Genomic DNA, 56,810 nt, shown 5'->3' on the forward strand with positions numbered 1-56,810 from the left:
GGCGCGACGGGTGCCACGGGTACCGATGGCGCGACGGGCGCGACGGGCGCGACGGGCGCGACGGGCGCGACGGGTGCGGATGGCGCCGACGGTGCGACAGGTGCCACCGGCGCTACGGGTGCCACGGGTACGGACGGAGCGGATGGTGCGACGGGCGCCACCGGCGCCACGGGTACGGACGGAGCGGACGGTGCCACGGGCGCGACAGGCGCGACGGGCACCGGGCCCTGCGACGACCTCGACAGCTACGCGCCTTCGAACACCGTGTCGTTCAGTGCCGCTCTCGCCAACGGCATCGCCTACGCCGGCCGCGCGACCACCGCCGGAGGTGTGCCTGTCTGGCAGGACCTCACGAACGCGGACAACCCGGGATTCCCCTTCGGCAGAGCCTGTGGCATCTCGATCATCGAGCAGGGCAGCAACTCCTACATCAAGGTCCTGACCACGGACGACAGGATCTACCAGACACACGGTGACACCAACGGCACCAACTTCACCTGGGACGAGGGGTGGATCGAACTGACCCCCGCCCCGACTCCCGGAACCCTCCGGGGCAAGGCCTTCAAGGGAGACCTGATGCGTGGAGCCTCCCGGAACCTCCTCCCCTAGGGAACCTCACCCCGGCCGCCGTGCTGGCACGCCGAAGTCCGGGCTCGTGAAGTCGGGCCGGGTGCGTCCCAGGTTGTGGATGGGCCCGGTCCCCCGGCACAACGACTGAGGGCGCCGCCCTCAGTCGCCTGTGTGGGAGCGGCGGTCAGGCGACCACCTGGTACTCCGGGTCCACCTTGCTGCGGGCGAATGCGAGGTTCTCGGTGACGCGGTCACGCTGGGAGGCGGGGAGTCTGCCGTCCTGGAGGAGCCGCTCGCAGCAGTCCAGCGACTCCTGGTACGCGCCGACCCAGTAGGCGGCCACCGCGAGTTCGTCGAGGGCGCGCCACTCGTGCCAGTCGAACTCGACGAACAGGATGTCGTCAGGGCGGGGGATCCGCAGCGCCTCCCGGGCGAACATGTACGCCAGCGGCCAGCGGCCTTCGAGGCGGCAGACGCGGGCGAGGCTGCCGATCGCTTCGGCGCGCGTGGGACGGCTCTCGTGCGCGCGGAGGAAACGGTCCATCACCTCGGCCGACGGCTTCTTGAGGTGAGCCGCGATCCGTGCCGCGTACAGCTGTGCGCAGAAGGCTTCCTCGGCGAAACCGCCCATCGCCGCCCGGCGGTCGTAGGCGGCGAGGGACTTCTCCGGTTCTCCCGCGTCGCGCCAGCTCTGGGCCAGGTAGAACGCGTAGCGGGCATTTCCGGGTTCCTTGATCAGCCCTTGTTCGAGTACCTCCGCGTCGCGCAGGTACTTCTCCCGCTCGCCCGATTCCCTGAGACGTGCCCCGCCGCCGACGATGAGGATATTGGCGCCTTCGAGTACTCCGCTGCTGTGCCGGACTTCGCAGTCGATGTATTCGTGGAGCACTCCGACGTATTTCCATGGCAATCGGGTGGAGACGAGAGCGGGCCGCCAGTGGATGACGGGCTCGTGGTGCACCGCGATGCGGTACGCGTCGAGAGTGAGGTCCGGCATGCGAAAGCCGGGCTGTACCTGCATCACGTCGTCGGCGTCGATGAACAGCAGGTAGTCGGCGCTGGAGCGGGCGAGGTCGATCGCCTCGCTGCGGCTTTCGCCGAATCCCTTCCACGGCCGCTCGTGCAGAACTCCGGGCAGGTCACCGAAGAATTCCCGGATGATGTCCTGGGTTCCGTCCGTGGAGCCCGTGTCCACGATCACCCAGGTATCGATCAAGGGGCGCACCGATTCGAGACAGCGCCGGATCACCGGTGCCTCATTCTTGACGATCATGTTCAGGCAGACTGTTGCTCTCAAGGATTCCATCCCCTGTGGTGATGAGAACGACCGTGAGCCGACCGTAGGCCACAGTTCGTCCATGCCGGGGCGCGTCGCGTCCGCCACCGCGTAAAAGCCTCCATTGGGGTCGTACCGCTGGTCCGATAAGTGGACTTTCTCGCGAGGCGTCCCACCGCTTGTGACCGCGATACCCACGATGACCGAGGTGGCCCGAGATGGCCCATCGCACATCGTTCGATCCGGTTTCGAAAAGGAGCGGCGTATATGAGCCCCGAGAACAGGACCAGGTCAATCCTTGGTCCGCTGCCCAGGCGGAGCAGTTGGCTGACTGGCGGCACCCTCGCATCGCTTGCCCTGGTCATGGCGGGCATGTCCAGCCCCGCGGTCGCCACGGCTCAGGCCATCCAGGCGACCGAGGCGGTCCGGGTGGCGGCCCCCGCGGATGACCACTGCAAGTCGGACAAGCACGATTACGATCCGAGAGCGGCTGCCCAGGCCGGTCCGCGCGGTGGTGGCGGCGACGACGAGTGCAAGCAGGGTCCGACGGGTCCGACGGGCCCCAGGGGTCCGAAGGGTGAGGACGGTGCCGACGGAGCCACCGGTGCGACCGGAGCCACGGGTGCCACGGGTGCCACAGGTGCCACCGGTGCGACGGGTGCCACCGGAGCCACTGGCGCCTCCCAGTGCGTGGACATCGACTCCGTCCGGGACAACAACAACCGCGAGTTCAAGGCGGTACTCCCCGGCGACGGCAATGCGTACGCGGGCATCCGTGGGATTCAGGCGACCCCGGGACCCTGGACCTGGTACGACCTCACCCTCAACGCTGAGGGCGACTACCCGGATGACGCCTGCGCGATCGCCATCAGCCACCAGGCCAACGTGCTGTTGGTCGAGGTGGTGACGACGGAAGGCGTGATCTTCGAGACCACCTGCGCCGTCAACCCGGGTCCTGGCACCCTCACATGCGGCGGGGTGTGGACCGAGGCGGTTCCCCAGCCCGACGAGGGTGACCCGGACCTCCCCCTCCGGGCGGTCAACGGGCAGCCGATCCGGCCGATGAACCCCAACTACCTGCCGAAGGCACTGAAGTAGGGGAAGAAGGGCGCGAGGCCGGGAGGTCTACTCGGGCTTGTGCTCCGGGCCGCCGAAGTCCGGGCTGGTGAAGTCCGGAGGCGTGTAGCCGGGCCGGGGACCCTGTGACGGGGAGCCCGGACTGGTGAAGTCGGGCCGGGTGTATCCCAGGTTGGGGATGCGCCCGGCCCCTGGCGTGCGGGGCGCCGGATACCCCGGCCCCGCACCCGGATCGGCCAGCGCATCCCGCAGGAACGGCATGATCCCGCGCTCCAGCAGCGCGTTCCGCCAGGCCTCCCTGGCCCGCGCGACCTCGTCGGGTATCGCCTCGGCCTCGTCCGCCGCCACCTCGGTCGCCCCGTTGCGCAGCGCGGTCACCAGCAGGCCGATCACGGCGAAGATCAGGGCGGCGGCGGTGAGCACGCCGAAGAACGAACCCGCCGTCAGCATGGTCTCGGCGAAGGCCGGTTCGGGTTCGATCACCTTCAGGATGTAGCCCACGAGCAGGAAGATCAGCATGGCGGTGCCCGCCAGCACGGGTGCGAGGACCGCGATCACGGCGCCGAGGCCCGCACCGCCCTGTCCGCCGTCCTCCTCGCCCGTGGTGCCGGGCGTGGAGAGGACCTCGTCGCGCCGTTCCTCGCGGAGCTTCACGTAGTGGTCGTACTCGGCGGCGGCCGCGGCCGTCAGCAGCGCGCTGGCCCCCAGGGCCATGGTGCGCAGTTGTTCGGCGTTCAGGCGTTCGCCGAGGGTGGCGAGCTCGGGCCGTTCGTGTGCGGTGCGCAGCGCCTCGTCGAGGAGCCGATCGAACTCCGGCCGGTCTTCGGTCAGCAGGTGCGGAGCGCTGGTCATGTGCATCCCCCGATGCTCCGTGGAGGCCGGTTTGCCCGCGTAGACCCGGGCGCCGGCACAAACGGAGGAGAGCCTGCTACGGATAGAGCGATGGTAGAGGGATCACACCGCAGGTTGACAGGGGCTTTCCGGAAATACCCCCCTGGTGACAATCCTCAGTCGCGCAGAGGCAGTTGCACGACCAGCAGCTTGCCCGCCATCGTGACCCCGCCGTCCATCGCGATGGCGAGCCCGTCCGCGTACACGTGGGGGCCGTCCACCGCCTCCGGGCCGCGCGCCTCGTCACCGTCCTCGGTGCCCACTTCGCCGAGGAGGTACGGGATGGGGCTGTGCCCGTGCACGACGCGGCTGCCGCCGTACGTGCCGAGCAGTTCGCGTACGGCCACCGGGCCGGTCTCCTCGTCGCGGAAGGCGAACCGCTTGGTGAACTTGCGGAAGAGGTCCCAGGTGATGTCGGCGTCGTTGCGGTTGAGGAGCTCGTGGATGGTGTCGTTGACGTCCTCGATGGAGTCGCCGTAGTCCAGGTAGGCCGTGGTGTCGGAGTGCAGCAGCAGGTGGTCCTCCTCCAGGACGGCCGCGTCCAGGCGGGACATCCACTGCAGGTGTACGTCCTGCAGGCGCTCCATGTCGGTGCGCTGGCCGCCGTTGAGCAGCCAGGCGGCCTGGAAGGTGGCGGTGCCGGCGCCGGAGGAGACGGGGGTGTCGCCGAACCGCTTGGCGCCGATGAGCAGCAGCTCGTGGTTGCCCATGAGGGCCTTGCAGTAGCCGCCGGCGGCCGCGGCCTCGGCGGAGAGCCGCATGACGAGGTCGATGACGCCGATGCCGTCGGGGCCGCGGTCGGTGAAGTCGCCGAGGAACCAGAGCCGGGCGTTGCCGGCGGACCAGCGGCGCTCGGTGTCGATCAGGCCCTGGGCGTGGAGTTCGGTGACGAGCTCGTCGAGGTAGCCGTGGACGTCGCCGACCACGTAGAGCGGGCCGGGACCGGCGGCCGAGGCGTCCTGGGGGACGTACTGGACCTGGACGGTGTCGCCGGGGCCGCCGAGTGCGCCGCGGCCGATGACGGGCAGGTCGCGGTGGGTCGGGGTGTAGCCGTCGAAGTCGTCGTCCTCGGGGTCCGCGGGGGCCTCGGGCTCGGCGGGGGCGTGCGCCTCGTGCGGTTCGTACGCCTCGCGCGGTTCCCGCGGTTCGTACGCCTCGCGCGGTTCCCGCGGTTCGTATGCTTCGCGCGCTTCGTGTACGTCGTGATGCGGGACGGGCGGCGCCGCGGGCCGCGCGTTCGCCTGTGGCGCGTAGCCGGGCTGCGGGGGCACGCTCAGCGCGCCGTCCTCGTAGTACGCCGGGTACTCGCCGTACACGGGGGCCTCACCGGGAAGCCCGTTGGATACGGCGTACGGGGCGGGTTCGGTGACCGGAACCCGGAAGTCCCGCAGCGTCTCCGTCCGCATCGCGGGTCCCTGACCGGCCCCCTGAGTCATCGACCCCTCCACCACCGTCGCGCTGCCGTACACCTGCGGACCCTCCTGACCTCCGGGGAGGAGGGTCCGTGATGTCGTGCGCCCATCATAGGAATGCGGCTCGCGCTGTGTGACGCACCAGGGGTGGTGAATCCTGTCCGGAGCCGATCGTTCCTGCCGATTTCTCCCGATATCGGTGTTGCTGAAATCCTCGGCGGGGCCGGCGGCCCCGCCGAGGGGCGGTGTGGCGCGTCAATCCTGGGCCGGAGACCGGGGCGGGCTGACGGTCGTACGGGGCTGCCTGCGCTGTGACGAGGTACGGATGATGAGCTCGGTCGGGACGACCTGTTCGACGGGGCGTCCGGTGTCCACTCCCTCGATCGCGTCGATGAGCAGCTGCACCACGGCGGTGCCGATGCGGCGCGGTTTGAGGGAGAGGGTGGTGATGGGCGGTTCGGTGTTGGCGTACACGGTGGACTCGCTGCAGCACACGAGCAGGAGGTCCTCGGGGACGCGCAGGCCGTAGCGCCGGGCTGCGGCGAGCAGGTCCGTGCCGTTGGGGTCGAAGAGCCCGTACACGGCGTCGGGCCGGTCGGGGCGGGCGAGGAGCCGGTCGGCGGCCACGGCGCCCGCGCAGGGGTCGTGGGCGGGGTAGGACTCGTAGACGGGGTCCTGGCCGACGCGCTCGCACCAGTTGAGGTAGGCGGTCGTGGAGAGCCGGGTGTAGGTGTCGGTGGTGGTGCCGGTCAGCAGCCCGATCCGGCGGGCGCCGGCGGCGGCGAGGTGGTCGAGCAGGCCCAGTACGGCGGCCTCGTGGTCGTTGTCGACCCAGGCGGTGACGGGGAGGGAGCCTGCCGGGCGGCCGTCGGAGACCACGGGCAGGCCCTGGCGGACCAGTTCGGTGACCACGGGATCGTGGTCGGAGGGGTCGATGACGACGGTGCCGTCGAGGGCGACGTTGGACCACACGTCGTGTCGGGAGGTGGCGGGGAGGATGACGAGGGCGTAGCCGCGGGCGAGCGCGGCGGAGGTGGCCGCTCTGGCCATCTCGGCGAAGTAGGCGAATTCGGTGAAGGTGAAAGGTTCATCCCCGTACGTCGTCACTGTCAGGCCGATGAGGCCCGACTTGCCGGTACGGAGGGTGCGGGCGGCGGCGGACGGGCGGTAGCCCAGCCGGTCGGCGACCTCGCGAACGTGGCGGCGGGTGGCGTCCGGCAGCCGCCCCTTGCCATTGAGCGCGTCGGAGACGGTTGTGATGGAGACGCCCGCCGCGGCGGCCACGTCCCTGATGCCTGCCCGGCCCTGTCGGCCGGCGGCCCGCCGGGTGGTCTCGGTCCGGCTCACCTGATGCTTCCCTGCTGCTGTCATGGCGAGCCGATAGTAGGGCGCGGCGGGGTGGGTGGCCTGGGTGCATATGCACGCGTTGACAGGCACGTTTCTGCATGGTTCGCCACCCTCAATGACCTTGGAAATGAAGGTATTTGCTCGTCAAGGGCTGCCGTGAAGCTTGTCGGCGGGTACGAGCATGCCAAAGCGGTACGGTCTCGGGCCGGTCTCAACTCACCTGCACGAGGGATGCGCGCCAGGGCGCAAGCCACCGGCGCGCGCATATATGCGCGCGCTCCCCCGCATTCCAGGCGCCCCCATTCTCGGGAGAGCGGAATCCTCATAAGGTGAGCAGTATTGAGTCGACGGCGACGTCGTACGGGATGGTCGAGGAGGACCTGCGGTGAGCGAGAAGAGCCCGAAGCTGCGCGCCGAGCTGGATGGCGTTCCCACATACAAGCCCGGCAAGCCGGCGGCTGCGGGCGGGCCCGTCGCGTACAAGCTGTCCTCGAACGAGAACCCGTACCCGCCGCTGCACGGGGTGCTGGAGAGCGCGGTCGCGGCGGCCGGCAACTTCAACCGGTACCCGGACATGGCCTGCACCGGACTGGTGAACGAGCTCGCGGAGCGGTTCGGGGTGCCGGTCGAGCACATCGCCACCGGCACCGGCTCGGTGGGCGTGGCCCAGTCGCTGATCCAGTCGACGGCCGGCCCGGGCGACGAGGTCATCTACGCCTGGCGCTCTTTCGAGGCTTATCCGATCATCACGCAGATCTCGGGTGCGACCTCCGTGCAGGTCCCGCTGACCGAGGGCGATGTGCACGACCTGGACGCGATGGCCGAGGCGATCACCGAGCGGACCCGGCTGATCTTCGTCTGCAATCCCAACAACCCCACGGGTACCGCCGTGCGCCGCGCCGAGCTGGAGCGGTTCCTGGACCGGGTCCCCTCGGACGTCCTGGTGGTGCTGGACGAGGCCTACCGCGAGTTCGTGCGGGACGCGGACGTGCCGGACGGCATCGAGCTGTACCGCGACCGCCCGAACGTCTGTGTGCTGCGTACGTTCTCCAAGGCGTACGGGCTCGCCGGCCTGCGCGTCGGCTTCGCGGTGGCCCACGAGCCGGTGGCCGCGGCGCTGCGCAAGACGGCGGTGCCCTTCGGCGTCAGCCAGCTCGCGCAGGACGCGGCGGTCGCCTCGCTGCGCGCCGAGGACGAGCTGATGGGCCGCGTCGGGGCGCTGGTGTGCGAGCGGAACCGGGTGCACGAGACGCTGCTGGCGCAGGGCTGGACGGTCCCGGACACGCAGGCGAACTTCGTGTGGATGCGGCTGGGGGAGCGGACGGCCGACTTCGCGGCGGCCTGCGAGAAGGCCGGTGTGGTGGTCCGGCCCTTCGCGGGCGAGGGCCTGCGGGTCACGATCGGTGAGACCGAGGCGAACGACCTCTTCCTGCACACGGCGGAGGCGTTCTTCAAGGAGCTGTAGCTCCGGGCGGACTGCGGACTGCGGATTTACGCGCGTGCCGCGTGCCGCGTGAGTTCCGCGCGCTACGCGAGTTCCACGCGGACGGGGTCGCCGTCGCGGACGGTGGCCAGCAAGCGGGGGTCGCCGTCGAACGAGCCGAGCACGTTGCAGGGGCTCGCCAGGCGGCTCTCGCCTCCGCGCGAGATGGGTGTGGGGCCGTAGGGCAGCGCGAGCGCGTCGCCCTCGGTCCAGAACGCGACCGTGCCGGGCTCGACCACCTGCTGGGCGTCGTGCTCCAGGGCCACGGAGACGCCGGTGTCGAAGTAGACCTCCTCGCCCCAGGTGTTCGCGGAGGCGGAGATCGGAAGGGCCTCGGCCAGCGCCTTGCTGGTCGGGGTCTCGTCGAGGGTTGCGGTGAGCTGTCCGGCGGGCCAGGAGATTCGAATCTTCATGGGCCACATTCAACAATCTGTTGAATTTCTTGGCTAGAGGGGACCCCCCTGCAGAGGGTCGAAAACCGGTGCGCAATAATGCTTGTGAATGTGAACGCGTTCACAAGCGTGTCCTGCTTCCTCCCGTTACGGGAGGGAACCCGCCAGGCAGACTGCGGCTGTGACCCACGGCGACGACAAGGAGAAGACGACGTGGACCTAGCTTTGGCGCCGGAGACATTGGCGCGCTGGCAGTTCGGCATCACCACCGTCTACCACTTCCTCTTCGTTCCCCTGACGATCTCGCTCGCGGCCCTCACGGCCGGCCTGCAGACGGCCTGGGTGCGCACCGAGAAGGAGAAGTACCTCAGGGCCACGAAGTTCTGGGGAAAGCTTTTCTTGATCAATATCGCGATGGGTGTCGTCACCGGCATCGTCCAGGAGTTCCAGTTCGGCATGAACTGGTCCGACTACTCGCGATTCGTCGGTGACATCTTCGGTGCCCCGCTGGCCTTCGAAGCACTGATCGCCTTCTTCTTCGAGTCGACCTTCATCGGTCTGTGGATCTTCGGCTGGGACAAGCTGCCGAAGAAGATCCACCTGGCCTGCATCTGGATGGTGTCCATCGGCACGATCCTGTCCGCCTACTTCATCCTGGCGGCCAATTCCTGGATGCAGCACCCGGTCGGGTACCGGATCAACGAGGAGCGAGGCCGGGCCGAGCTCACCGACTTCTGGCACGTGCTCACCCAGAACACCGCGCTCACGCAGTTCTTCCACACCATCACGGCCGCCTTCCTGGTCGGCGGTGCGTTCATGGCCGGCATCGCCGCCTTCCACCTGGCGCGCAAGAAGCACATCCCCGTGATGCGGAGCTCGCTGCGGCTCGGCCTGATCGTCGTGATCATCGCCGGTATGGGCACTGCCCTGAGCGGTGACCTGCTCGGCAAGGTGATGTTCAAGCAGCAGCCCATGAAGATGGCCGCCGCCGAGGCGCTCTGGGACGGCGAGGCGCCGGCTCCCTTCTCCGTCTTCGCCTACGGCGACGTCGAGAAGGGCCACAACAAGGTCGCCATAGAGATCCCGGGCCTGCTGTCCTTCCTGGCCAACGACGACTTCACCTCGTTCGTCCCGGGCATCAACGACGTCAACAAGGCCGAGCAGGAGAAGTTCGGCCCCGGCGACTACCGGCCCAACATCCCGGTCGCCTACTGGGGCTTCCGCTGGATGATCGGCTTCGGCATGGCCTCCGTCGCCGTCGGAGCGCTGGGCCTGTGGCTGACCCGCAAGAAGTTCATGCTGCCGCCGGGTCTGCGCACCGGGGAGGAGGAGGTCCCGAACCTGGTCCTCTTCAAGAGCGCGCTGGGCCCGAAGTTCGCCAACCTGTACTGGATCGTCGCGCTCTGGACCATGGGCTTCCCGCTCATCGCCAACTCCTGGGGCTGGATCTTCACCGAGATGGGCCGCCAGCCCTGGGTGGTCTACGGAGTCCTGCGCACCCGGGACGCGGTCTCGCCGAACGTCTCCCAGGGAGAGGTGCTCACCTCGATGATCGGCTTCACGCTCCTCTACGCCGTGCTCGCCGTCATCGAGGTCAGGCTCCTGGTCAAGTACGTCAAGGCCGGTCCGCCCGAGCTCACCGAGGCCGACCTCAACCCGCCCACCAGGATCGGCGGGGACGACAAGAACCCCGACCGGCCGATGGCCTTCTCGTACTGAGGCTGGGGAGACCACACCATGCAACTTCACGACGTCTGGTTCGTACTCATCGCCGTCCTGTGGATCGGCTACTTCTTTCTGGAGGGCTTCGACTTCGGAGTCGGCGTACTGACCAAGCTGCTCGCCCGTGACCGCACGGAGAAGCGGGTCCTGATCAACACGATCGGACCCGTGTGGGACGGCAACGAGGTCTGGCTGCTCACCGCGGGCGGCGCGACCTTCGCCGCCTTCCCCGACTGGTACGCCACCCTCTTCTCGGGGTTCTACCTGCCGCTGCTCGTCATCCTGGTCTGCCTGATCATCCGCGGTGTCGCTTTCGAATACCGGCACAAGCGGGACGAGGACCGCTGGCAGACCAACTGGGAACACGCGATCTTCTGGACCTCGCTGATCCCCGCGTTCCTCTGGGGCGTGGCCTTCGCCAACATCGTGCACGGTGTGAAGATCGACCAGAACAAGGAGTACGTCGGGACCTTCCTCGACCTGCTCAACACCTACTCGATCCTCGGTGGCCTGGTCACGCTCACCTTGTTCACCTTCCACGGCGCGGTCTTCACCTCGCTCAAGACGGTCGGTGACATCCGGGACCGCTCGCGCAAGCTGGCGACCCGGCTGGGCGCGGCCACCGCCGTACTGGCCCTGGTCTTCCTGGGCTGGACCCAGGTCTCGAGCGGCGACGCCAAGAGCCTTGTCGCGATGGCCATCGCGGTGATCGCACTGGTCGGGGCCCTCGCATGCAACCAGGCGGGACGCGAGGGCTGGTCGTTCGCACTGTCCGGGATCACCATCGCGGCGGCCGTCGCGATGCTCTTCCTGACGCTGTTCCCGAACGTCATGCCGTCCTCGCTGGACGACGCCTGGAGCCTCACGGTCACCAACGCCTCGTCCAGCCCCTACACCCTGAAGATCATGACCTGGTGCGCGGGAGTGGCCACGCCGCTCGTTCTGCTCTACCAGGGCTGGACGTACTGGGTGTTCCGCAAGCGGATCGGGACGCAGCACATCGTCGACGTGCACTGAGCCCCGACACCCGACCCTCCCGCCTGACCCTCCCCTGGGGGATGTTTCACGTGAAACCGATCGACCCGCGCCTGCTTCGGTACGCCCGTTCCACCCGCCTCTTCCTGGGGGCGGTGGTGACGCTGGGCCTCGCCGGGGCGGGGCTGGTCGTGGGTCAGGCGATGCTCATCGCCGAGATCGTGGTCGGCGCCTTCGAGGAAGGGCTCGGCGGGGCGGAGCTGCGGACGCCCCTGCTGTTGCTCGCGGCGGTGGCACTGGGCCGCGGCCTGATCGCCTGGCTCACGGAGCTGGCCGCGCACCGGGCCGGTGCGGCGGTCAAGTCGGAACTGCGCGGCAGGCTGCTGGACCGGGCCGCCGAGCTGGGCCCTGGCTGGCTGACCGGACAGCGGACCGGGTCACTGGTGGCGCTGGCCACCCGGGGGGTGGACGCGCTCGACGACTACTTCTCCCGTTACCTCCCCCAGCTGGGGCTCGCGGTGGTCGTGCCGGTGGCGGTGCTCGCCCGCATCGTCACCGAGGACTGGGTGTCGGCGGCCATCATCGTGGTCACCCTCCCCCTGATCCCTGTGTTCATGGTCCTCATCGGAATGGCCACCCAGTCCCGGATGGACCGCCAGTGGCGGCTGCTGTCGCGCCTGTCGGGGCACTTCCTCGATGTGGTGGCCGGACTTCCCACACTGAAGGTCTTCGGACGGGCCAAGGCCCAGGTCGAGTCCATCCGCAAGATCACCGACGACTACCGGCGCGCGACGATGCGGACCCTGCGCATCGCCTTCCTCTCCTCCTTCGCCCTGGAGCTGCTGGCGACCCTCTCGGTGGCGCTGGTGGCGGTGACCATCGGCATGCGGCTGGTCCACGGGGAACTCGACCTCTACACGGGACTGGTCATCCTGATCCTGGCGCCCGAGGCGTACCTGCCGTTGCGGCAGGTCGGCGCGCAGTACCACGCGGCCGCCGAGGGGCTGGCCGCCGCGGAGGAGATCTTCGAGGTGCTGGAGACCCCCGTCGCGCGTCCGGCCGGCGGGGCCCGGCTGCCGAGCGGCGCTCCCTTGCGCATCGAGATCGACGGCGTCCGCGTCCGGTACGAGGGCCGGGGCCAGGACTCGCCCGGGCCGGTCTCGCTGACCGTCGAACCGGGGGAGTGCGTGGCCCTCACCGGACCGAGCGGAGCCGGGAAGTCAACACTGCTCCAGGTGCTGCTGGGGTTCGTGGTACCGACCGCGGGGCGGGTACGGGTGGCCGGCGTGGACCTGGCAGAACTGTCCCAGGAGCAGTGGCGGGAGCAGATCGCCTGGGTACCGCAACGCCCGCACCTGTTCGCCGGAACGATCGGGGAGAACGTACGGCTGGCCCGGGCAGCGGCCTCCGAGGCGGAGGTGGCCCGGGCATTGAAGGACGCCGGGGCCTGGGAGTTCGTGACGGCGCTGCCGCGCGGGGTGGAGACCCCCCTGGGCGAGGGCGGCGTGGGACTGTCCGCCGGTCAGCGCCAGCGGCTGGCCCTGGCGCGGGCGTTCCTGGCGGACCGGCCCGTGCTGCTGCTGGACGAGCCGACCGCTGCGCTGGACGGCGAGACCGAGGCCGGGGTGGTGGACGCAGTCCGGCGGCTCGCCGTGGGCCGGACCGTGCTGCTGGTCGTGCACCGGCCGGCGCTGCTCGCCGTCGCCGACCGGGTGGTCCCGTTGGCCGAGGGCGGCGGCGGTGCGGCGCTGCCCGCCGTTGCGAGGCCGCTCCCCCGCCCCGCCGCCGCCCGGGCCGAGGCCCCGGGCCGTGCCGCCTCCGACGGCGGGGAGTGGATCCTCGGAGCCGCGCCCGAGCGGGCGCGGGCCGGTGGCGGGAACGACTCGGGCGGAGCCGATCCGCTGCGCCGGGTACGCGCGGTGGCCAAGGCCTGGCAAGGGCGCTTCAGGCTCGGACTGCTCCTCGGGGCGCTGGCCGTCGGGTGCAGCGTCGGGCTGATGGCGGTGTCCGGCTGGCTGATCTCACGGGCCTCCGAACAGCCGCCCGTGCTCTATCTGATGGTGGCGGTCACCGCCACCCGGGCCTTCGGGATGGGGCGGGCCGTCTTCCGGTACGCCGAGCGGCTCGTCTCGCACGACGCCGTGCTGCGGATGCTTGCCGACCTGAGGGTCTCCGTGTACCGGCGGCTTGAGCGCATCGCCCCCGCCGGGCTGCGCGAGCACCGGCGCGGGGATCTGCTGGCCCGGCTGGTGGCCGACGCCGACGCACTCCAGGACTATTGGCTGCGCTGGCTGCTGCCCGTCGGCACCGCGGTGCTCGTCGGCACCGGCTCGGTCGCCTTCACCGTCTGGCTGCTGCCGGAGGCCGGAGCCGCCCTCGCCGTCGGTCTGCTCGTCGCCGGCATCGGCGTGCCGCTGGTGAGCGGGGCATGCTCCCGGCGCGCCGAGCGACGGCTCGCGCCCGCCCGGGGTGAACTCGCCACACGGGTGGCCGATCTGCTCACCGGTACCGCGGAGCTGACCGTCGCCGGGGCGCTGGAGGACCGCAAGGGCAGGGCCCGGGAGAGCGACGGCGTACTGACGCGCATCGCCGCGCGCGGAGCCGCCGCGGGTGGTCTGGGTGGCGGGCTGTCCGCCCTGGTGTGCGGGCTGACCGTCGTGGCGGCCGCGGCCGCTGCGGCGGACGCGGTCCACGAGGGACGGCTGTCCGGGGTGGCCATGGCCGTCGCCGTGCTGACGCCGCTCGCCGCGTTCGAAGCGGTCAACGGCCTTCCGCTCGCCGGCCAGTACCGCCAGCGGGTGCGCCGCAGCGCCGAGCGGGTCTACGAGGTCATCGACTCCCCGGTTCCCGTCGCCGAGCCGGAGCAGCCCGCCGCGGCGCCCGGCTCGCCCTTCCCCCTGCGGTTGACGGGGCTCACCGCCCGCCACCCGGGCCAGGAACGCGACGCGCTGCGGGGCCTGGACCTGACCTTGGAGGCCGGCCGACGCGTCGCCGTCGTCGGCCCCTCGGGCTCCGGCAAGACCACACTGGCCCAGGTCCTGCTGCGGTTCCTGGACCCGCACGAGGGCGCGTACACCCTGGGCGGGACCGACACCCGCACGCTCGACGGTGACGACGTCCGCGCGCTCGTCGGGCTCTGCGCCCAGGACGCGCACCTCTTCGACAGTTCGGTACGGGAGAACCTGCGGCTGGCCCGGACCGGAGCGAGCGAGGAGGAGCTGCGGGAAGCCCTGGCCGCGGCGCGGCTGCTGGAGTGGGCCGACGGACTGCCGGACGGGCTGGACACGCTGGTCGGCGAGCACGGCGAGAGGATCTCCGGCGGCCAGCGCCAGCGCCTGGCCCTGGCCCGGGCGCTGCTCGCGGACTTCCCCGTACTGGTGCTGGACGAGCCGGCCGAACACCTGGACCTGGCCACGGCGGACGCGCTGACGGCGGACCTGCTGGAAGCGACCGAGGGCCGGACCACCGTGCTGATCACCCACCGGCTGGCCGGCCTGGAGGCGGTTGACGAGGTGCTCGTGCTCGACGGCGGAGAGGTCGTCCAGCGCGGGGCGTACGCGGAGCTGGCCGCGACCGAGGGGCCGCTGCGGCGGCTGCTGGAGCGGGAACGGGAAGCGGACGGGACCGTGGCCGACTTTCTCCAGGCCGACTTTCCCCGCTAAAGGGGACTAACTAGTCTCAAGGGCATGTCACTGCAGGAGTCGCAGCCGCAGGAACCGCAGGAACCGTCGCCTGGAACCCCGGACCCGCTGGTGGCCGCCACCCAGGCCGCCAGGAGTCTGCAAGGCCTGTCCACCGAGCTCACGGCCCGGGTACCGCAACTGCTGGAGGCCATGAGGTCGGTCGGGACCGGGCTTGAGCTGCACTCCACGCTGGACCGCATCTGCGAGACCGCGGCCGAGCTCGCGAACGCCCGTTACGCGGCGATCGGGGTCGTCGACACCGAGGGCCGTGGGCTTTCGGACTTCGTGACGTACGGGATCAGCTCCGAGCTGGCCCGGAAGATCGGGCACCGTCCGGACGGGAAGCGGGGCCTTCTGGGAGCGTTGATCTCGCACTCCGACACCGTGCAGCTCGACGATCTGACGAAGGATCCGCGTTCGGCGGGCTTCCCTCCGCACCATCCGCCCATGAAGACCTTCCTCGGTGTCCCGATCCGGGTGCAGGGGGAGATCTTCGGCAATCTGTACCTCGCCGAGAAGGACGGCGGCGGCGCGTTCAACGACTACGACGTCCACATGGTCCGGGTGCTGGCCACCGAGGCGGGCATCGCCATCGGCAATGCCCGGTTGTACGAGGCCGCCACTCAGCGCGAGCGCTGGATCGACGGCTCGGTGGCCGTCACCACCGCCCTGCTGTCCGGCGGGGACGCGGACGACGCCCTCGCCGTGGTGGCCGAGCAGGCCCGTCACCTGGCCGACTCCTCCGCCGGCATCGTGATGCTGCCGACCGAGGACGGCGGGATGGAGATCGTCGCCGTCTCCGCCGAGAACCCGGCCACCTCGCTCGGTGTGGTGATCCCCGCGGAGAGCCCGGTGATGGACAGGCTGCTGCAGGGCGAGCCCGTATTCGTGGACGACGCCGCGTCCGACCCCCGCATGGTCAGCAAGCTCACCAGCCAGTACGGGCCCTGCATGATGCTTCCGCTGCAGAGCGGCGGGCGGGTGCTGGGCGCCCTGGTCACCCCCCGGGCCCGCGGCAAGCGCCCCTTCACCGAGGCCGAGCGGACCCTGGCAACGCAGTTCGCCTCCCAGGCCGCGCTCGCCCTGATGATGGCCGAGGCACAGCGCGACCGGGAGCGGCTCGCCGTGTTCGAGGACCGCGACCGGATCGCCCGAGACCTGCACGACCTGGTCATCCAGCGGCTGTTCGCCACCGGGATGATGCTGGAGGGTGCCCAGCGCCGGTCCATCGTCCCCGAGGTCCGTGACGGGGTCGGCAAGGCCGTGGACGAGCTGGACGTGACGATCCAGGAGATCCGCACCGCTATCTTCGCGCTCCAGCAGGGTCCCGCGGAGGCACCCTCGGGGCTGCGCACCCGGGTGCTGCGGGAGATCAACATGGCTGCCGTGCCGCTGGGCTTCAAGCCCGCGCACCGCTTCCTCGGCCCCCTCGACGCGGTCGTCGGCGAACTGGTGGGCAAGAACCTGATCGCCGCGCTGCGCGAGGCGCTGTCCAACGCGTTCCGCCATGCCGACGCGTCCCGGATCGAGGTGGTCGTGGACTCCACGATCAAACTGGCGGACGGACGCCCCGGGGTCCGGCTGGAGGTCGCCGACGACGGGGTGGGCATCCCCGACGGCGGACGGCGCAGCGGGCTGCGGAATCTGCGCCGGCGGGCAGAGGCGCTGGGCGGCGCGAGCTCGTACGGCCCGGGCATCGGTGACGGCGGCGGCGGGACCACCCTGGTGTGGGAGGCCCCGCTCTAAGGCGTCCCAGCGTTTTTCTCTGGAGCAGCGGCTGCCTCAGAGCAGCCGCTGTGCGATCCGGTCGGCGACGATGTGCTCGATGACGACGGCGACGCCGTCCTCGTTGTTGGCGGTCGTACGGCCCGATGCGGCCGCGATCACGTCCGGATGGGCATTGCCCATCGCGTATGAGGTGCCCGCCCAGCTGAGCATCTCCACGTCGTTCGGCATGTCCCCGAAGGCGACGACCTCGGCGGGGGAGATGCCGCGCTCGGCGCAGCACATCGCCAGGGTGCTCGCCTTGGAGACGCCCTGTCCGCTGATCTCCAGCAGGGAGGTGGGGCTGGAGCGGGTGATCGAGGCGAGGTCGCCGGCGGTGGAGCGGGCCAGGGCCAGGAACTCGTCCGGGGCCAGCTCGGCGTGGTGCGCGAGCAGCTTGAGCACGGGTGCGGTGCTTTCGTCCGTGTCCTCGTGCAGCAGTTTCTCGGCCGTGGCGACGTTGGCGCCCGGGTCCTGGAAGACCGGCGGGTACGTCGGCTCGTAGTTGATGCCGGTGGTCAGCTCGACCGCGAAGGAGGTGCCCGGCGCAGCGGTTCGCAGAGCGTCCACGACGGCGAGTGCCGCAGCTCTCGGGAGGGCTCTGACCTGCACGAATTCCCGACCGGCATGGAGGTCGACGACCGCCGCGCCATTCGCGCAGATAGCGAGGCCGTGGCCGTGGACGTGGTCGCTGACCACACCCATCCAGCGGGCCGGGCGTCCGGTGACGAAGAAGACCTCGATACCGGCCTCCTCGGCGGCGGCGAGAGCGGCGACCGTGCGGGGCGAGACGGACTTGTCGTCGCGCAGCAGGGTGCCGTCGAGGTCGGTGGCGATGAGCCGGGGCATGGGGGTGGGCCCGTCCGGGCACTGGGGAGCCGAGGTCACGGCTCCATCTTCGCCCATCGCCCGCGGACGGCCGGACCATGTGCGGCCCGTCCCGTGCGGAGGCCCGATGTTTCACGTGAAACATCGGTTGGATGGCGATGTTTCACGTGAAACACGAAGGCCACCGTACGCTCGAACGCATGAGTCTGAGTCTGAGCACGGTGATCCTCCCGGTACGTCGATGGCATGAAGGGGGTCGTGACCAGTGGGTACGGGCGGAGACGCTCGGGTTCCACACCGCCTACACCTATGACCACCTGTCCTGGCGGAGCTTCCGCGACGGGCCGTGGTTCGGCGCGGTGCCCACCCTGACCGCGGCGGCCGGGGCCACCGAGAGGATGCGCCTGGGGACGCTGGTCACCTCGCCGAACTTCCGCCATCCGGTGACCCTGGCCAAGGACCTCATCTCCCTGGACGACGTCTCCGGCGGTCGTGTCACCCTCGGCATCGGCGCGGGCGGCAACGGTTTCGACGCGACCGCACTGGGTCAGGAGCCCTGGTCACCGCGTGAGCGGGCCGACCGCTTCGCCGAGTTCGTACCGCTGCTGGACCAGCTGCTGACCGAGGGCGCGGTGAGCTCGCAGGGCACCTTCTACTCCGCCGAGGAGGCCCGCAACATCCCCGGCTGTGTGCAGCGGCCGCGACTGCCGCTCGCCGTCGCCGCCACCGGACCGCGCGGCCTGCGGCTCGCCGCCCGCCACGGCCAGGCCTGGGTGACTGCGGGCGATCCGAAGATTTTCGAGGACGGCACGCCCGAGCAGTCACTGGAGGCCCTGCGCCGGCAGATCGGAGGGCTGGAGACGGCTTTCGCCGAGATCGGGCGGGAGTTCGAGCCGATGGAGAAGGTCTTGCTGACCGGCTTCACGCCCGAACGCAGCACCATGCTGGAATCCGTGGACGCGTTCGTCGACTTCGCGGGCCGTCACCGCGAGCTGGGCTTCACCGAGCTGGTGATCCACGCGCCCATCCCGGACTCCGACTTCGCCGCGGACGAGTCGGTCTTCGAGAAGATCGCCGTGGAGGCCCTGGCCCAGCTGGACAACTGATCCCGGGGTCGTCGCCGCTGCCCTGGACGGGGAGCGGCGACGACCGACGGCAGCGGCGGGCTCAGGCCGTCAGCTGGCTGTACAGACGCTCGGCGGACGGCAGGAGCCAGTCGGGCGCGGCGCCCTCCGGCAGTGCTCTGACCTCGTCGATCAGCGCGGAGATGCGGGCGGCGCCCGCGTCCGCGCGGCCCCGCTCCTGCTCCGTCCAGACGGCGTTGTTCAGGCACTGGAACCGGTCCCGCAGATGGTCCGGGCCGAGCTCCGCGTAGACCGCGCCAGCCCGGTCCCAGAGCTCGATCTCCTCCAGGCGCAGCGCCTCGATCTCCGCCTCGCTCAGCGACTGCGCCGATGAGGTTGAACCGCCGCCCGTACCGTCCTCGTCCTCACCCTCGTCCTGCTCGTCGTCGAACGATTCCGTCTGCACGCTGACGCGCCGGTCGAGGACCTGCGCCAGCTGGTGCCAGGTCTGGGCGAGTTCGGACTGCAGCTCGGGAGCCCCGGGATCCGCCGCCAGGGCGGTCTCCAGTACCCCGGCGGCCTCGTCCATCAGGACCCGGGCCCGCGCCACGGCCTGGTCGGTGACCTCCTCGCGCAGTCCCAGCCAGGCCAGGGACCGCAGGGCACGCACCTCGGCGACCGGGGCCCCGCCCGTCAGGCGGTGCAGCTCCACGGCCCGCTCGTAGGCGGCGACCGCCTCCGCGGTCAGCCCGGCGTCGGACAGGGTGTCGGCGGCCGACTGCGCGAGCCTCGCCTGCGGCCGCGGGTCCTCCCAACCCTTGGCCGTCTCCGCCGCCAGCAGGAACTGTTCCGCCGCCGGCCGCAGCTCGTTCAGCTGCCGCAGCAGATCACCCAGGAACTCCCGGCCGGAAACGGCCTGCTCCTCACCGTGTTCCAGCAGATCCGGCAGAGCCGACTGCAGGACCTCCGCCGCCTCGGCGGCCCGGCGGTCCTGCGCATACGCCCGTGCCAGGACCAGCCGGGCCTGCGCCCCGCCGTCGGCCGTGAGGCCCGCCTGGTCGAACCAGTGGGCTCCCGCCAGAGCATGCCCGGCGGCCTCCTCCGCCGCGCCCTCCCGCCGCACCAGGATGTCCGCGAGGGTCAGCCGTACGACGCCCTGAACCTCGGAGTCGGTCACCTCGGGGGCGTGCTCCAGCGCGGAACGCGCCGCTTCCTCCGCCTCCTCAGGCCGGTCCAGCGACATCAGCACCCCGGCCCGCAGCACCTGCGGGTCCACCGCCTGCCACGGCCTGCCCGCCCCGACCGCCCGAGCCGCGGCCGCCGCCAGCATGGCCACGGCCCGCTCCGGGTCGCCCTGGGACAGCGCGACCCGACCGAGCATCTCCTCGGCCTCCGCCGCCAGGTCGGCCAGCGTGTCCTCGTAGGCGGCGACGAAGGCGGCCAGCTCGGCGGCGAGTTCGCCGTGACCGTGTTCGTGGTCATGGTCGTGGTCGTGGTCGTGCGCGTCCCGCTCGGCCGCCTCGGCCGAGCGCAGGTACGACTCCACACGGATCACCGACAGCTCCGCGAGCGCGATCCTCCTCGTCCGCAGCGGTTCGGCGGGGTCGAGCGCCTCGGCGGCCCGTACGGCCACCCCCAGCAGCCTCCTGATCTCGGCGGGCGCGGCCCCGGACCGTGCGGCCACACTCGCCAACCGCAGCTCGGCCAGTGCCGCGCGCTCCGCCCGGCCGAGTGCCCGGTAGCCCTCCCGGACCGCACTCAGCAGCTCCGGCGCCTCCGAGGCCCCGCTCCGCGCGGCGGCCAGTGCCCGGTGGTCCGCCAGATCGGCCGCGACCAGCGGATCGGGCTCCGGCTGCGCGTCCACCCGTACGGCCACCTCGGCCCACAGCGCGTCCGCAGCCGGATGTCCCAGGTCCCGGGCGTGCCGGGCCCGCTCCACCAGTTCGGCGAACCCGGCAGCCGAAGCGGTGGACACGGGTACGGGCCCGGGAACAGCGGCAGCCGTCTGCGGCAGCGCCGCACTGCGCACGCCCAGCGGCAGCGCGCCGACCAGCGGCTCCCGACCGATCCGAGCCAGGAACCGCTCCGAGACCCGGGTGGTCCCGTTGCGCGCGTCGAACTGCCGGGCGATGTCGAGCGCGCCCGCGCGCAGGACCTCGTACAGCTCGGAGACTGTGTGGGGCGTGCCGTCGTAGGGGACGGCCGGGATCTGGCCGTGCCCCAGCTCCATCAGCCGGCGCAGCAGCACGAGGATGCCGCTGTGGAAGGCCAGCTGGTCGTCGACGTTGGCGAGCGGGCCGACGTGGGAGGCGTGTTCGGCAAGGATCTCCAGGCCGCGTGACTCGTTGCCGGTGAGCGCGCAGAACTCGATGTGCTTGCCGACGGTCGGCAGCAGGCTGTCGTTGCCGCGGGCCAGGCGGTAGCCGCGCAGGTGGTTCGAGCGGGCCTCGGCGCTCCGTCCGAGTCGCAGCAACGGCAGCAGGGAGGTGGCCAGTACCCGGTGCGGTTCCTCGGCGCAGGTCCGCTCGCCCGCCAGCACCGGCTTCCAGATCTCCAGGGCCTCGGCGTCGTCGCCGCGCAGGACGGCGTACTGACCCTGGCCGTTAAGCTCGCAGGCCTGGCAGTCGCTCATGTCGTCGCGCTCGGCCGTCAGCCAGCGCGTGAAGGCGCGCTCGGCCCGCTCGTCGTCGCCGATCGCGTCGGCGAGCCACAGCTCGGCCTCGCGTACGGGCCGCTCGCTGTAGCCCGCGATCCGGTAGCGGCGCTCCATCTCGTCCAGCCAGCCGGTGGCCGACTCCAAGGGGACCCCGGGGGAGTCGGCGATGGCTGTGGCCACCCATTTGAACTGCCAGAACAGCGAGTGCGCGTCCCATTCGGAGAAGGCACCGGGGTCCTTGTCGTACTCCTGGAGAAGCCGGGCGAAGGGCACCAGCAGCTTCGAGGACTCGGAGCTCCACAGGTAGGCGTTGATCAAGTTGTCCAGGGTCTCCCGGAACAGCGCCCGGTCACCGCTCGTCTCGGCGGCGGCGACCAGGGCCTCGGCGTGCGCGTTGCGCGCGGCCCCGCCCGGCGCTTCGCGGTTCTCCGCCAGTCCCCGCTCGATCTCCTGGTGTGCAGGTGTGGTCACTTCTGCTCCTCCGAGGACTCGGTGGGGTGGGTCGCCCATTCCAGGAGCCCGAGGAAGGCACGGTTGAGCAGGGTGGAGTCGGCCGGACGCAGCGGCCGCTGGGACATCAGCAGGGCCTGTCCGTAGAGCGATTCGACGGCGGTGCCGGTCAGCGCCTCGTCGGGGAGTGCGGAGATCCGGCGGATCAGCGGGTTGTTGTGGTTGAGGACCAGGCGGGCGCGGGGTGCGGAGCCGCGCAACGCGCCGAGGATGCCGCTCCACAGGGAGTCGGCGCTCTCCAGCGCGGCGGTCCGGTCCCTCTCCTGCCGTGCCTGCCGGTCGTCGAGGTAGAGCGCGGGCACGGAGACGGGCTGGAAGGCGCGAAGCACCACGTCGCAGCCCTGGGGTTCCAGGCGGGTGCGGGCCGTGGCGAGGAAGGGGGCGAGCTCCAGCTCTGCGGAGGTGGGCACCGGGTCGAGCCGCTCGGTGACGGCTCCGGCGTCCAGCTCGGTGACCTTCAGCTCGGGCCGTACGGACGGCAGCAGGCTCAGCAGATCCGCGTCGTAGGTGTAGCCGGCGTTGATGACGCCGAGGCCGTGGGCCGCGGCGATCGGTGCGATCTGGCGGAACTCCTCGACCGTGCGCGTGAAGTGGACGTCGCGGTGGGCGGCCGCGAACTGCTCCAGGCTCATCGTTCCGTCGCTGGTCTCGAACGGCAGCCACGGCAACATCAGCCCGAGCAGCTCGGAGTCGTGCCGGGCCATGGACTTCACACCGAGGTGGTGGACGCGCAGGAAGGCGGCCAGCCGCTCCGGTTCGCTCGCCGCGAGTTCGGCGAGCCAGCCGCGGACGCGGGCGCCGAGGGCGTCCCGTACGGCGGCCAGGGTCTCGTCGTCGTACAGGTTCTCGCGTGAGGCGGTGGGCCGCAGCGTGTCCGTGTCCAGGACGGCGCGGACGAAGAACGCCCAGTCCGGCAGCAGGTTGTCGGCCCGGTCGGTCAGCAGCATGCCCTTGAGGTGGACGCGGTGTCCGGCGCGGTGGGCGGGGCTGGTCGGCTCGGGCAGGACGTACGCGACTCCGCGCACGCCGGCGACCGGCAGGTCCAGGTCGATGCTGTCGAGCGGGGTGAAACCGAAGAGCTGCGCGCAGTGCCCGGCGAGTGCGACGCGCCGGGCGGCGGGGGTGGGGAAGGACCGGTCCCACACGGCGGGCCGGTCGGTGACGGGGCGCGGCTCGCCGCCCTCGCCGTCGTCGAAGGTGATGTCGTAGGGCAGGAGGGAGCCGTAGTCGCGGGCCAGTTGCTCGACCTTGGCCGGGACGGTCCACTCGGCGGCGCCCGGGCGGCCCTCCAGGACGACGGTGGTACCAGGCTCCGGACGTGCCTCGTGGGGCAGTTCGCGCACGGTGTACGAACCGTCGTCCGTGGCCAGCCATTCCACCGGCGCTGCCTGGGGATCGCGCGCGGAGCGGGTGACGACGCGGATCTGGCGGGCCACGACGAAGCACGCGAGCAGCCCGATGCCGAACTGGCCGAGGAACTCCTGGCGGGTGGCCTCCAGGCCGCTGATCTCTTCAGCGGTACCTTCGCCGCCGCGCTTGGAGCTGCGGCCGATGGTGGCGAGGAAGGAGTGGGCCTCGGTGGCGGTCAGGCCGATGCCGCTGTCCTCGATGGTGACCCGGCCGTCCGACGTGGACAGCCGGATGCGGATCTCGGCCTCGGGGTCGAGGGCCCGGCGGGCGGTGACGGCGTCCACCGCGTTCTGCAGGAGCTCGCGGACGTAGACGCGCGGGCTGGAGTACAGGTGGTGGGAGAGCAGGTCGACCAGGCCGCGCAGATCGACCTGGAAGCTGTGGGGTGTGGACGTCATAGGGCGTCACCTCGCGTGCATACGGGGATGGTTCGGCGATCGCGAGGTCCCCCCCTCACGGATCCCGGAGTGGGGAACAGATTAGGGGGATGGTCCGACAATCTCTGAGCGAATTCCCGTGCCCGGGAAGCACCAGGGACGGGCCCGGGAAGCACCCGAAGCACCCGGCAAGCACGCGGGAATTGCTACGGGAGGCGCAGGAACTGCGGCGGCACGGCGTCCACCAGCCACACCCCGTTGGCACTGATCCGGAAGACGTGCCCGGCGGCGCGCATCGCCCCAGCGTCCACGCTGAGCACGACGGGCCGGCCGCGGCGCGCGCCGACCCGGGTCGCGGTCTCCCGGTCGGGGGACAGGTGCACGTGGTGGCGGGCCATCGGGCGCAGGCCCTCGGCGCGGATCGCGTCCAGGGCGGCGGCGACGGTGCCGTGGTAGAGGTACGCGGGCGGCTCGGCCTCCGGGAGATCCAGGTCCACGGCGACCGTGTGGCCCTGGCTTGCACGGATCCGGGTGCCGTCGACGGCGAACCGCTGCTTGTCGTTGGCGGCCACGACGTGGTCGAGCTCGGCGCGGCTGAAGGCGAAACCATGGGCGGCCGCCGCGCGCAGCAGGTCGTCGATCTCCACCCAGCCGTGGGGATCGAGCACCAGTCCGATCCGTTCCGGCTGATGCCGCAGGTGTTTCGAGACGTATTTGGACACCTTCACGGTGCGTCTGTCGTCCATGACCCCAGCGTGCCCGGTCAGGGGGCGTTCCGGCAGGGATTTTTCGCAGGCCCGGCGGTCTTGGACACCCTCTGTCGCCATTTCAAGATACGGAATACATTTTCCGCTGCCACTTCTGCCCAGGGGGAGAAACCATGACAGCCCATACCTCACTGCCACGCCGTGCGGCTGCCGAACTGATCGGTACCGCCGGCCTGCTCGTGGTCGTGATCGGCTCCGGAATCCAGGCCGCCGAGCTCAGCCGCGACACCGGCGTCGCCCTCATCGCGAACTCGATCGCCTCCGCCATCGGCCTCGGGCTGATCATCACCCTCTTCGGGCCGCTGTCCGGCGCGCATCTCAACCCGGTGGTCACCTTCACCGCCTGGTGGTCCCGGCGTACCGGTGGGGAGGGGCTCGACGGCCGGGAGGCGCTGGTCTACACCGCCGCCCAGACGGCCGGAGCCATCGGAGGCGCCGTCCTCGCGGAGGCCATGTTCGGCCGGACCCCGGGCACCTTCGCCACCCAGGTCCGCGAAGGAGGCCACCTGCTCGTCGGTGAGGTCGTGGCCACCGCGGGACTCGTCCTCGTCATCCAGGGCCTCGGACGCATCGGGCGCCCGAGGCTCATCCCGGCCGCGGTCGCCGCGTACATCGCCGCCGCGATCTGGTTCACCTCCTCCGGGTCGTTCGCCAACCCGGCCGGCACCATCGGGCGCAGCTTCAGCGACTCCTTCACCGGGATCGCTCCGGAGTCGCTCCCCGGGTTCGTCGCGGCCCAGCTGGCCGGTGGGATCCTCGGCCTGGTCCTCGCCGGCCTGCTGTACGGCTCCTCCCGGTCCGTGAAGCCCGTGCCGGTGGAGACCCTGACCGAGACCGGCCCGGTGGACGGCGCGGCGGCCACCAAGGCGGCGTACGAGACCATCGGCTGAGACGGGACCCTCGTTGCCCACAGGCGAACGGGACTTGTCCACAGCCGTTTGGGCGGGTTTTGACGGCAAACGAGTGATCCGCCCTGTGGACTACCGACCGGCCACGGCCCGCAGCCTCCCGTCGCGCTACCCGTCCGCGCGGCGCGCCAGATCGTTCATCGTCCGGGCCTGGAGCTCCCGCTCCGTCGCGGCCCGGACGAACTCCGCCACATGATCGGCGCCCACCAGTTCCTGCACTGCCCGCACCGTCCCGGCCGGCAGGGCCACCGGCGACGGGCCCGAAGGCTGCGGTGACCCGGCCGCCCCCAGGTGCCGCTGCAGATGCCGGGTGGCGAACAGCCGCATGGCCCGCGCCAGCTCCGCGTCCACGGTCTGCTGTGCCAGCGGCCGCAGCCGCCGCACCATCGTCGCCGCCTCCGCCGCGTCCGCGTCCGTCGGCGGAACCTGCCCGAGGTAGCGCGCGAAGACGTGCTCGGTGGTGAACTCCAGGAACCGCGAGGCGATGTGCTCCACCTGACCGCGCAGTTCCCGCAGGTGCCCGGTGATCGCCGACAGCGGCACCCCGGCCGCGTACAGCTCGGCGGCCACCGCCAGCTCCTGTGGCGAGGGCACGAGGAACTGGTCCGGCCGCCCCGGAATCCGCTCCAGCACCCCCAGCTCGCACGCCTCGTGCACGGCGTCGTCGTCGGGCTTGCCGCCGAAGCGCTCGTTCAGTTCCTCCCGGCTGATCCGGGCCGCCTCCTCGTCGGTCCACGGCCCGTGCACCTCGGCGACCAGCCCCAGGACGCCGCCCAGCCCGCGCCCGGCGTCCCAGGCCTCCAGCAGCTCCTTGATGGAGGCCAGGGTGTAGCCGCGGTCCAGCAGGTCCGCGATCTGGCGCAGCCGCGCCAGGTGCGTGTCCCGGTAGACGTTCGAGCGGCCCCGCCGTTCCGGCTTCGGCAGCAGACCCCGGTCCTGGTACGCCCTGATCGTGCGCACCGTCGCCCCGCTGTGGTGCGCCAGATCCTCGATCCGGTACTCGGCTACCGCCTGATCGGACAATCCCGGCTCCCTACGACATCGCGGCTCTGCCGACCGCGCCCGCTGCGGCCCGGGCGGCAGGTGAAGCCGCAAGGTACTCGACCGCCCTGCGCAGCGAGCCCTCCTGCGAGGGATGGTACGACCGCCGGAAGTAGCGGGGTATGGCCGTGCCGAGCTCTCTCCACGTGGGCAGCAGCCCCTTGGTCACGGCCCGGTTGTGCGCACGGAGCGAATAGCGCAGCCGGCCGCCCAATTCCGGGTCGTTGCGTATGAGGTACGAAGCCCCCCACACCCACAGCCAGGCCAGGACGGGCGCGACCACGACCATCCCCTCGATGCGCCGCGCGTACCGGGGCAGGCCCGCTCCCCCGCAGTGCTGGTACATGTCGAAGGCGACGGAGCGGTGTTCCACCTCCTCCGCGCCGTGCCAGCGCAGCAGGTCCAGCATGACCTCGTCCGCTCCGGCCCGGTCCAGCCCCTCGGCGCGCAGCACCCAGTCCCCGAGGACCGCCGTGAACTGCTCGATGGCGGCGACCAGCGCGAGCCGGAAGCGCAGCCACTCCTGCGCCGTGATGGGCGCCCCGAACGGCGGGGTCTCCCCGAGCAGCTTCTCGAAGAGGAAGTCCACCTGCCTCGTGTACGCCGCCGTCGGCAGCCGCTGCTCCGCGAGGTGGTCCAGTACGTAGGAGTGCTGCACGCTGTGCGTGGCCTCCTGGCCCATGAACCCCTTGACGTCCTTGCGCAGTTCGGGGTCGGTGACCAGGGGCAGGCCCTCCTTGAACACCTTCACGAACCACCGCTCCCCCGCGGGCAGCAGCAGGTGCAGCACGTTGATGACGTGGGTGGCGGTGGGCTCGTCGGGTATCCAGTGCAGCGGGGTGGACTTCCAGTCGAAGGCCACCCGGCGCGGACCGATGACGTACGAGGTCCCGCTCCCGCTCATAGCTTGGGCTCCAGCTTCGCCAGGCGCCGCAGGGTGCGCGGGGCGAACCGGGACATCCACAGGGCGCCCTTGGACTCCGGAGTCACCGGGACCACGGCCTCGTTGCGCACCACGGCCCGCAGGATCGCGTCGGCGACCTTCTCCGGCGGGAAGTTGCGCATCCCGTAGAGCCGCGAGGAGCGTTCCTGTCGGCGCTTCTCCTCGGCCTCGTCCACCCCGGCGAACCGCGAGGTCGCGGTGATGTTGGTGTTGACGATGCCCGGACAGATTGCGGAGACGCCGATCGACTTCGACGCCAGTTCCGCGCGCAGGCACTCCGACAGCATCAGCACCGCGGCCTTCGAGGTGCTGTAGGCGGGCAGAGTCCTGGACGGCAGGTAGGCGGCGGCGGAGGCGGTGTTGACGATGTGGCCGCCCTGGCCGCGCTCGGCCATCTGCTTCCCGAAGATCCGGCAGCCGTGGATGACGCCCCACAGGTTGACGTCGAGGACCTTCTTCCAGTCCTCGGCAGTGGTGTCGAGGAATGCCCCTGACAGGCCGATCCCGGCGTTGTTGACCAGGACGTCCACGATTCCGTACTCCGCGGCGACCTTCGCCGCGAGCTTCTCCATCGCCTGCTCGTCGCTGACGTCCACGCACTCGCCCCAGGCCTCGGGAGCGCCGACCAGCCGGGCCATGTCCGCCGTACGCGCCGCGCCTTCGGCGTCCCGGTCCACGGCCACCACCCGGGCACCGGCCTCGGCGAACGCGAAGGCGGTGGCCCGGCCGATGCCGCTCGCCGCGCCGGTGACCAGGACCAGCTGGCCGCCGAAGCGGTCGGCGTACCTGCCCGGGGCCTTCTGCTCCGGTGCCCGCGTGGCGGGCTCCTCCCGGGTGGTGACGAACTCGGTGATCCAAGCGGCCAGCTGGTCGGGCCGGGTCCGGGGCACCCAGTGCTTGGCGGGCAGCGTGCGGCGCACCAGGTCCGGGGCCCACCGCTCCAGGTCGTCGTAGAGCCGCTCCGACAGGAAGGCGTCCCCGGTCGGGGTGATCAGCTGCACCGGTACGTGTGCGTACGCGTCGGTGCGCGGCCGGCGCAGGCGGGGCCGCACGTTGTCGCGGTAGAGCCAGGCGCCGTGGGCAGCGTCCGAAGGCAGCGATGCCGTCGGGTAGGAGCCGGCCGGTACCTTCTCGATGCGCTGGAGGATGGCCGGCCACCGCTTGCCGAGCGGCCCGCGCCAGGCAAGCTCTGGCAGCACGGGCGTGTGCAGCATGTACACGTACCAGGACTTGGCGCCCTGGCCGAGCAGTTGCGCCGCCCGGCGCGGGGTGGGCCGCGCTATGCGCTTGTTGATCCAGTGCCCGAAGTGGTCCAGGGAGGGGCCGGACATCGAGGTGAAGGAGGCGATCCGGCCTTCGGTGCGGGCGACCGTGGCGAACTCCCAGCCCTGTACGGAGCCCCAGTCGTGGCCGACCAGGTGGACCGGCCGGTCCGGGCTGACCGCGTCCGCCACCGCGAGGAAATCGTCGGTGAGCTTCTCCAGGGTGAAGCCGCCGCGCAGCGGCTGCGGCGCGGTCGAGCGCCCGTGGCCGCGTACGTCGTAGAGGACCACGTGGAAGCGGGCCGCCAGCCGCTCGGCGACCTCCGACCAGACCTCCTTGCTGTCCGGGTAGCCGTGCACCAGGACCACGGTGGGCCGGTCGGTCTCGCCGAGCTCGACGACGCACAGCTCGACCCCGCCGGTGCGCACCCAGCGCTCGCGCGAACCCCCGAGCCCCGTCGTACCTGCCTCGTTCATGCCGCTCATGCCGCCTTCTCCTCAGCCCAGCGCCGCACGTGCGGCAGATCGTCGTCCAGCCAGAACGCTTTCTCCTCGGGATCCCGGGAGTCGGTGACCACCAGGATCTCCTCGAACTTCGCGCCGGTTCCCCGGAAGCCCAGATGCGGCTCCACCGCCCACAGGCCGGGCTGCGGCGGGTGATCGGAGAAGTGGTACGGGCTCCACAGCGGGGACCAGCCCTCACGGTGCCCGTGCAGGGCGTCGGAGGCCAGCCCCTTGAGGGACTGGGTGCCGAACCCGAAGGCAGTCGGCGACCAGCGTCGCTCCTTGACCCGGTCGATCTTGTGCGCGATCACGCCGAAGGGGTAGGCGCGGTGCCGGTTGGCGTACCCCTGACGGTTCATGAGCCGCTCGACGTTCTCGTAGATCTCGCGCAGCGAGCGGCGCTCCCGCACCTGCTCCAGGATCAGCGTGCGGTGTGCGCGCAGATCCGACATGAGCCGGTCCTGCACCGGATTGAGCCCGAGACTGCCCGAGTAGCCGATGTCGGCCGCGTAGCCCTTGTAGACCGGAGCCATGTCGAGGATGAAGGGCATCCCCGGCTCCAGCTTCCGGTTGGTCGGGAAGAACTGCAGCGGGATCCTGAAATTCACGAAGGCGGTGCGGTCCCCGAACCAGGCGAAGGGCAGATGGAACCAGTCGCGCACCCCGCGCTCGCGCAGCCACTCCCGTTGCATCCGCGCGGCCTCGCGCTCGGTCATCCCGGGCCGCAGCTGTGCGGCGACGGTCTCCGCGCACTCGTAGGCGAGGCGCTGCACTTCCCTGAACCCGCGAAAATCGTCCCCTGCCATGGTCAGCACCCGTCTCGGTCGCCGTACGTGCCCGTAAGTTGACACTGATGAATGTGACAATGACCGGAGATCACGTCAAGGGCCGTGCACAGACCTGTGGACAAAGTTGTCCGGGCCACATCAGCCTCCAGTACGGGCATGTACGCCTGAAGGCGGAGACGGGATCCAGCTCAAGGTCTGACGTTTCGCGGGAACTCCGCCACTAACGTCGAACCCGTGACTGTCATCGCGACCGAAAGCCTGAGCAAGCGGTACCCCCGAGTGACCGCCCTCGACCGGCTCTCCCTGGACATCGGGCCTGGTGTGACCGGCCTCGTGGGTGCCAACGGAGCCGGCAAGTCCACGCTGATCAAAATTCTGCTGGGACTGTCCCCCGCCACCGAGGGCAGCGCCGCCGTGCTCGGCCTCGACGTCACCACGCATGGCAGCGCCATCCGTGAACGCGTCGGCTACATGCCCGAGCACGACTGCCTGCCACCCGACGTCTCGGCCACCGAGTTCGTCGTCCACATGGCCCGCATGTCCGGGCTCCCGCCGACCGCGGCCCGCGAGCGCACGGCCGACACCCTGCGCCACGTAGGCCTCTACGAGGAGCGCTACCGCCCCATCGGCGGCTACTCCACGGGCATGAAGCAGCGCGTCAAGCTGGCCCAGGCGCTCGTCCACGACCCCCAGCTGGTCCTCCTCGACGAGCCGACCAACGGGCTCGACCCGGTCGGCCGCGACGAGATGCTCGGCCTGATCCGCCGCGTCTACACCGACTTCGGCATCTCCGTCCTGGTCACCTCACACCTCCTCGGCGAGCTGGAGCGGACCTGCGACCACGTCGTGGTCGTCGACGGCGGCAAGCTGCTGCGCTCCAGCTCCACCAGCGACTTCACCCAGATCACCACGACCCTCGCGGTCGAGGTCACCGACTCCGACGCGCACCCGGACGGCACCGCCGCCCTGCGCAAGGCGCTCACCGCGGCGGGCCTCGCCCTCCACGCGGCCGAGGAGCAGGGTCTGCCCGGCGCCGGCCACATCCTTCTGGTCGAGGCCACGGGCGAGGACACGTACGACACGGTCCGCGACACCGTCGCCGACCTCGGTATCGGCCTGGTCCGCATGGAGCAGCGCCGCCACCACATCGCGGAGGTCTTCCGCGACAACGACCAGCCCGCGCAGCCCATCCAGCAGAAGGGAGCCGGTTCCGATGGCGCCTGACACCTCGACCCAGATCCACAACATCGGCTACCGGTCCTACGACGGCCCCCGGCTCGGCCGCGCCTACGCCCGCAAGTCGCTGCTCTCGCAGTCCCTGCGCGGCGCCTACGGACTCGGCCGCTCCGCCAAGTCCAAGGTGCTGCCGATGATCCTCTTCGCGGTGATGTGCGTCCCCGCGCTGATCCTCGTCGCGGTGGCCATCGCCGTCCCCGGCTCCACCGAACTGCCGATCAAGTACACGACGTACGCCCTGACCACCCAGGTGGTCATCGGCCTCTACCTCGCCTCCCAGGCACCTCAGTCGGTCTCCCGGGACCTGCGCTTCAAGACCGTGCCGCTCTACTTCTCACGGCCCATCGAGCGGGTCGACTACGTCGTGGCCAAGTACGCGGCCATGGCTTCGGCCCTGTTCATCCTCACTGCCACCCCGCTGCTGATCATGTGGATCGGCTCGCTGCTGGCGAAGTTCGACTTCGGTGACCAGACCAAGGGATTCGGGCAAGGACTCGTGTCGGTACTGCTGCTGTCGCTGCTCTTCGCGGGCCTCGGCCTGGTCATGGCCGCGCTCACCCCGCGCCGCGGTTTCGGTGTCGCCGCGATCATTGCCGTGCTCCTGATCCCGTACGGCGCGGTGACCGCCGTTCAGGGGATCGCCTACAGCACCGGGAACGCCGGAGCCATCGACTGGATGGGCCTGTTCTCCCCGATCACCCTGATCGACGGCGTCCAGACGGCTTTCCTCGGCGCCACCTCCGCCTTCCCCGGCGGCGAGGGCCCCTCGGCCGGTACCGGCTTCGTCTACCTGCTCGTCGTCCTCGGCCTCATCGCCGGCTCCTACGCCGCCCTGATGGCCCGCTACCGGAAGGCCGGGCTGTGACCATCATCGACATCGACCACACCTCCCGCTGGTTCGGGAACGTCGTCGCCGTCAACGACGTGACCATGCGCATCGGGCCCGGTGTCACCGGCCTCCTGGGCCCCAACGGCGCGGGCAAGTCCACGCTCATCAACATGATGGGCGGCTTCCTCGCCCCCTCCACGGGCACCGTCACCCTCGACGGCACGCCGATCTGGCGGAACGAGCAGGTCTACAAGCAGATCGGCGTCGTGCCCGAGCGTGAGGCCATGTACGACTTCCTCACCGGCCGCGAGTTCGTCGTCGCCAACGCCGAACTCCACGGGCTCGACGACGCTGCCGCGCAGCGGGCGCTGGCGACGGTCGAGATGGAGTACGCCCAGGACCGCAAGATCTCCACGTACTCCAAGGGCATGCGCCAGCGCGTGAAGATGGCGTCCGCCCTGGTTCACAACCCTTCCGTACTGCTCCTCGACGAGCCGTTCAACGGGATGGACCCGCGCCAGCGCATGCAGCTGATGGACCTGCTGCGGCGCATGGGCGACGACGGCCGCACCGTGCTGTTCTCCTCCCACATCCTGGAGGAGGTCGAGCAGCTGGCCTCCCACATCGAGGTGGTCGTCGCCGGCCGGCACGCCGCCTCGGGCGACTTCCGCAAGATCCGCCGCCTGATGACGGACCGCCCGCACCGCTACCTCGTCCGCTCCTCCGACGACCGGGCCCTCGCCGCGGCCCTGATCGCCGACCCGTCCACGGCCGGTATCGAGGTCGACCTGAAGGAAGGCGCCCTGCGCATCCAGGCCGTCGACTTCGGGCGCTTCACCGAGCTGCTGCCGCGGGTCGCCCGCGCGCACGGCATCCGGCTGCTGACGGTCTCGCCTTCCGACGAGTCCCTCGAGTCGGTCTTCTCCTACCTCGTCGCGGCCTGAAGGAGCTGGCACCCATGTACAACCCCACCGTTGCCCGGCTCACCTACCGGGCCCTGCTCGGCCGCCGCCGGGCGCTGATCCTCTTCCTGCTACCCGCCCTGCTGATCGTCATCTCCATCGCCGTCCGCGCGCTCACGGGCGTCGACGACAAGGTCGCCGCCGACCTGCTCGGCGGCTTCGCCCTCGCGACGATGGTCCCGCTGATCGGTGTCATCGCCGGTACGGGCGCCATCGGCCCCGAGATCGACGACGGATCGATCGTCTACCTGCTCTCCAAGCCGGTGAAGCGCCCGACGATCATCATGACCAAGCTGATCGTCGCGATCGCCGTCACCATGGCCTTCTCCGCGATCCCCACCCTGATCGCGGGCTTCATCCTCAACGGCAACGGACAGCAGATCGCCGTCGCCTACACCGTCGCCGCCCTCGTGGCGTCGATCGCCTACAGCGCGCTGTTCCTGCTCCTGGGCACCGTCAGCCGGCACGCGGTCGTCTTCGGCCTGGTCTACGCCCTGATCTGGGAGTCGCTCTTCGGCAGCCTGGTCTCCGGTGCCAAGACCCTCAGCGTCCAGCAGTGGGCCCTGTCCCTGGCCGAGAGGGTCGCGGGCGAGGGTTACGTCGATGCCACCGTCGGCCTGCCCACCGCCGTGGTCCTGCTCTCCGTTGTCACCGTCGGCGCCACCCTCTACGCGGGCCAGAAGCTGCGCCGTCTCACCCTGGCCGGCGAGGAGTAGACCCCGCCGCCGCCCTCGCGGCACCCACCCGCGAACCTGTGCCCCGCCCGGCCCACCGGCCAGGCGGGGCACAGGTTCGCAGGTCATCATCGGTGCATGATCGAGCACGCCGAGCCAGAGCCGTCCAGGCCCATACGGTCCTGGATACGCTCCTCGCCCGGGACGCACATCTGGCTGCTGATCATCGCCGTCACCAGTGTCATCGTCGTGATCGCGCCCGACCGGGTCGAGCACGTCCTGCTCCACCGCAACAGCAGCAACATCCACCAGCTCGTCAAATTCCCCGTCCGGGCGCTCCTCAGCAGCGCCTTCTGGATCGAGAACCCGGCTTCGCTCGCTCTCTACGCCCTGCTCTTCGAGCTGTTCCACGCCCCCGTCGAGCGCTGGCTCGGCACCCTGCGCTGGCTCCTGATCGTCGCGACGGCCCACATCGTCGCCACGCTGGTCAGCCAGAGGGTCCTGCTGATGGCCATCCAGGACCACCGCGCCCCGCGCAGCATGACTCATGTCGTCGACATCGGCGTCAGCTACGGGCTCGCGGCCGCCGTCGGAGTCCTCACCTATCGGCTTCCCGGCCCCTGGAAATGGCTCTACCTCGCGGGCGCCGTCGCCTTCTTCGGGATCCCCCTCGTCACCGGCGGCACCTTCACCGACCTCGGCCACGCCATCGCGCTCTCCGTCGGCCTGCTTGCCTGGCCGCTCACCCGCCACGTTGTTTCACGTGAAACATGACCTCTGTTTCACGTGAAACATCGCTAGTCGGCTTCGGCTTTCGCCACACCGTGCTCCCACGCCCACGCGGCGATCCCCACCCGGTTGCGTGCTCCGAGCTTCGCCTGGACGTTCGCGATGTGGGTCTTGGCCGTCCCCGCGCTGATGAACAGCTCCGCGCCGATCTCGGCATTGGTGAGCCCCCGCGCAACCAGCCGCACGATGTCCAGCTCGCGGCCGGTCAGCGGATGCGGCTCCGGCGCCCGCGGCGCGGTGGCGGCCGGCCCCGCCTCGGCGATCTTGCTCAGCAGCCGCACCGTGATCTGCGGGCTGATCAGCGTGTCTCCGGCCATCGCCGCCCGCACCCCCTCGATGAGCAGTGCGGGTCCCGACCGCTTCAGCAGGAAGCCGCAGGCGCCGTTGCGCAGCGCGGTGTGCACGTACTCGTCCAGGTCGAACGTGGTCACCACCACGACCCGCGTCTGCGGTGCCAGCAGCCGGGTCACTTCCAGCCCGTCCAGGCGGGGCATCCGGATGTCCGCCAGCACCACGTCGGGGCGCAGCTCCCGGGCCAGCGCCACCGCGCTCTCCCCGTCCGCGGCCTCGCCCACCACGGTCATGTCCGGCTGTGAGTCGAGGATCAGCCGGAAACCGCTGCGGATGTCCTCTTGGTCGTCGGCTATCAGGATGCGTGTGGTCACGCCGCCATGATCACCCGAGAGGGCGCTCCCGCGCCGGGAAGACCGCGCAAACCCGCCATCCGCCGTCCGCGTCCGCTCCGGCCCGCAGCGTCCCGCCCGCCGCCTCCACCCGCCCGCGCAGGCCTGCCAGTCCGGTCCCGCTCCGCCGTATGCGGGGCAGCAGTCCGCCCGCGCCGCGGGCCGCGGCGGAGTTGGTCACGCTGAGCTCTATGGCTGCCCCGGCCCGGCGCATGGCGACCCGCACCACGGCCGCCCCGGGCGCGTGCCGGCGTACGTTCGTCAACGCTTCCACGGCCACCCGGTACGCCGTGGTGTCCGCCTCCCGCGACAGCTCCCGTACGGCTGCCGGGTCGGCGTCCAGCGACCCGCCCTCGAACCGCTCCACCAGTTCCGGCAGTTGCGCCAGTCCCGGTACCGGAGCGGTCGGGCCGCCCGCGGCCTCCTGCAGGGCGTGCACCGTACGGTCCATCGACTCCAGGGCGCTCAGGCCCGCCGTCTCGATCCGCTCCAGTGCGCGGACCGCCTGCCCGGGGTCCTGCGCGGCCACGAACCGGGCCGCTTGTGCCTGCACCACGATGGCGCTCACATCATGTGCCACGAAGTCGTGCAGATCGCGGGCCAGTTCGAGCTGCTGGTCGCGTCGCGCGTCCCGAACGGCCCGCCGCATCCGGGCCGCCTGGCGGCGCAGGTAGCCGCCGGCGCCCACCGCTGCGAGGGCCGGCAGCAACCAGAAGGCCGCGGCCCCGCCGATGTCCAGCCACGAGCCGGTCGCCCACACCAGCGGGACCGGCCACAGCGCCACCGCCGCCACGCCCACGGCGCCCGCGAGGCTCCCGGACCGTACCGGGGACCAGCGGGCCACCAGGGCCAGCAGTGGCAGCAGTACCGCCATCCCGGCGAGCGTCCACGTGTCGGGGACGCGCACGGCCGTACCGACCAGGGACAGCAGGGCCGCCACGGCCAGCACGGGGGCGTACAGCGCGCTCGGTTTCAAGGTCACGCCCCGACCCTACGAGCCGCCCCGGACACCGGCCATCTGCCGATCGGCAGAGGAGGCGAAGTCCACGCCGTAACAGGCCTGCTGATCGGCGGATGGTCCCGGCGGGCCCCGGAAGAAGAGGCTTGAGGCATCAACCGGCCACCTCTGAGAAGGACTTCGACGATGACTCTGCTCGACACCGCCCCGGCCACCGGAGCCACCCGCACCATACGGCTGACGGCCAAGGCCGCTTCCCTGACGGTCCTGCCCAGCTGCGTCTGGCGGCTCGTCATCGCCGCGGGAATTCCGGTGGGCTGGGGTGTGGGCAGCGAACTGCACCACTCGAACTATCCGGGCCGGGGATCCCTCTTGCTGCTCGCCCTCAGTGCCTTCCAGGAGGTGTTGGGTCTACTCGCCCTCGGCATGGTCCAGCGCTGGGGCGAGGTCGTGCCCCACTGGGTCCCCCGGATCGGCGGCCGCCGCATCGCGCCGCTCGTGGCCGTGGTCCCGGCCACCCTCGGGGCCCTCGCCCTCACCGGGATCACCCTGCTCGGCGCCGCGGGCTGGAACGACGTCATCGCGGCGAACCCCGACTCCCCGGGCGAAGGGTTCGGCTACTGGTTCTTCACCCTGTCCTACGCCCCGCTGCTGCTGTGGGGTCCGCTGCTGGCGGTCGTGACCGTCGCCTACTGGCGCCGCCGCCGGATCCGCGGCTGATGCACGGAAAATCGCTGGTAAGGGGCTTCAGACCGGTGCAGAGTGAGTCGTGCGGGGAGCAACAAAAGGTCCGGGGCAGCCACTTCGAGCGCGCCGTCTGGCGCGGGCTGCCCCGGACCTCTCGTATGTACGTCGTGCGGGCTAGGCGGCGCCCAACAGACGCTCCAGCACCACCGCGATGCCGTCCTCCTCGTTGGAGGCCGTCACCTCGTCGGCCACCGCCTTGAGCTCCGCGTGTGCGTTGGCCATGGCCACCCCGTGCGCCGCCCAGCCGAACATCGGGATGTCGTTGGGCATGTCGCCGAAGGCGATCGTCTCCGCCGCCTTCACCCCGAGCCGGCGCGCGGCCAGGGAGAGGCCGGTGGCCTTGGTCAGCCCCAGCGGGAGGATCTCCACGATGCCGGGACCGGCCATCACGATGTCGACCAGGCTGCCCACGGTCGCCCGGGCCACCTTGACGAGCGCGTCGTCGTCCAGCCCCGGGTGCTGGATGTACAGCTTGTTCAGCGGGGCCGTCCACACCGCCGCCGTGTCTTCCAGGTAGACGGCCGGGAGGCCCTCCTGCACCTGGTAGCCGGGACCGAACAGGACTTCGCCGTCCACCCCGTCCCGACTGGCCGCCAGGGCCAGGGGACCGATCTCGGCCTCGATCTTCGACAGCGCCAGACCGGCCAGCTGCCGGTCCAGCGTCACCGACGTCAGCAGCCGGTGCGCGCCCGCGTCGTAGACCTGCGCGCCCTGCCCGCACACGGCGATCCCCTTGTAGCCGAGATCGTCCAGTACGTGCCGGGTCCACGGCACGGCGCGGCCGGTGACGATGATGTGCGCCGCGCCCGCCGCGGTGGCCGCGACGAGCGCTTCACGGGTGCGTTCCGAGACGGTGTCGTCGCCACGCAGCAGCGTGCCGTCGAGATCGGTCGCGACGAGCTTGTACGGGAACGGGGCCGGACTCACTTGGTGACCGGCTCCAGGACCTCACGGCCGCCCAGGTACGGACGGAGCACCGGGGGAACGTGAACGGTGCCGTCGGCCTGTTGGTGGTTCTCCAGGATCGCGACGATCGTGCGCGGTACGGCGCAGAGCGTGCCGTTCAGCGTGGACAGCGGCTGGGTCTTCTTGCCGTCGCGGTAGCGGATCGACAGACGGCGGGCCTGGAATCCGTCGCAGTTGGAGGCGGAGGTCAGCTCGCGGTACTTGCCCTGGGTCGGGATCCAGGCCTCGCAGTCGAACTTGCGGGAGGCGGAGGCGCCCAGGTCACCGGTGGCGACGTCGATCACCTGGAACGGCAGCTCCAGGCTGGTCAGCCACTGCTTCTCCCACTCCAGGAGCCGCTGGTGCTCGGCCTCGGCCTCCTCCGGCGCGACGTACGAGAACATCTCGACCTTGTCGAACTGGTGGACGCGGAAGATGCCGCGGGTGTCCTTGCCGTACGTGCCGGCCTCGCGGCGGAAGCACGGCGAGAAGCCGGCGTACCGCAGCGGCAGCTTGTCGGCGTCGATGATCTCGTCCATGTGGTACGCGGCGAGGGGGACCTCGGAGGTGCCGACCAGGTAGTAGTCGTCCTTCTCCAGGTGGTACACGTTCTCCGCGGCCTGGCCGAGGAAGCCGGTGCCCTCCATGGCGCGCGGGCGGACCAGCGCCGGGGTCAGCATGGGGATGAAGCCGGCCTCGGTGGCCTGCGCGATGGCCGCGTTGACCAGTGCGAGTTCGAGCAGTGCGCCGACACCGGTGAGGTAGTAGAAGCGCGAGCCCGACACCTTGGCGCCGCGCTCGACGTCGATGGCGCCCAGCGACTCGCCGAGCTCCAGGTGGTCCTTGGGCTCGAAGCCCTCCGCGGCGAAGTCGCGGATGGTGCCGTGCGTCTCCAGGACGGTGAAGTCCTCCTCGCCGCCGACCGGGACGTCCTCGTGGACGATGTTGCCGAGCTGGAGGAGGAGCTGCTTGGCCGCTTCGTCGGCCTCGTTCTGCTCTGCCTCGGCCGCCTTGACGTCCTGCTTGAGCTGCTCGGCCTTCTTCAGCAGCTCGGCCCGCTCCTCCGGAGAGGCCTTGGGGATGAGCTTGCCGAGCGACTTCTGTTCATTGCGCAGTTCGTCGAAGCGCGCGCCGGAGGACCTGCGGCGCTCGTCGGCGGAGAGCAGTGCGTCGACAAGCCCGACGTCCTCTCCACGGGCGCGCTGCGAGGCGCGGACACGGTCAGGGTCTTCACGGAGCAGCCGGAGGTCAATCACCCCACCAGGCTACCGGGCTGGGGTTCCTGGGATCACACCGATATCACGCTGCGTGTCGCTATGTCTCAATTGCGGCAAATGGATAAGACTTGGTGACTGGCCGGAAGTGATGCTTCTCGGGCGGTCAATAAAAACGGGCCCATTCCCCGAAAAGGGGCACAACGTCGAGGGCTGGCATGGCCTGAGCAGGGCCGGAAGGGTTCCTTGTCCACAGGAATTCCCGCCGCCCACATCTTATCCACAGGCTGTGCGCCGGATCTGTGGACACGGAGATAGATCATTCGCGGCCCGCGGTCGGCCGGGACGAATCAGGGTTCAAACCACCCTCACACACTCATTCGGGTGGGAATGGCTCGCCCCAAAGAGTTGATCCGTGATGCGGGGGTGACGCCGTTCACCTCCCGCTCCCCAGCGCGAAACCTGGGCCCCGCGACCGATTTGTCGACCTTGTCGTGCCGTTCTGTCGACTTGTCCCCAGGTCCCCATCTCCGCCTGTGGATAACTCTGTGGACAGTGGACGAAGCTCTAGGCCCGGCCGTCGAGGCAGCGCGTCAGCCAGTCGGACGCTGCCGTGAAATCACCGTCGGAGGTTCCCGGCCGCGGAGCACGGACGTCACCCTGAGCGACACCGGCGCGCGGGTAGGAGCCGAGGAACCGGACCTGGGGGCAGGTCCGCTTGAGGCCCATGAGGGCCTCGCTGACGCGCCGGTCGGAGATGTGGCCCTCGGCGTCGACCGCGAAGCAGTAGTTGCCGATGCCCTGCCCGGTCGGCCGGGACTGGATCAGCATCAGGTTGACCCCGCGCACGGCGAACTCCTGGAGGAGCTCCAGCAGCGCACCGGGGTGGTCGTCGCCGAGCCACAGCACGACGGAGGTCTTGTCGGCACCGGTCGGGGCGGCGGGCCGGGCGGGGCGCCCGACGAGCACGAAGCGGGTCTCGGCGTTCTCCGCGTCATGGATCTCGGTCACCAGCGGGACGAGCCCGTAGGTGGCGGCGGCGAACTCGCCCGCGAACGCCGCGTCGAAGCGGCCTTCCTGGACCAGCCGGGCGCCGTCGGCGTTCGAGGCGGCCGACTCCCACACCGCGTCGGGCAGGTTCGCCCGCAGCCAGTTGCGCACCTGCGGCTGGGCGACCGGGTGCCCGGTGACCGTCTTGACGTCCGACAGGGCTGTGCCCGGCCTTACGAGCAGCGCGAAGGCGATCGGCAGCAGTACCTCGCGGTAGATCATCAGCGGTTCGCCGGAGGCCAGCTCGTCGAGGGTGGCGGTGACCCCGCCCTCCACCGAGTTCTCGATCGGGACCAGGGCGGCAGCGGCCTCGCCGTTGCGTACGGCGTCCAGGGCGGCCGGGACCGACACCATCGGGACGAGCTCCCGGGTTGCGGCTTCCGGCAGCGTGCGGAGGGCGGCCTCGGTGAAAGTGCCCTCGGGACCGAGATATGTGAAGCGGGTGGCCGACATGCGGTCAGCCTAATGCCGGGGTGCTGCCCGCCGGGGTGCCGTTCACCCTTCGAGCAGCCGCTGCCCCACGTACTCACCGGCGCGGGGGCCGGGCGGAACCGCGTACAGGCCGCTGGACTCGTGCCGGATGAACGCCGACAGCGCGTCACCCCGGTCGAGCTTGCGCTGGACGGGGACGAACCCGCGCAGCGGGTCGGCCTGCCAGCAGACGAAGAGGAGCCCCGCGTCGGGGGCGCCGTCCGCGCCGATCCCGTCGTGGAAGGAGAAGGGGCGCCGCAGCATGGCGGCTCCGCCGTTCTGCTCGGGGGCGGAGATCCGGGCATGGGCGTTGGACGGGATGACCGGCTTGCCGTCGGCGCCGATCTTGTCGAGCGCCATCTCGGTGGTCTCGCCGCCGCCGGTCAGCGGGGCGCCGGTGGCCTTGGTACGGCCTATCACCTGCTCCTGCTGGGCGAGGGACTGCTTGTCCCAGTCGTCGAGGAGCATCCGGATGCGCCGGACGACGGCGTACGAGCCCCCCGCCATCCAGGAGTGCTCGGCGGGCCCGGGTCCCGCCGCGGGGACGAAGATCCGCTTGTCGAAGTCGGGCTCCGAGGGCTTCGGGTTGCCGGTGCCGTCGATCTGGCCCATGAGGTTGCGGGCGGTCATCGGCGAGGCGGTCGCGCCGGGGGAGCGGTTGAAGCCGTTCATCTGCCAGCGGACGCGGGCAGCCTCCCCGGCGTCCTTCTGGAGGGCGCGCAGGGCGTGGAAGGCGACGAGCCCGTCGTTCGCGCCGATCTGGATCCACAGGTCGCCGTTGCTGCGCCGATCGTCCAGCCGGTCGGAGGAGAAGTCCGGCAGCGGGTCGAGGGCGGCAGGGCGGCGGGAGCTCAGGCCTGTGCGCTCGAAGAAGGAGTGGCCGAAGCCGAACGTGACCGTGAGGGAGGACGGACCGGCGTCGAGGGCGATGCCGGTGTCCTCGGTCGCGCTGGTCTCCCCCGCCATGAGCCGACGGGCGGTCTCGGACCAGCGGCGCAGCAGCGCGGCGGCCTCGGTGCGGCCCGCGCCGGCGGCGAGGTCGAAGGCGACGAGGTGCCCCTTGGCCTGCAGGGGCGTGGTGATGCCGGCCTGGTGGTCGCCGTGGAAGGGGGCCTGGGTGGCGCCGACAGAAGACAGGCGCGCGGCGTCCCCGGTGGCGGAGGCGTTCCCGGAGTCGCCGAGCGCGGAGTGCGCGAGGGCGCCACCGGCGGCGCCGAGTGCGAGCCCGGCGGCGCCTGCGGCGCCCACGGTGCCCAGCAGGCGGCGGCGGGAGATCTCGATGTCGGGGTTGCTCTCGGTCACGCTGGTCAGCCGATCTTCACGGTCTTCTGGACGGTCGTCTGGTCGATGTCGGAGGTACGGACGGTCACGTCGATGCGCCATTCGCCGGCGAGCGGAAGCTGTACGCCCGACGCGGTCCAGTGTCCGGGGGCGGAGCGGTCGGGCAGCAGCGGGAGGGGGCCGATGTCCTTCGCGGGGAGGGTGAAGGCCACCTTGATCTCGGGAAGGTCGAGGGGCTTGCCGTCGTCGGAGTCGGCCCAGAGGTGCAGGGTGTTGGCGCCGACCCGGCCCGGGTCGAGTTCCAGCCGGACGTTCCCCTTGCCGTTCGGGCCGCCGGTGTCGAAGGGCAGGGTGACCTTGACGGCGCGGTCGGGAACGGCGGTGGCGGCGGAGCCCCGGGTCGCCTCCCGCTCCACGGTGCGCCCGGGTTCGGTGCTCGTGAGGACCGTGGTGACCGCGAGCAGGGCCACGGCGACACCGGCCTCGGCGAGGACGGAGCGGCGCAGGCCCGCGCGTTCCGGGTCGGCGTCACGCACCCGCTTCTCGCGCGCGCTCTCGCGGGCGGCGCGCTGCCGGGCGAGCTGGGCGGCCCGCTGGGGGTCGGCAGGCACGGTGACGGGCTCTGTTTCACGTGAAACATCCGCTGCGGCGGTGGCTGTTTCACGTGAAACATGGGCGGTGGCCTCGGCGGCCTCGGCGAGCCGTGCGGTCCACTTCCGGGACACGTAGGCGATACCGACGAGGACAGTGACCAGCCCGACCTTCAGGAGCAGCAACCGTCCGTACGAGGTGCCGGTGAGGGCGGACCAGCTGCCGAGCTGGCGCCAGGACTGGTAGACGCCGGTGACGACGAGCACCAGGACGCTGACGAAGGCGACCTTGGAGAAGCGCCGGACCGCCGCCCGCTCGATCCCGGGGATCTTGTACAGGGAGACGAGCAGTGCGGCGAGTCCGCCGAGCCACGTGGCGACGGCCAGCAGGTGCAGGATGTCGGCGGGCATGGCGATACCGGGCTGGATGCCCGTGGAGGCGTGCTCGGACAAGGCCCAGGTGGCGGCGATACCGCCGGACACGACGGCGCCGCCGATGCCCAGGCCGAAGGTGAGGTCGCTGGTGTCCTTGGCCTCCTCCGCCGTTGCGGCACTCTGCGTGCGGCGGGCGTAGACACCGAAGAGGACGGCGATGAAAAGGGCGGCCGCGCCCAGCAGGAGCAGCCGGGAGACCAGTGAGGCGCCGGTCTTGGTTTCCAGGACGGCTTTCAGTCCGTCGAGGTCGAAGACGTCGGCGAACTTCCCCGACCCGGTGTACGGGACGCGGAGCACCAGCATCGCGAGGGTGGCGGCGGTGAGGGTCACCCAGGCGCGTACGACGAGCTTCTGGAGCGGGCGTTCGGCGGCTCCCCGGCGCAGGCACAGCAGGATGAAGGCGGCGCCGCCGACGAGGACGGCGAAGCCGGCGTAAGCGGCGTAGCGGGCGATCCCGTACGCGATGCCGACGGGACCGCCGCCCGCCTGCTGGGCGGGGAGGGTGACGGCGGTGGCCGAGGGCGCTCCGACGGAGAAGGTGAAGGCGCCCGAGATCGGGTGGCTGTCGGCGGAGACGGCCTGCCAGGCGACGGTGTAGGTGCCGTTGGGCAGGCCGGAGTGGAGCGCGGTGCCGTAGCGGACGGTGTTCCCGCTGCACATGTCGCGCAGTTCGCCGGTGTCCACGCGCTTGCCCTGGGGGTCCAGCACGCGGATGGAGTCGTCGCCCATGGCGACCTGCTCCGAGAAGGAGAGCGTGACCTGGGCGGGGGCCGTGGCGACCACCGCCCCGTCCTTGGGGTCGCTCGCGGTGAGTGCGGCGTGTGCCGTGGCCGGGGAGGCCGCGGTGAACAGGGTTGCCAGCAGGGCTGCGAGGACCAGCGCGAGCCGCGGCAGAACTGCCGTGGCCCGGGCGTGGACCGTGGAGGGGGCGGGGGCGGTGGCCGTCATGGCGTGTGGCTTCCTCGGTCCGTCAGTGGGCGTTGGAGTTTTGCGCGGTGTACGTCCGTTCCTTCACGTCGAGTTCGACCTTCACGGGGTCGGCCTTCTCGAAGCGCAGCTCGACGGTGACCTTGTCGCCGACCTTCGGGGTGCTCTTGAGCCCCATGAACATGATGTGGCTGCCGCCGCGCTCCAGCTTGAGCTCGCCGTTGGCGGGCACGTCCAGGGACGGGACCTGCTGCATCTTCTGGTCCTTGGTCTCGTGGATCTGCAGATCGTCGGAGAGCGTGGAGGTCACGCCGGTGAGCTTGTCGGCGGTCTTGGAGTCGTTCTTGATGACCATGAACGCGCCGGCCATCTTGTCGTTGACGGGCTCGGGCATGAACGCGCCGCTGACCGTCGGCGCGGCCTCGGCCGCGTCGTCCTTGGAGTCGGAGCAGCCGGATATGGCGAGCGCTGCCGTCAGGGAGAGGGCGGCGGCGAGGGTGCGGGTGGTGCGGGCGGTCACGGGTTCTCTCCCTTGATGATCTTCGGCAGGTCCTTGGTGTAGTCGTCGACGGTGGCGCCCTCGCCGTAGAGGACGTAGCCCTCGTCGGTCTTGGGCGAGAATGCGATGACCTGGGCGCCGTGCATGGAGACGACGCTGCCGTCCGCCTCCTTCTTGGCGGCCTCGATACCGATGCCGAGCGAGCGCGCGGCGGCCTGGATGGTGGCGAAGTCCCCGGTGAGGCCGGTGAAGGCCGGGTCCTGGGACCTGAGCCACGCGCCGAGGGAGTCGGGAGTGTCCCGCTCGGGGTCCGTGGTGACGAAGACGACCTGGAGCTTGTCCTGCTCCGCCTGGGGGAGCGCCTTCTTGGCGACGGCGATGTTGCTCATCGTCAGCGGGCACACGTCCGGGCAGTTCGTGTAGCCGAAGTAGATGAGTGTCGGCTTGCCCTTGGTCTGCTCCCGCAGGTTCCACGGCTTGCCGGTGGTGTCCGTGAGGACGAGCTCCGGCTTGCTGAAGGGGCGGTCCAGAACGGTCGCGGCCTTGGCCTTGTTCTGGCCGCCGGAGATCTGGGTGACCGAGCCGGCGTCGGCGGGTTGGCCGCCGCAGGCGGTCAGGGTGAGCGCGGCCGCCGCGAGGAGAGCGGCGACCGTCACACGTGTGGTGCGCATGAAGAGTTGTCCCTGGGATCGGGGATTTACGGATGTCTGAGAACGACAGGCCTTACGGGCGCGACCGGTCAGGCGGAGCGGCGACGCGAGGCGACGCCGAAGGCGACACCGCCGAGTCCGATGACGATGCCGGCGATGCCGAGGACACGGGCGGTCGTGTCGGAGCCGTCCTTGTCGGCGGCCTCGTCGTGGCCGTGCTGCGCGTCCTTGGCGTCCTTGTCGGCGTTCTTGGCCTGGTCGGTCTTGGCGTCGCCGTGGTGGTCGTCGCCCTTGGCGGCGGTGAGCTTCAGGACGGGCGCCGGGTTCTGCGGTTCCGCGGCGCCTTCCTTGGCCTCTTCGATCCACCGGACGACCTCGTTGTTGTCGTACGTCTGGATCGCCTTGAAGACCATCTGGTCGGCGTTCTCGGGGAGCTTGCCCACGGACAGGGGGAACTGCTGGAACTTGCCGGGCTCGATCTTGCCCCCGGACCAGGTGACCTTGGTGACGGCCTCGTTGATCTGCTTGCCGTGCACGGTCAGCGGCTTGTCGAGCTTGCTCTTCTCGACCGTCACGGTCCAGCCGGGAACGTCCTGCGGCATCACGGACGTGAGCGGCTGGTCGACCGGGAAGTTGACCTCCAGCTGGGTGGTCGACGCGTTGTCGCGCTCGTTGGGCACCTTGAAGTTGATCGTCGCGTAGCCGCCCTTGGTGGCCTCACCGGGCTGTACGCCGACGTGGGCGAAGGCAGTGCCGGAGAGGACGAGGACGGTACCGGCGGCGAGGGCGACGGCGAAGGAGACGCGAGAGGCCTTCATGGCAGAAACACTCCACGGGATCGGTGGTGACGGGGCTCCGGGCGCGGGCGCGCGCGGAGTTCGCGGCACCGGTGCTCCCGCCGTGTGTCCCGGGGAGGAGGGTGCCGCGTCAGGCTGCGAGGGCGAGCGCCGTGGGCGGCCCGCGCCTGATCACCGAGTGGTGGAGTGCCTCCCGGCCGGTGGCTGCGGCGGGATCGGCCCCGGTCCGCGGGACCCGCGCGGTACGGGCGGGCGCGCCCGGGAGGCCGGCGCCCAGGGCGCGTACGAAGGCCAGCGCGGCCCGTAGCGGGCGTACCGGTGCGGCTTCGGCGGAGATCCGGGACAGTTCGACGAGCCGGAAGAGTGCGGCGTCGCCGCGGCCGAGGAGCCAGCCGGCGGCCAGCGCCGCCAGCAGGTGGCCGAGCAGCATGGCCGGGCTGAACAGCCCGGTCGCGGGCGCTGCGGTGGAGGCCTGGGCCAGGTGCGTGTGAGTGCTGTGCCCCTGAGCCACGACCTGCCCAGCCTGGGTGAGCTGTCCGGCTTGTGCGGTCAGGGCAGCCGGGTCCAGACCGGCGGACTCCAGGATCTGGCGGGCGTCGGCGGGGCTGAGCGGTACGGAATTGCCGCCGCACACCAGCCTGGCGGCGAGTTCCGCCAGCGAGGCGTCGGAGGCCCCGGCCGGTGCCTGTTCGGCCGCGGCGCCGTGCTGGCCGAGGCCGAACAGCACGTGCAGCGTGAGTTGCCCGGCGGCCAGCCCGGCGGCGATGCCGGGCAGCGCGCGACGGCGGCCCGCGAGCGGGGCCGCGACGGCGAAAACGGCGAGGAAGCCCATGCACAGCGACCACCAGGGCACGGTGGCGCAGGACGCCAGGGCGTGCCCGGCCGCGGACAGCACGACACAGACCGCGGTGAACACCGCGGCCCGGATCAGCCGGAGGCCGGTTCCGGCGTGCGTCGCGTGGGGGTCGGTCATGGCCGGGCCATCATCGCACTGCCCTTGAGGCCTTCATACGGCAGGTCCGGAAGGTCCCATGCGTCCGCCATGGGCCGCTTCGACGGCCACGGCCAGGTGGACGCCGCATACACCGGGGTCCGGGAGGGCCGCGTCGGCCGAACGAGGGCAATGGAGCGCTCGGACGGCCGACGGGCGCTTACGGCCCACCATAGGCGGCAATAGGTAACGGTATGAGCATCTGGTGGTCTCTCCACTTGAGGCGCGAAGCCGCGAGCGTGCCGCTCGCCAGGCGACTGCTGCTGGGGACGATGGAGACCGCGGGGGTGGACCCGGACATCTCCTTCGACCTCTCTGTGGCGCTGAGCGAGGCGTGTGCGAACGCGGTGGAGCACGGCGGGGGCGGCGGTATCGCGGACGAGACCGGGGCGTACCACGTCACGGCGTATCTGGACGGGGACCGCTGCCGGATCGAGGTGACCGATTCGGGTCCGGGGTTCCCGCCCGCCACGGAGACCCGTCACAGACCGTCGCTGGCCGAGCACGGCCGGGGCCTGCACCTGATCGAGGAACTCGCCGACCACGTCCGCTTCCGCAACCGGCCGGGCCGCGGTGCGGTGGTGAGCTTCGACAAGATGCTGAAGTGGCGCGACGACGCCCTGCTGAAGGTGTCGTAGGCGCGCCGAGTGGCAGGTACGCCACGTCGTGGGCGCGCCGAGTGGCAGGTGGGCGCGCCGAGTCGCAGTACGTCGAGTCGCAGGTACGCCGAGCCGTAGGTACGCCGAGCCGTAGGTACGCCGATGGGCGGGATCCCGCCCATCGGATCCCGCCCATCGTCACGCAAAGGGGGTCGGCCCCCGAGGGGGCCAGCCCCCGGGCCGTCAGCCCTTGAGGCGCGCCATCCAGGCCTCGACCTCGTCCGAGGTGCGGGGCAGCCCGGCCGACAGGTTCCGGTTGCCGTCCTCGGTGACGAGGATGTCGTCCTCGATCCGGACGCCGATGCCGCGGTACTCCTCGGGCACGGTCAGGTCGTCGGCCTGGAAGTACAGACCGGGCTCGACCGTGAGGCACATGCCCGGCTCCAGGGTGCCGTCGACGTAGGCCTCGGTGCGCGCGGCGGCGCAGTCGTGGACGTCCATCCCCAGCATGTGGCCGGTGCCGTGCAGGGTCCAGCGGCGCTGCAGGCCGAGCTCCAGGACACGCTCGACCGGCCCCTCCAGCAGACCCCACTCGACGAGCTTCTCGGCCAGCACGTGCTGGGAGGCGTCGTGGAAGTCGCGGAACTTCGCACCCGGCTTGACGGCGGCGATGCCGGCTTCCTGGGACTCGTAGACCGCGTCGTAGATCTTGCGCTGGATGTCGGTGTACGTGCCGTTGATCGGCAGCGTGCGCGTGACGTCGGCGGTGTAGAGGGAGTGCGTCTCCACACCGGCGTCGAGCAGCAGCAGGTCGCCGGAGCGGACGTCGCCGTCGTTGCGGACCCAGTGCAGGGTGCACGCGTGCGGGCCGGCGGCGCAGATGGAGCCGTAGCCGACGTCGTTGCCCTCGACACGGGCGCGCAGGAAGAAGGTGCCCTCGATGTAGCGCTCGGAGGTGGCCTCCGCCTTGTCGAGGACCTTCACGACGTCCTCGAAGCCGCGGACGGTGGAGTCGACGGCCTTCTGCAGCTCGCCGATCTCGAAGTCGTCCTTCACGGCGCGGGCCTCGGAGAGGTAGACGCGCAGTTCCTCGTCGCGCTCCTTGGTCACCTTGTCGGTGAGGGCGGACTCGATGACCGAGTCGTGGCCGCGCACGTTGCGGACCGGGCCCTCCGCCTCGGTGAGGGCCTCGGCGAGCTCGCGCACGTCCTTGGCGGGGATGCCCAGGAGCTGCTCGGCCTCGGTGAGGGAGTGGCGCCGGCCGACCCACAGCTCGCCCTGGCCGGAGAGCCAGAACTCGCCGTTCTCGCGGTTGGAGCGCGGCAGCAGGTAGATGGTGGCCGTGTGGCCGGTCTCCCCGGTGGGCTCCAGGACCAGGACGCCGTTCTCGGTCTGGTCGCCGGTGAGGTACGCGTACTCGGTCGAGGCGCGGAAGGGGTACTCGGTGTCGTTCGAGCGGGTCTTCAGGCGGCCCGCGGGGACGACGAGCCGCTCGCCGGGGAAACGGGCGGACAGCGCGGCGCGGCGGGCGGCGGTGTGCGCGGCCTGGGCGATGGGCTCCAGCCCGTGCAGCTCGGTGTCGGCCCAGCCGGTGCGCATGCTCTCGGCGAGTTCGTCGCTGACGCCCGGGTACAGACCGTTCTTGCGCTGCTTGTGCGTCTTCTTGGGCTGCTCTTCTTCCGGGGTCTCCGGGGTGAGCTCGTCAGCCACGTCTTCTCCTCAGCTGCGATGGGTGTGGACCTGGGTGTGGGCCCTGTCCATCGTAGGTGGGAGGGGAAACGCCCGGGAGGGCATGTGCTGTTTGGCACAAAACAGCTGTAACAGACCAAATGGCCCCAGCTCACTCGAACCGGGCGGCGAGCAGCACGATGTCCTCGGGGAGGTCGGCTGGTTCCCCTTCGGGCAGCACGGTCCGCAGGATGTGGTCGCAGAGCGCGGCCGGGTCGTCCCGGGCGGTACGGGGAACCCCCGCGGCCGCCGCGTGCAGCCGGGCGTATGCCCGGTCCATCGGGTCTCCGGTGCGCCGCAGCAGCCCGTCCGTGTAGAGCAGCACCGTTTCTCCGGGTGAGGGCTCGATCTCCACGCTCGGCGCCTCCCAGCAGGACAGCATCCCCAGCGGCGCGGAGAGCGAGGTCTCCACGTACTCCGTGCGGCGCTCGCCGATCAGCAGCGGCGGGGTGTGTCCCGCACCGGCCAGGATGATCTTGCTCCCCTGGCTGCCCGCACCCGGGCTTCCGAGGGGCTCGCAGTAGGCGAAGAGCGCGGTGGCCGAGCGCGCGGGCTCGGTGAGGCGCAGCAGCAGCTCCAGGTCGGACAGGACGGCGACGGGGTCCTCGCCCTCCATGACGGCATAGGCGCGCAGCGAGGCCCGGAGCCGGCCCATCGCGGCGACGGCGCCGGGCCCGGATCCGGTGACGGAGCCGACGGCCAGCCCCAGGGCGCCCTCGGGCAGCGGCAGGGCGTCGTACCAGTCGCCCCCGCCGCGCGGCCCGGTGTGGTGGCGGGCGGCGAGCTGGACCCCGGGGATCCGGGGGAGCCGGCTGGGCAGCAGTTCCTCGCTGATGGAGGCCAGGCGCGAGCGGGAGCGTTCCACCTCCAGCATCCGGGCCAGGTGCTCGGCGGCGTGCCGCACGTACAGCCCGGCGAGGTCGCGCTGGCGGTCGTTGGGCTCGGCCTGCTCGTCGTAGAGCCAGACGGCCGCGCCGAGCCGGCCTGTGGCCTCGGCGGTCAGCGGCAGGGCGTAGCTGGCGGCGTAGCCGAGGCGGGCGGCGACCTCGCGGTGGCGGGGGTCGACGGGGGCGCCGAAACCCCCGGTGCCGGCGGGCTCGCCCGGTTCGGGGAGCACCTCGGAGCCGCCTCGGGCGTCGGGGAGACCGTCGAGGATGCGGCCGTACGAGGTGGCGCTGCGCGGCACCGTCTCGATGTGGCCGAGGTCGGCGTGGCCGAGCCCGAGGCCGATCGTGTGCGTGGGGCCGAGTCCGTCGGAGGGCTCCAGGACGATCAGGCCGCGGCGGGCGCCGACGAGTGCGGCTCCGGCGCGCAGGAACTCGTGGAGGGAGGAGTCGAGATCGCTGGTGCGGGCCAGGCGCTCGGTGAGTTCGTGGAGGGTGGTGAGGTCCGAGACCATGCCCGCCAGCCGGTCCTGGATGAGGCTGCCCGGTCCGGGCGCCGGGGCCGGGGCGGGGGTGGTGCGGGCGGTCGTGGGCGCCACAGTGTGCGGTGACGTCGTCACTGCTGGATCGATTCCAGCCACTTTCGGCAGATGCGGGGCGCTCATGGCGTCCGCCTTTCCACCTGGTGCGATTCGCCATATAGCATCGCAAACCCCCAGATCGTGCTGCGCCGCCATCAAGGAATCCACATCTACACGCACACATGGATGCATGTCCAGCATTGCCCAGGTGGGAATCCTGGTGTCCGTGGGGCGGCAACTCACTGTCCAGCCAAGGCTAGAACTTGGCCGGAAAAAGCCGGAAGCGAACGGTTTTTGCGGTCGACTGGACGGGCTCTACAGGGGGTTCGGGTACGTAATCGGTAGTGCTCGGAGCCAGTTGGCGCCGCCTGGTGCCGCTTCGGCACTGCCCGGGCAGGCGCCGGGAACCGTCCGGCACGGGACGCCGTCCTTAGCGGCGGCAGCCGGTCTCGGTATCCGGTGCGGGTCGCGCTCCGCCCCCGCCGGACGTTTGATGGACCCGTAAGAAAACTGCACGAACCGTGTGAACCTGCTTATTGCGGACAGTGACGCGAAACGTGTACGTGTGGTGAGACACCGCTTACATGGTGTGATGTGGCCCTCGACGTTCAACGGAAAGGAACGAGCGCTCATGCGCGAGATCCTCGGAAGGCGTCTCCAGCGGCTCCGTGATCGTCTTCAATCCCTGCGCCCCACCCCGGAAGAGACCAGCGGCACGTCGGCTCTCCTCGACGCGGCGCTCACCTGCGCCACCGCATGGCAATGGCCCGTGCTGCCCGGCGTCGGCCGGTCCGCCACGGACGGATCGCGCTGCGCCTGCCCCGACCCCGACTGCGTCGTCCCCGGCGCGCACCCCTTCGACCCGGGGCTGCTCGCTGCCACCACCGACCCCCGGATGGTGGCCTGGTGGTGGACCAACCGGCCCACCGCCCCCGTCCTGATGGCCACCGGCGGGACCGCTCCGTGCGCGGTGAGCCTCCCTGCCGCCGCGGCCGCGCGGGCCCTCGTACGGCTGGACGCGCAAGGCATGCGGCTCGGGCCGATCGTGGCCACGCCGACGCGCTGGTCGCTCCTGGTGGCGCCGTACTCGCTGGAACAGCTCGGTGAACTCCTGTACGCCAAGGACCACGTGCCGTCCTCGCTGCGCTTCCACGGTGAGGGCGGATATCTCCTGCTGCCGCCCTCCGCCGCGTCCAGCGGCGGCCAGGTGCGATGGGAACGGGAACCGCTTTCGGGGCCGGCGCGTCCGGCGGGGCCGGTGCGACCGGCGGGGTCGGCCGGGCCGGTGCGCGCGCCCGAGCTCTGGCTGCCCGAGGTCGAGGCGGTCGTGCACGCGCTGGTCGAGGCGAGCAGTGGTGCGCCGGGCGGCGGCAGCCGACTCGCGTACTGACCCGCCCCGGCTCGGCTGATCACTCGTACGGGTGCCAGCGGAACGAGTTTCCAAGGGAATTGGGCGCGGGGATCTCCGTGCCCCTTTCCCGCATCGCTATCTTCGGCGAATGAATCTCCGCCTGATCGGTATCGGTGCCGGTGTGCTGATCATCTTGTCGCTCCCGCTCGCAGGAGCGATCGCCGGGCCGGATTTTGCCGGTCAGGATGACGGAAAAGGCGGCGGCTTGTTCTCGACGCTCGGGCTTTCGGACTCCTCAAGTCCGTCGCGTTCGTCGCGTACATCTCCTGAGCCGCCCGCGCCTTCGGCGGCGCCGGCCGGTCCCGAGCGGCCCGGCCCGGTCGAGCAGCCCCGTACGGATTCCCGGTGCGGCCCCGAACTGTCCTCGCCGCACGGCGTGGAGGCGCAGACCTGCGTCCTGGAGGGTGAGGGCCGGACGTGGGGCCGGAGTTACTACCGGAACACCAGTGGTCGCGCTCTGGATGCGGTGCTGACGGTGATGGGGCCGGCCAGGCGCACGGTGCAGATCCGGTGCACGGTCGGCGCGGGCGACGAGCCGGGGCTGTGCGAGACGCCCAAGGAGGATTCGGTCGGAGCGCCGGACAGTTACTCCGCTGTAGCGGAATTTGCAGTTCCGGATGATGAAGGACAGCTGCTGCTTCGGTCCGGGAGCAACTCACCGACACCAAGTGACGGTTGAGTGTCACCGGAAATGGAAGGGCCCGGTCGCTGGCGACGGGGGATGCACCAGCGACCGGGCTACAAGAACGGTAACAAGAGATCGCCTGTACGCAAATTCGATCTCTGATATTCAGACACCGATTTGCAGACGATTAGCGGGAGTTGTGACTCCGGTCACCGGGCCTGCGCGGGGGTGCGGGTCAGCTGAGGGTCACCTGGCGGTTGGTGAGTCCGCCGCGCGCCCGGCGCTCCTCCGTGGTGAGCGGTGCGTCCGAGGCCAGCGCCGTGGCCAGCCGCTCCGCGAACTCCGCCGCGGGCTTCTCGACGTCGTCGGCCGTGACCCCGGTGGGCAGGTCCCAGACCGGGACCATCAGGCCGTGCGCACGGAAGGAACCGACCAGTCGGGTGCCTTCGCCGAGCGAGGACGTGCCGGCCGCGTGCAGCCGCGCGAGGGCGTCGAGCAGCTTCTCCTCGGGGTGCGGCATGACCCAGCGCAGGTGGTTCTTCTCCGGGGTCTCGCACCAGTAAGCCGCGTCGACGCCGGCCAGCTTGACGGTGGGAATGGCGGCCGCGTTGGCGCGCTCCAGCGAGGCGGCGATCTCCGGGGAGGCGCTCTGGGCGCTCTCCGATTCCGGAATCCAGAATTCGAAGCCGCTGTGCACAACCGGCTCGAAACCGCCGTCGGTGTCCAGGAGATCCTGAAGTCGCGGTCCCTCGGCCGGAACCCGGCGAGCCGCAATCGGAGTACCGGGCTCCGCTACGAGCGCCCGCTCCAGGGTGTCGGCCATGTCGCGGCCGAGGTCCCCGGTGGAGGAGTCGTTCTGCAGACCGAGCAGGACGGAACCGTCCTCGCGGCGCAGCGCCGGCCAGGCCATGGGGAGCACGGTGACCAGCGTGACGGAGGGGACGCCCTCGGGCAGGCCGCCCTTGAGGGACAGCGGAACGGTGGCCGCGGGCACGAGTTCGCGCAGCGCGACCCAGTCGCACTCGCCCGGCAGGCCCTCGAAGGGGCGCTGCACGTGCTCGGTGACGGCGTGCGCGGCGGCTGCGCCGTGACAGGCCTTGTAGCGGCGCCCCGATCCGCAGGGGCAGGGTTCGCGGGCGCCCACCACCGGGATCTCACCGTTGTTGAGCTGCGGCTTTGCAGTCTTGGCTGCGGGGCGCTTCTTGGCCATCGTGGGTGTCTCCCGGTTGCGGCGGTACGGCGTCGTGTCTGGGCGCGAGCCTAGCCGTTCGTACCGCCGGAACCGGTGGGGTGCGGCCGGGAGCACGGTCGGCGTGCGCTCCCGGACGGCCGCCTGTGCGGATGACCGGTACTACTGTGATGACTCCTGCGATTACCGGATTCTGCGGTGATCGGGATCGGGGATCCCGGGTTCACGGATCCAGATCGTCGAAGGCCGTACTGAAGTCGATCGCCGGGGGCGCAACGCGCGTAGCGAAATCGTCGTGCCGGGGCCCACAGGCAACGATCACCCAGACGGTGACCTCACCCGCCGCTCCATCCCGGACACCCCAGTCCTGGGCCAGGGCGCTGATGATGTTCAGCCCCCGTCCACCGCGCGCGGTGACCGAGGGCGTCGAAGGAACAGGGCGAGTGGGCCCGCCCCCGTCCGTGACCTCGACCGTCAGTCGCCCCGCTGTGTCGACGCGCCATGCGGCGCGTATCTCCCCGTCCCCGACTTCCCGCGCGCCCAGTGGCCTGCCGTGTCGACAAGCGTTGCTGAGCAGCTCGGAAAGGATCAGTACGGCATCGTCCACGACCGATTCGGACACCCCGCTGATACGCAACTGCTCGCGCATCCGCTGTCTCGCCTCGCCCACGCCCGCAGGACCATGGCGTACATCCATGTACGACGACGTGGGCACTTCCTGTGCCACCACCAACGCCACCCCCGGAACCTCCTTAGCCCCACGCATGGTCTGGATGCCCCAATGGCCTGGACCGGAAACCGCCCAAGCGGAGCCCTCTGACGCATTCATGTCGAATGAATGCGGAACGGATGCGCCGGGGCACACCCTGTGACCAGCGGGGCGGGAGGGGTCGGTGGGTGAAAAGGGGCATCAGCGTCCGAGTTGGGACAGAACCTGGCGAGGTCTGTTCGTGATGATCGCTTCTACACCCAGATCAGCGCACAGCTGAACGTCTTCTGGCTCGTTCACTGTCCACACGTGGACGGAATGACCCGCGGCCTGGAGCTTGCGGATGAACGCGGGGTGGTTGCGCACGATCCTCATGCCGGGACCGGCGATCTTCACCCCGGCGGGCAGCCGGCCGTCGCGCATCCGGGGCGAGACGAACTGCATCAGGTACACCGTCGGGATCGTCGGGGCGCCCGCCCGCACCCGGTGCAGGGAGCGTGCCGAGAAGCTCATCACCCGCACCGGGTGCGGGCCCTCAGCGGGCGGGGCGTCCAGGCCGAAACGCTTGAGGAGGAACAGGAGGCGCTCCTCCACCTGTCCGGCCCAGCGGGTCGGGTGCTTCGTCTCGATCGCGAGCTGCACCGGCCGTCCGGCGTCGGAGACCAGCTCCAGCAGGCGCTCCAGGGTGAGGACGGAGGTGCGCTCGGGGTCCGCGTCCCAGTCGGGGGACTCTTCGCGGTCCTTCCAGGAGCCGAAGTCGAGGGCGGCGAGATCGGCCAGCTCCAGGGCGGAGACGGCGCCGCGGCCGTTGGACGTGCGGTTCACCCGGCGGTCGTGAACCAGGACCAGATGGCCGTCGGCAGTGAGCCGGATGTCGCATTCGAGAGCGTCGGCGCCGTCCTCGATGGCCTTGCGATAGGCGGCCAGGGTGTGTTCGGGGGCATCCTCCGAGGCGCCGCGGTGGGCGACGACCTGGATGGGGCGCGGCGTTGCGTGGGTCACTGGGTCATGGTGCCACCGACAGCCCGTCGGGCGTCGAGGCCAGGTACTGGGGATGCATCTGAAATGTCGGATATAAAGAATGGAGGCAGATGCACAGGTCCGGCTTACAGTGCTCTGACGGGTCATGGGAAAGGCTTTGCCCAGGAACTTGTGCGGCACGTCGAACGTTCAGTCGGACCGATATCGCCAGAGATTTCTGAAGCCGTGTGTGACGAGGAGAGAGCGCTGTGAGCACCGAGAACGAGGGCACCGCGGCCCCGACACCCCCCGCGGCCCCGTCCGCACCCCCTGCTCCGGCCTCCGCGACGCAGGCGCCGGGACCGGCGCCCGCGCCCGCTCCGCAGCTGTCCGACGCGCCCCCGGCCGCGCCCCAGGCTGCCCCGGCACCGGTGGCCGCCGAGCCGGTGACCCAGCAGTTGCCGCCGACTCCCGCGCCCGGCACCGAGCCGACCCAGCAGATCCCGCCCACTCCGGAGCCCGCGCCTGCGGCTCCTGCCCCGGCTTACGGCCAGGCCCCCGCGCAGCCGCACGTCCCGGCCGCCCACGGAGCCGAGGGTTGGCCGCCCCCGCCGCCCACGGTGCCCGCGTACGGTGCGGGCGGCGGCCACGGCGGCGCCTGGGGCGTTCCCCCCGGTGCGGACGGCACGCCCCCGGCCAAGCCGAAGGGCAAGGGCGGCATGATCGCGGGCGTGCTCGTGGCGGCCCTCCTGGCGGGCGGCATCGGCGGCGGCGTCGGCTACTGGGCCGCGGACCGCAGCGAGAACGGCACCGGCTCGACCACGATCAGCGCGGGCAACACGCCGAAGGAGCTGAAGCGGGAGGCCGGCTCCATCGCGGGCCTGGCCGCGGGCGCGCTGCCCAGCGTGGTCACCATCGAGGCCTCGGCCGGCGACGGCGAGGGCGGCACCGGCACCGGGTTCGTCTACGACCAGCAGGGCCACATCCTCACCAACAACCACGTCGTGGCCTCCGCCGCGAACGGCGGCAAGCTCACGGCCACCTTCTCCGACGGCAAGAAGTACGACGCCGAGGTGGTGGGCCGGGCCCAGGGCTACGACGTCGCCGTCCTCAAGCTGAAGAACCCGCCGGCCGGGCTCAAGCCGCTGCCGCTCGGTGACTCCGAGAAGGTCGCGGTCGGCGACGCCACCATCGCGATCGGCGCCCCCTTCGGCCTGTCCAACACGGTCACGACGGGCATCGTCAGCGCCAAGAACCGCCCGGTCGCCTCCGGCGACGGCTCCGGCGGCAAGAACTCGTACATGAGCGCGCTCCAGACGGACGCCTCGATCAACCCGGGCAACTCCGGCGGCCCCCTCCTCGACGGGCGCGGCGCGGTCATCGGCATCAACTCCGCGATCCAGTCGGCCGGCAACGGCGGCTTCGGCGGCGGCCAGGCCGGTTCGATCGGCCTCGGCTTCGCCATCCCGATCAACCAGGCGAAGAACGTCGCCGAGTCGCTGATCAAGACGGGCAAGCCGGTATACCCGGTGATCTCGGTCTCCGTGGACCTCCAGGCCAAGGCCGAGGGCGCCAAGATCTCCGAGCAGGGAGCGCCCGCCAACGACCTGGTCGACCCGAACGGCCCGGCGGGCAAGGCGGGCCTGAAGCCCGGCGACGTCATCACCGAGTTCGGCGGCAAGCCGGTCGACAGCGGTCCGAGCCTCATCAGCATGATCTGGACCTACAAGCCGGGCGACACGGTCA

The 56,810-nt window shown here is 70.9% G+C and carries 48 protein-coding genes (1 of these 48 only partly in view); 19 read left to right on the top strand and 29 right to left on the bottom strand.

Annotation, left to right across the window (positions count from 1 at the left end; genetic code table 11):
* A partial coding sequence (locus tag ACGFYQ_RS16640) for a hypothetical protein (RefSeq protein ID WP_393744376.1) occupies positions 1 to 609 on the top strand: 609 nt, incomplete at its 5' end.
* A 145-nt stretch (positions 610 to 754) separates the two neighbouring features.
* Here ACGFYQ_RS16640 and ACGFYQ_RS16645 read toward each other — a convergent pair.
* Entirely contained in the window at positions 755 to 1,843 is a 1,089-nt protein-coding gene (locus ACGFYQ_RS16645) for a glycosyltransferase (protein WP_393744378.1), read from the bottom strand.
* Between the two features lie 375 nt (positions 1,844 to 2,218).
* On the opposite strand from ACGFYQ_RS16645, the gene ACGFYQ_RS16650 reads away from it, so the two are divergent.
* On the top strand, positions 2,219 to 2,944 hold the full coding sequence (locus ACGFYQ_RS16650; protein WP_393744379.1) for a hypothetical protein: 726 nt from the start codon (positions 2,219 to 2,221) through the stop codon (positions 2,942 to 2,944).
* A 27-nt stretch (positions 2,945 to 2,971) separates the two neighbouring features.
* Here the strand turns inward: ACGFYQ_RS16650 and ACGFYQ_RS16655 are convergent, their stop codons facing one another.
* The 3 genes from ACGFYQ_RS16655 to ACGFYQ_RS16665 form a co-directional block, all read right to left on the bottom strand.
* On the bottom strand, positions 2,972 to 3,781 hold the full coding sequence (locus ACGFYQ_RS16655) for a hypothetical protein (protein WP_393744381.1): 810 nt from the start codon (positions 3,779 to 3,781) through the stop codon (positions 2,972 to 2,974).
* A 149-nt stretch (positions 3,782 to 3,930) separates the two neighbouring features.
* Entirely contained in the window at positions 3,931 to 5,250 is a 1,320-nt protein-coding gene (locus ACGFYQ_RS16660) for a metallophosphoesterase (protein ID WP_393744383.1), read from the bottom strand.
* A 231-nt stretch (positions 5,251 to 5,481) separates the two neighbouring features.
* On the bottom strand, positions 5,482 to 6,597 hold the full coding sequence (locus ACGFYQ_RS16665) for a LacI family DNA-binding transcriptional regulator (RefSeq protein WP_030028209.1): 1,116 nt from the start codon (positions 6,595 to 6,597) through the stop codon (positions 5,482 to 5,484).
* A gap of 361 nt (positions 6,598 to 6,958) precedes the next feature.
* Between ACGFYQ_RS16665 and hisC the strand changes: the two genes are divergently transcribed.
* Entirely contained in the window at positions 6,959 to 8,038 is a 1,080-nt protein-coding gene (hisC, locus tag ACGFYQ_RS16670) for a histidinol-phosphate transaminase (protein ID WP_393744386.1), read from the top strand.
* 62 nt (positions 8,039 to 8,100) lie between these two features.
* Here hisC and ACGFYQ_RS16675 read toward each other — a convergent pair whose 3' ends face one another.
* A complete protein-coding gene (locus tag ACGFYQ_RS16675; RefSeq protein ID WP_393744388.1) occupies positions 8,101 to 8,469 on the bottom strand; it encodes a cyclophilin-like fold protein in 369 nt (122 codons plus the stop codon).
* Positions 8,470 to 8,661: 192 nt separating this feature from the next.
* Between ACGFYQ_RS16675 and ACGFYQ_RS16680 the strand changes: the two genes are divergently transcribed.
* From ACGFYQ_RS16680 to ACGFYQ_RS16695, 4 genes are read left to right on the top strand one after another with little or no spacing between them, the layout of a single operon-like run.
* Positions 8,662 to 10,167, top strand: coding sequence for a cytochrome ubiquinol oxidase subunit I (locus ACGFYQ_RS16680; protein ID WP_393744390.1), 1,506 nt, complete (start codon positions 8,662 to 8,664; stop codon positions 10,165 to 10,167).
* A gap of 18 nt (positions 10,168 to 10,185) precedes the next feature.
* Complete coding sequence (gene cydB, locus ACGFYQ_RS16685) at positions 10,186 to 11,187, top strand: cytochrome d ubiquinol oxidase subunit II (protein WP_393744392.1); 1,002 nt, start codon at positions 10,186 to 10,188, stop codon at positions 11,185 to 11,187.
* Positions 11,188 to 11,237: 50 nt separating this feature from the next.
* Complete coding sequence (gene cydD, locus ACGFYQ_RS16690) at positions 11,238 to 14,807, top strand: thiol reductant ABC exporter subunit CydD (protein WP_393744394.1); 3,570 nt, start codon at positions 11,238 to 11,240, stop codon at positions 14,805 to 14,807.
* Positions 14,808 to 14,831: 24 nt separating this feature from the next.
* Positions 14,832 to 16,574 (top strand): GAF domain-containing sensor histidine kinase, encoded by a 1,743-nt coding sequence (locus ACGFYQ_RS16695; protein ID WP_393744396.1) that lies wholly within the window; start codon positions 14,832 to 14,834, stop codon positions 16,572 to 16,574.
* A gap of 36 nt (positions 16,575 to 16,610) precedes the next feature.
* On the opposite strand, the gene ACGFYQ_RS16700 is transcribed toward ACGFYQ_RS16695, so the two are convergent.
* Positions 16,611 to 17,498 (bottom strand): Cof-type HAD-IIB family hydrolase, encoded by an 888-nt coding sequence (locus tag ACGFYQ_RS16700; RefSeq protein ID WP_393744398.1) that lies wholly within the window; start codon positions 17,496 to 17,498, stop codon positions 16,611 to 16,613.
* Between the two features lie 122 nt (positions 17,499 to 17,620).
* On the opposite strand from ACGFYQ_RS16700, the gene ACGFYQ_RS16705 reads away from it, so the two are divergent.
* A complete protein-coding gene (locus ACGFYQ_RS16705; protein ID WP_393744400.1) occupies positions 17,621 to 18,526 on the top strand; it encodes an LLM class flavin-dependent oxidoreductase in 906 nt (301 codons plus the stop codon).
* A 61-nt stretch (positions 18,527 to 18,587) separates the two neighbouring features.
* On the opposite strand, the gene ACGFYQ_RS16710 is transcribed toward ACGFYQ_RS16705, so the two are convergent.
* From ACGFYQ_RS16710 to ACGFYQ_RS16720, 3 genes are all read right to left on the bottom strand, one after another.
* Positions 18,588 to 21,611, bottom strand: coding sequence for a tetratricopeptide repeat protein (locus tag ACGFYQ_RS16710; RefSeq protein WP_393744402.1), 3,024 nt, complete (start codon positions 21,609 to 21,611; stop codon positions 18,588 to 18,590).
* Positions 21,608 to 23,458, bottom strand: a complete 1,851-nt coding sequence (locus tag ACGFYQ_RS16715) for an HSP90 family protein (RefSeq protein ID WP_393744404.1) — start codon at positions 23,456 to 23,458, stop codon at positions 21,608 to 21,610. The genes ACGFYQ_RS16710 and ACGFYQ_RS16715 overlap by 4 nt, the downstream gene beginning before the upstream one ends.
* A gap of 185 nt (positions 23,459 to 23,643) precedes the next feature.
* Positions 23,644 to 24,183: an RNA 2'-phosphotransferase gene (locus ACGFYQ_RS16720; protein ID WP_393744406.1), complete on the bottom strand. Its 540-nt coding sequence runs from the start codon at positions 24,181 to 24,183 to the stop codon at positions 23,644 to 23,646.
* Positions 24,184 to 24,317: 134 nt separating this feature from the next.
* Between ACGFYQ_RS16720 and ACGFYQ_RS16725 the strand changes: the two genes are divergently transcribed.
* Complete coding sequence (locus ACGFYQ_RS16725) at positions 24,318 to 25,094, top strand: aquaporin (protein WP_393744408.1); 777 nt, start codon at positions 24,318 to 24,320, stop codon at positions 25,092 to 25,094.
* A 126-nt stretch (positions 25,095 to 25,220) separates the two neighbouring features.
* On the opposite strand, the gene ACGFYQ_RS16730 is transcribed toward ACGFYQ_RS16725, so the two are convergent.
* The 4 genes from ACGFYQ_RS16730 to ACGFYQ_RS16745 are packed head-to-tail and all read right to left on the bottom strand — an operon-like array spanning position 25,221 to position 29,668.
* Positions 25,221 to 26,135, bottom strand: coding sequence for a MerR family transcriptional regulator (locus tag ACGFYQ_RS16730; RefSeq protein ID WP_393744410.1), 915 nt, complete (start codon positions 26,133 to 26,135; stop codon positions 25,221 to 25,223).
* A 10-nt stretch (positions 26,136 to 26,145) separates the two neighbouring features.
* Positions 26,146 to 27,057, bottom strand: a complete 912-nt coding sequence (locus tag ACGFYQ_RS16735) for a metal-dependent hydrolase (RefSeq protein WP_393744412.1) — start codon at positions 27,055 to 27,057, stop codon at positions 26,146 to 26,148.
* The gene (locus ACGFYQ_RS16740; protein WP_393744414.1) at positions 27,054 to 28,844 is read right to left on the bottom strand and encodes an SDR family oxidoreductase; all 1,791 of its coding nucleotides are present in this window, start codon (positions 28,842 to 28,844) and stop codon (positions 27,054 to 27,056) included. Before ACGFYQ_RS16740 ends, ACGFYQ_RS16735 begins: the two co-directional genes overlap by 4 nt.
* Positions 28,841 to 29,668, bottom strand: a complete 828-nt coding sequence (locus tag ACGFYQ_RS16745; RefSeq protein ID WP_393744416.1) for a M24 family metallopeptidase — start codon at positions 29,666 to 29,668, stop codon at positions 28,841 to 28,843. Before ACGFYQ_RS16745 ends, ACGFYQ_RS16740 begins: the two co-directional genes overlap by 4 nt.
* Before the next feature lie 216 nt (positions 29,669 to 29,884).
* On the opposite strand from ACGFYQ_RS16745, the gene ACGFYQ_RS16750 reads away from it, so the two are divergent.
* The 5 genes from ACGFYQ_RS16750 to ACGFYQ_RS16770 all read left to right on the top strand — a co-directional run bounded on the left by ACGFYQ_RS16750 (position 29,885) and on the right by ACGFYQ_RS16770 (position 34,125).
* Entirely contained in the window at positions 29,885 to 30,874 is a 990-nt protein-coding gene (locus tag ACGFYQ_RS16750) for an ABC transporter ATP-binding protein (RefSeq protein WP_393744418.1), read from the top strand.
* On the top strand, positions 30,864 to 31,751 hold the full coding sequence (locus tag ACGFYQ_RS16755) for an ABC transporter permease (RefSeq protein ID WP_393744420.1): 888 nt from the start codon (positions 30,864 to 30,866) through the stop codon (positions 31,749 to 31,751). Before ACGFYQ_RS16750 ends, ACGFYQ_RS16755 begins: the two co-directional genes overlap by 11 nt.
* Positions 31,748 to 32,659, top strand: coding sequence for an ABC transporter ATP-binding protein (locus ACGFYQ_RS16760; RefSeq protein ID WP_393744422.1), 912 nt, complete (start codon positions 31,748 to 31,750; stop codon positions 32,657 to 32,659). The genes ACGFYQ_RS16755 and ACGFYQ_RS16760 overlap by 4 nt, the downstream gene beginning before the upstream one ends.
* 14 nt (positions 32,660 to 32,673) lie before the next feature.
* The gene (locus ACGFYQ_RS16765; RefSeq protein ID WP_393744424.1) at positions 32,674 to 33,393 is read left to right on the top strand and encodes an ABC transporter permease subunit; all 720 of its coding nucleotides are present in this window, start codon (positions 32,674 to 32,676) and stop codon (positions 33,391 to 33,393) included.
* A 96-nt stretch (positions 33,394 to 33,489) separates the two neighbouring features.
* Positions 33,490 to 34,125: a rhomboid-like protein gene (locus tag ACGFYQ_RS16770; protein ID WP_393744426.1), complete on the top strand. Its 636-nt coding sequence runs from the start codon at positions 33,490 to 33,492 to the stop codon at positions 34,123 to 34,125.
* A gap of 23 nt (positions 34,126 to 34,148) precedes the next feature.
* On the opposite strand, the gene ACGFYQ_RS16775 is transcribed toward ACGFYQ_RS16770, so the two are convergent.
* Both ACGFYQ_RS16775 and ACGFYQ_RS16780 read right to left on the bottom strand, forming a co-directional pair.
* The gene (locus tag ACGFYQ_RS16775; RefSeq protein ID WP_393744428.1) at positions 34,149 to 34,805 is read right to left on the bottom strand and encodes a response regulator; all 657 of its coding nucleotides are present in this window, start codon (positions 34,803 to 34,805) and stop codon (positions 34,149 to 34,151) included.
* A gap of 10 nt (positions 34,806 to 34,815) precedes the next feature.
* Positions 34,816 to 35,805 carry a sensor histidine kinase gene (locus ACGFYQ_RS16780; protein ID WP_393744430.1) on the bottom strand — a complete coding sequence of 330 codons (990 nt, stop codon included), beginning with the start codon at positions 35,803 to 35,805 and terminating at the stop codon, positions 34,816 to 34,818.
* A gap of 162 nt (positions 35,806 to 35,967) precedes the next feature.
* Here ACGFYQ_RS16780 and ACGFYQ_RS16785 point away from each other — a divergent pair, with 162 nt between their 5' ends.
* Positions 35,968 to 36,501: a hypothetical protein gene (locus tag ACGFYQ_RS16785; protein ID WP_393744432.1), complete on the top strand. Its 534-nt coding sequence runs from the start codon at positions 35,968 to 35,970 to the stop codon at positions 36,499 to 36,501.
* A 141-nt stretch (positions 36,502 to 36,642) separates the two neighbouring features.
* Here the strand turns inward: ACGFYQ_RS16785 and ACGFYQ_RS16790 are convergent, their stop codons facing one another.
* From ACGFYQ_RS16790 to ACGFYQ_RS16830, 9 genes are all read right to left on the bottom strand, one after another.
* A complete protein-coding gene (locus ACGFYQ_RS16790) occupies positions 36,643 to 37,455 on the bottom strand; it encodes an HAD family hydrolase (protein ID WP_393744434.1) in 813 nt (270 codons plus the stop codon).
* Positions 37,452 to 38,729, bottom strand: coding sequence for a serine--tRNA ligase (gene serS, locus ACGFYQ_RS16795; RefSeq protein WP_393744436.1), 1,278 nt, complete (start codon positions 38,727 to 38,729; stop codon positions 37,452 to 37,454). The genes ACGFYQ_RS16790 and serS overlap by 4 nt, the downstream gene beginning before the upstream one ends.
* A 525-nt stretch (positions 38,730 to 39,254) precedes the next feature.
* The gene (gene pheA / locus ACGFYQ_RS16800; RefSeq protein WP_393744438.1) at positions 39,255 to 40,190 is read right to left on the bottom strand and encodes a prephenate dehydratase; all 936 of its coding nucleotides are present in this window, start codon (positions 40,188 to 40,190) and stop codon (positions 39,255 to 39,257) included.
* A gap of 42 nt (positions 40,191 to 40,232) precedes the next feature.
* The gene (gene efeB, locus ACGFYQ_RS16805) at positions 40,233 to 41,591 is read right to left on the bottom strand and encodes an iron uptake transporter deferrochelatase/peroxidase subunit (protein ID WP_393744440.1); all 1,359 of its coding nucleotides are present in this window, start codon (positions 41,589 to 41,591) and stop codon (positions 40,233 to 40,235) included.
* Complete coding sequence (locus ACGFYQ_RS16810) at positions 41,516 to 43,462, bottom strand: copper resistance CopC/CopD family protein (protein ID WP_393744442.1); 1,947 nt, start codon at positions 43,460 to 43,462, stop codon at positions 41,516 to 41,518. The genes efeB and ACGFYQ_RS16810 overlap by 76 nt, the downstream gene beginning before the upstream one ends.
* A 22-nt stretch (positions 43,463 to 43,484) precedes the next feature.
* Positions 43,485 to 43,961, bottom strand: coding sequence for a copper chaperone PCu(A)C (locus ACGFYQ_RS16815; protein WP_393744444.1), 477 nt, complete (start codon positions 43,959 to 43,961; stop codon positions 43,485 to 43,487).
* Positions 43,958 to 44,611: an SCO family protein gene (locus tag ACGFYQ_RS16820; protein ID WP_393744446.1), complete on the bottom strand. Its 654-nt coding sequence runs from the start codon at positions 44,609 to 44,611 to the stop codon at positions 43,958 to 43,960. Before ACGFYQ_RS16820 ends, ACGFYQ_RS16815 begins: the two co-directional genes overlap by 4 nt.
* A gap of 68 nt (positions 44,612 to 44,679) precedes the next feature.
* A complete protein-coding gene (locus tag ACGFYQ_RS16825; protein ID WP_393744448.1) occupies positions 44,680 to 45,408 on the bottom strand; it encodes a YcnI family protein in 729 nt (242 codons plus the stop codon).
* Between the two features lie 109 nt (positions 45,409 to 45,517).
* A complete protein-coding gene (locus tag ACGFYQ_RS16830; protein ID WP_393744450.1) occupies positions 45,518 to 46,360 on the bottom strand; it encodes a hypothetical protein in 843 nt (280 codons plus the stop codon).
* A 212-nt stretch (positions 46,361 to 46,572) separates the two neighbouring features.
* Here ACGFYQ_RS16830 and ACGFYQ_RS16835 point away from each other — a divergent pair, with 212 nt between their 5' ends.
* Entirely contained in the window at positions 46,573 to 47,016 is a 444-nt protein-coding gene (locus ACGFYQ_RS16835) for an ATP-binding protein (protein ID WP_393744452.1), read from the top strand.
* Between the two features lie 204 nt (positions 47,017 to 47,220).
* On the opposite strand, the gene ACGFYQ_RS16840 is transcribed toward ACGFYQ_RS16835, so the two are convergent.
* Both ACGFYQ_RS16840 and ACGFYQ_RS16845 read right to left on the bottom strand, forming a co-directional pair.
* Positions 47,221 to 48,687, bottom strand: coding sequence for an aminopeptidase P family protein (locus ACGFYQ_RS16840; protein WP_393744454.1), 1,467 nt, complete (start codon positions 48,685 to 48,687; stop codon positions 47,221 to 47,223).
* A 130-nt stretch (positions 48,688 to 48,817) separates the two neighbouring features.
* Positions 48,818 to 50,371 (bottom strand): PP2C family protein-serine/threonine phosphatase, encoded by a 1,554-nt coding sequence (locus ACGFYQ_RS16845; RefSeq protein ID WP_393744456.1) that lies wholly within the window; start codon positions 50,369 to 50,371, stop codon positions 48,818 to 48,820.
* Between the two features lie 430 nt (positions 50,372 to 50,801).
* On the opposite strand from ACGFYQ_RS16845, the gene ACGFYQ_RS16850 reads away from it, so the two are divergent.
* The gene (locus tag ACGFYQ_RS16850) at positions 50,802 to 51,560 is read left to right on the top strand and encodes a bifunctional DNA primase/polymerase (RefSeq protein ID WP_393744458.1); all 759 of its coding nucleotides are present in this window, start codon (positions 50,802 to 50,804) and stop codon (positions 51,558 to 51,560) included.
* Between the two features lie 109 nt (positions 51,561 to 51,669).
* Positions 51,670 to 52,260 (top strand): hypothetical protein, encoded by a 591-nt coding sequence (locus ACGFYQ_RS16855; protein ID WP_393744460.1) that lies wholly within the window; start codon positions 51,670 to 51,672, stop codon positions 52,258 to 52,260.
* Between the two features lie 181 nt (positions 52,261 to 52,441).
* Here the strand turns inward: ACGFYQ_RS16855 and ACGFYQ_RS16860 are convergent, their stop codons facing one another.
* The 3 genes from ACGFYQ_RS16860 to ACGFYQ_RS16870 all read right to left on the bottom strand — a co-directional run bounded on the left by ACGFYQ_RS16860 (position 52,442) and on the right by ACGFYQ_RS16870 (position 55,106).
* On the bottom strand, positions 52,442 to 53,416 hold the full coding sequence (locus ACGFYQ_RS16860; RefSeq protein WP_393744462.1) for a DUF5926 family protein: 975 nt from the start codon (positions 53,414 to 53,416) through the stop codon (positions 52,442 to 52,444).
* Positions 53,417 to 53,618: 202 nt separating this feature from the next.
* A complete protein-coding gene (locus ACGFYQ_RS16865) occupies positions 53,619 to 54,134 on the bottom strand; it encodes an ATP-binding protein (protein WP_393744464.1) in 516 nt (171 codons plus the stop codon).
* A 171-nt stretch (positions 54,135 to 54,305) separates the two neighbouring features.
* Positions 54,306 to 55,106 (bottom strand): glycerophosphodiester phosphodiesterase, encoded by an 801-nt coding sequence (locus ACGFYQ_RS16870; protein ID WP_393744466.1) that lies wholly within the window; start codon positions 55,104 to 55,106, stop codon positions 54,306 to 54,308.
* A gap of 227 nt (positions 55,107 to 55,333) precedes the next feature.
* Between ACGFYQ_RS16870 and ACGFYQ_RS16875 the strand changes: the two genes are divergently transcribed.
* Positions 55,334 to 56,810: the 5' portion of a S1C family serine protease gene (locus ACGFYQ_RS16875; RefSeq protein WP_393744468.1), read on the top strand. It continues 74 nt past the right edge of the window; 1,477 of the gene's 1,551 nt are visible here — the first part of the coding sequence; it begins with the start codon at positions 55,334 to 55,336; its stop codon lies beyond the right edge, outside the window.

It is taken from the genome of Streptomyces sp. NPDC048258 (assembly GCF_043201995.1).
GTDB lineage: Bacteria > Actinomycetota > Actinomycetes > Streptomycetales > Streptomycetaceae > Streptomyces.

Excerpts from the sequence above, each read along its gene's own strand:
- ACGFYQ_RS16720 (WP_393744406.1), bottom strand. The coding sequence starts at position 24,183 with ATGGACGACAGACGCACCGTGAAGGTGTCCAAATACGTCTCGAAACAC.
- ACGFYQ_RS16675 (WP_393744388.1), bottom strand. The coding sequence starts at position 8,469 with ATGAAGATTCGAATCTCCTGGCCCGCCGGACAGCTCACCGCAACCCTC.
- ACGFYQ_RS16650 (WP_393744379.1), top strand. The coding sequence starts at position 2,219 with ATGTCCAGCCCCGCGGTCGCCACGGCTCAGGCCATCCAGGCGACCGAG.
- ACGFYQ_RS16745 (WP_393744416.1), bottom strand. The coding sequence starts at position 29,668 with ATGGCAGGGGACGATTTTCGCGGGTTCAGGGAAGTGCAGCGCCTCGCC.
- ACGFYQ_RS16665 (WP_030028209.1), bottom strand. The coding sequence starts at position 6,597 with ATGACAGCAGCAGGGAAGCATCAGGTGAGCCGGACCGAGACCACCCGG.
- ACGFYQ_RS16850 (WP_393744458.1), top strand. The coding sequence starts at position 50,802 with ATGCGCGAGATCCTCGGAAGGCGTCTCCAGCGGCTCCGTGATCGTCTT.
- ACGFYQ_RS16855 (WP_393744460.1), top strand. The coding sequence starts at position 51,670 with ATGAATCTCCGCCTGATCGGTATCGGTGCCGGTGTGCTGATCATCTTG.
- ACGFYQ_RS16725 (WP_393744408.1), top strand. The coding sequence starts at position 24,318 with ATGACAGCCCATACCTCACTGCCACGCCGTGCGGCTGCCGAACTGATC.
- ACGFYQ_RS16660 (WP_393744383.1), bottom strand. The coding sequence starts at position 5,250 with ATGACTCAGGGGGCCGGTCAGGGACCCGCGATGCGGACGGAGACGCTG.
- ACGFYQ_RS16785 (WP_393744432.1), top strand. The coding sequence starts at position 35,968 with ATGACTCTGCTCGACACCGCCCCGGCCACCGGAGCCACCCGCACCATA.
- cydB (WP_393744392.1), top strand. The coding sequence starts at position 10,186 with ATGCAACTTCACGACGTCTGGTTCGTACTCATCGCCGTCCTGTGGATC.
- ACGFYQ_RS16700 (WP_393744398.1), bottom strand. The coding sequence starts at position 17,498 with ATGGGCGAAGATGGAGCCGTGACCTCGGCTCCCCAGTGCCCGGACGGG.
- ACGFYQ_RS16655 (WP_393744381.1), bottom strand. The coding sequence starts at position 3,781 with ATGCACATGACCAGCGCTCCGCACCTGCTGACCGAAGACCGGCCGGAG.
- ACGFYQ_RS16715 (WP_393744404.1), bottom strand. The coding sequence starts at position 23,458 with ATGACGTCCACACCCCACAGCTTCCAGGTCGATCTGCGCGGCCTGGTC.
- ACGFYQ_RS16825 (WP_393744448.1), bottom strand. The coding sequence starts at position 45,408 with ATGAAGGCCTCTCGCGTCTCCTTCGCCGTCGCCCTCGCCGCCGGTACC.
- ACGFYQ_RS16695 (WP_393744396.1), top strand. The coding sequence starts at position 14,832 with ATGTCACTGCAGGAGTCGCAGCCGCAGGAACCGCAGGAACCGTCGCCT.
- ACGFYQ_RS16645 (WP_393744378.1), bottom strand. The coding sequence starts at position 1,843 with ATGATCGTCAAGAATGAGGCACCGGTGATCCGGCGCTGTCTCGAATCG.
- ACGFYQ_RS16705 (WP_393744400.1), top strand. The coding sequence starts at position 17,621 with ATGAGTCTGAGTCTGAGCACGGTGATCCTCCCGGTACGTCGATGGCAT.
- ACGFYQ_RS16735 (WP_393744412.1), bottom strand. The coding sequence starts at position 27,057 with ATGAGCGGGAGCGGGACCTCGTACGTCATCGGTCCGCGCCGGGTGGCC.
- ACGFYQ_RS16845 (WP_393744456.1), bottom strand. The coding sequence starts at position 50,371 with ATGCTGGACATGCATCCATGTGTGCGTGTAGATGTGGATTCCTTGATG.
- ACGFYQ_RS16740 (WP_393744414.1), bottom strand. The coding sequence starts at position 28,844 with ATGAGCGGCATGAACGAGGCAGGTACGACGGGGCTCGGGGGTTCGCGC.
- ACGFYQ_RS16755 (WP_393744420.1), top strand. The coding sequence starts at position 30,864 with ATGGCGCCTGACACCTCGACCCAGATCCACAACATCGGCTACCGGTCC.
- ACGFYQ_RS16770 (WP_393744426.1), top strand. The coding sequence starts at position 33,490 with ATGATCGAGCACGCCGAGCCAGAGCCGTCCAGGCCCATACGGTCCTGG.
- ACGFYQ_RS16820 (WP_393744446.1), bottom strand. The coding sequence starts at position 44,611 with ATGCGCACCACACGTGTGACGGTCGCCGCTCTCCTCGCGGCGGCCGCG.
- ACGFYQ_RS16765 (WP_393744424.1), top strand. The coding sequence starts at position 32,674 with ATGTACAACCCCACCGTTGCCCGGCTCACCTACCGGGCCCTGCTCGGC.
- ACGFYQ_RS16810 (WP_393744442.1), bottom strand. The coding sequence starts at position 43,462 with ATGACGGCCACCGCCCCCGCCCCCTCCACGGTCCACGCCCGGGCCACG.
- ACGFYQ_RS16860 (WP_393744462.1), bottom strand. The coding sequence starts at position 53,416 with ATGGCCAAGAAGCGCCCCGCAGCCAAGACTGCAAAGCCGCAGCTCAAC.
- ACGFYQ_RS16830 (WP_393744450.1), bottom strand. The coding sequence starts at position 46,360 with ATGACCGACCCCCACGCGACGCACGCCGGAACCGGCCTCCGGCTGATC.
- ACGFYQ_RS16835 (WP_393744452.1), top strand. The coding sequence starts at position 46,573 with ATGAGCATCTGGTGGTCTCTCCACTTGAGGCGCGAAGCCGCGAGCGTG.
- efeB (WP_393744440.1), bottom strand. The coding sequence starts at position 41,591 with ATGGCGCATCGACGTGACCGTCCGTACCTCCGACATCGACCAGACGAC.
- pheA (WP_393744438.1), bottom strand. The coding sequence starts at position 40,190 with ATGTCGGCCACCCGCTTCACATATCTCGGTCCCGAGGGCACTTTCACC.